The 55,476-nt window shown below is 69.3% G+C and carries 54 protein-coding genes (1 of these 54 cut by a window edge); 32 read left to right on the top strand and 22 right to left on the bottom strand.

Features of this window, described 5'->3' with window-relative positions; genetic code table 11:
• Positions 1-36: 36 nt before the first annotated feature.
• The 3 genes from benC to BLS50_RS31160 all read left to right on the top strand — a co-directional run bounded on the left by benC (position 37) and on the right by BLS50_RS31160 (position 2,316).
• The gene (benC, locus tag BLS50_RS31150; protein ID WP_074807315.1) at positions 37-1,059 is read left to right on the top strand and encodes a benzoate 1,2-dioxygenase electron transfer component BenC; all 1,023 of its coding nucleotides are present in this window, start codon (positions 37-39) and stop codon (positions 1,057-1,059) included.
• Positions 1,056-1,832 carry a benzoate diol dehydrogenase BenD gene (gene benD / locus BLS50_RS31155; RefSeq protein WP_074807318.1) on the top strand — a complete coding sequence of 259 codons (777 nt, stop codon included), beginning with the start codon at positions 1,056-1,058 and terminating at the stop codon, positions 1,830-1,832. Before benC ends, benD begins: the two co-directional genes overlap by 4 nt.
• 85 nt (positions 1,833-1,917) lie before the next feature.
• Positions 1,918-2,316, top strand: coding sequence for a RidA family protein (locus BLS50_RS31160; RefSeq protein WP_074807320.1), 399 nt, complete (start codon positions 1,918-1,920; stop codon positions 2,314-2,316).
• 138 nt (positions 2,317-2,454) lie between these two features.
• On the opposite strand, the gene BLS50_RS31165 is transcribed toward BLS50_RS31160, so the two are convergent.
• From BLS50_RS31165 to BLS50_RS31175, 3 genes are all read right to left on the bottom strand, one after another.
• A complete protein-coding gene (locus tag BLS50_RS31165) occupies positions 2,455-5,595 on the bottom strand; it encodes an efflux RND transporter permease subunit (protein WP_074807323.1) in 3,141 nt (1,046 codons plus the stop codon).
• The gene (locus BLS50_RS31170) at positions 5,592-6,716 is read right to left on the bottom strand and encodes an efflux RND transporter periplasmic adaptor subunit (RefSeq protein WP_074807326.1); all 1,125 of its coding nucleotides are present in this window, start codon (positions 6,714-6,716) and stop codon (positions 5,592-5,594) included. Before BLS50_RS31170 ends, BLS50_RS31165 begins: the two co-directional genes overlap by 4 nt.
• Positions 6,717-6,798: 82 nt before the next feature.
• Positions 6,799-7,416, bottom strand: a complete 618-nt coding sequence (locus BLS50_RS31175) for a TetR/AcrR family transcriptional regulator (protein WP_011545503.1) — start codon at positions 7,414-7,416, stop codon at positions 6,799-6,801.
• A 77-nt stretch (positions 7,417-7,493) separates the two neighbouring features.
• Between BLS50_RS31175 and BLS50_RS31180 the strand changes: the two genes are divergently transcribed.
• Together BLS50_RS31180 and BLS50_RS31185 are read left to right on the top strand one after the other, a co-directional pair.
• Positions 7,494-8,954, top strand: a complete 1,461-nt coding sequence (locus tag BLS50_RS31180; RefSeq protein ID WP_074807329.1) for an efflux transporter outer membrane subunit — start codon at positions 7,494-7,496, stop codon at positions 8,952-8,954.
• Between the two features lie 44 nt (positions 8,955-8,998).
• Entirely contained in the window at positions 8,999-9,370 is a 372-nt protein-coding gene (locus BLS50_RS31185; protein WP_074808669.1) for an addiction module antidote protein, read from the top strand.
• A gap of 91 nt (positions 9,371-9,461) precedes the next feature.
• On the opposite strand, the gene BLS50_RS31190 is transcribed toward BLS50_RS31185, so the two are convergent.
• From BLS50_RS31190 to coxB, 4 genes are read right to left on the bottom strand one after another with little or no spacing between them, the layout of a single operon-like run.
• Complete coding sequence (locus BLS50_RS31190) at positions 9,462-11,045, bottom strand: c-type cytochrome (protein ID WP_074807330.1); 1,584 nt, start codon at positions 11,043-11,045, stop codon at positions 9,462-9,464.
• Positions 11,036-11,437 carry a hypothetical protein gene (locus tag BLS50_RS31195; RefSeq protein ID WP_053525789.1) on the bottom strand — a complete coding sequence of 134 codons (402 nt, stop codon included), beginning with the start codon at positions 11,435-11,437 and terminating at the stop codon, positions 11,036-11,038. The genes BLS50_RS31190 and BLS50_RS31195 overlap by 10 nt, the downstream gene beginning before the upstream one ends.
• The gene (ctaD, locus tag BLS50_RS31200; protein WP_074807333.1) at positions 11,434-14,073 is read right to left on the bottom strand and encodes a cytochrome c oxidase subunit I; all 2,640 of its coding nucleotides are present in this window, start codon (positions 14,071-14,073) and stop codon (positions 11,434-11,436) included. The genes BLS50_RS31195 and ctaD overlap by 4 nt, the downstream gene beginning before the upstream one ends.
• A gap of 13 nt (positions 14,074-14,086) precedes the next feature.
• Positions 14,087-15,148: a cytochrome c oxidase subunit II gene (gene coxB, locus BLS50_RS31205; protein WP_074808671.1), complete on the bottom strand. Its 1,062-nt coding sequence runs from the start codon at positions 15,146-15,148 to the stop codon at positions 14,087-14,089.
• Positions 15,149-15,423: 275 nt separating this feature from the next.
• Between coxB and BLS50_RS31210 the strand changes: the two genes are divergently transcribed.
• Both BLS50_RS31210 and BLS50_RS31215 read left to right on the top strand, forming a co-directional pair.
• The gene (locus BLS50_RS31210) at positions 15,424-16,407 is read left to right on the top strand and encodes an SDR family oxidoreductase (protein ID WP_027808593.1); all 984 of its coding nucleotides are present in this window, start codon (positions 15,424-15,426) and stop codon (positions 16,405-16,407) included.
• Entirely contained in the window at positions 16,404-18,191 is a 1,788-nt protein-coding gene (locus BLS50_RS31215) for a glycoside hydrolase family 15 protein (protein ID WP_074808673.1), read from the top strand. The genes BLS50_RS31210 and BLS50_RS31215 overlap by 4 nt, the downstream gene beginning before the upstream one ends.
• Before the next feature lie 27 nt (positions 18,192-18,218).
• Here BLS50_RS31215 and BLS50_RS31220 read toward each other — a convergent pair whose 3' ends face one another.
• Complete coding sequence (locus BLS50_RS31220) at positions 18,219-20,054, bottom strand: thiamine pyrophosphate-requiring protein (RefSeq protein ID WP_074807336.1); 1,836 nt, start codon at positions 20,052-20,054, stop codon at positions 18,219-18,221.
• Positions 20,055-20,184: 130 nt separating this feature from the next.
• On the opposite strand from BLS50_RS31220, the gene BLS50_RS31225 reads away from it, so the two are divergent.
• From BLS50_RS31225 to BLS50_RS31265, 9 genes are all read left to right on the top strand, one after another.
• Positions 20,185-21,285 (top strand): enolase C-terminal domain-like protein, encoded by a 1,101-nt coding sequence (locus tag BLS50_RS31225; protein WP_074807340.1) that lies wholly within the window; start codon positions 20,185-20,187, stop codon positions 21,283-21,285.
• A gap of 19 nt (positions 21,286-21,304) precedes the next feature.
• The gene (locus BLS50_RS31230) at positions 21,305-22,156 is read left to right on the top strand and encodes a hypothetical protein (protein ID WP_074807342.1); all 852 of its coding nucleotides are present in this window, start codon (positions 21,305-21,307) and stop codon (positions 22,154-22,156) included.
• Positions 22,153-22,818, top strand: a complete 666-nt coding sequence (locus tag BLS50_RS31235; RefSeq protein ID WP_074807346.1) for a gluconate 2-dehydrogenase subunit 3 family protein — start codon at positions 22,153-22,155, stop codon at positions 22,816-22,818. Before BLS50_RS31230 ends, BLS50_RS31235 begins: the two co-directional genes overlap by 4 nt.
• Positions 22,805-24,475, top strand: coding sequence for a GMC family oxidoreductase (locus BLS50_RS31240; RefSeq protein ID WP_074807350.1), 1,671 nt, complete (start codon positions 22,805-22,807; stop codon positions 24,473-24,475). The genes BLS50_RS31235 and BLS50_RS31240 overlap by 14 nt, the downstream gene beginning before the upstream one ends.
• A gap of 98 nt (positions 24,476-24,573) precedes the next feature.
• On the top strand, positions 24,574-24,957 hold the full coding sequence (copM, locus tag BLS50_RS31245; RefSeq protein WP_074807352.1) for a CopM family metallochaperone: 384 nt from the start codon (positions 24,574-24,576) through the stop codon (positions 24,955-24,957).
• A gap of 127 nt (positions 24,958-25,084) precedes the next feature.
• On the top strand, positions 25,085-25,825 hold the full coding sequence (locus BLS50_RS31250; protein WP_074807355.1) for an FRG domain-containing protein: 741 nt from the start codon (positions 25,085-25,087) through the stop codon (positions 25,823-25,825).
• Between the two features lie 156 nt (positions 25,826-25,981).
• Positions 25,982-26,488 carry a low affinity iron permease family protein gene (locus tag BLS50_RS31255; RefSeq protein ID WP_074807357.1) on the top strand — a complete coding sequence of 169 codons (507 nt, stop codon included), beginning with the start codon at positions 25,982-25,984 and terminating at the stop codon, positions 26,486-26,488.
• Positions 26,489-26,661: 173 nt separating this feature from the next.
• A complete protein-coding gene (locus tag BLS50_RS31260) occupies positions 26,662-27,141 on the top strand; it encodes a BON domain-containing protein (RefSeq protein ID WP_053526229.1) in 480 nt (159 codons plus the stop codon).
• A 114-nt stretch (positions 27,142-27,255) separates the two neighbouring features.
• Positions 27,256-27,738, top strand: a complete 483-nt coding sequence (locus BLS50_RS31265; RefSeq protein ID WP_074807360.1) for a hypothetical protein — start codon at positions 27,256-27,258, stop codon at positions 27,736-27,738.
• On the opposite strand, the gene BLS50_RS31270 is transcribed toward BLS50_RS31265, so the two are convergent.
• Positions 27,713-28,186, bottom strand: a complete 474-nt coding sequence (locus BLS50_RS31270; RefSeq protein ID WP_074807364.1) for an NUDIX hydrolase — start codon at positions 28,184-28,186, stop codon at positions 27,713-27,715. The genes BLS50_RS31265 and BLS50_RS31270 overlap by 26 nt on opposite strands.
• Before the next feature lie 193 nt (positions 28,187-28,379).
• The gene (locus BLS50_RS31275) at positions 28,380-28,577 is read right to left on the bottom strand and encodes a hypothetical protein (protein WP_074807367.1); all 198 of its coding nucleotides are present in this window, start codon (positions 28,575-28,577) and stop codon (positions 28,380-28,382) included.
• Positions 28,578-28,735: 158 nt separating this feature from the next.
• Here BLS50_RS31275 and BLS50_RS31280 point away from each other — a divergent pair, with 158 nt between their 5' ends.
• From BLS50_RS31280 to BLS50_RS31290, 3 genes are all read left to right on the top strand, one after another.
• Positions 28,736-30,154, top strand: a complete 1,419-nt coding sequence (locus tag BLS50_RS31280; RefSeq protein ID WP_074807370.1) for an HlyD family secretion protein — start codon at positions 28,736-28,738, stop codon at positions 30,152-30,154.
• Between the two features lie 85 nt (positions 30,155-30,239).
• Positions 30,240-31,832 carry a DHA2 family efflux MFS transporter permease subunit gene (locus BLS50_RS31285; RefSeq protein WP_074807373.1) on the top strand — a complete coding sequence of 531 codons (1,593 nt, stop codon included), beginning with the start codon at positions 30,240-30,242 and terminating at the stop codon, positions 31,830-31,832.
• A 2-nt stretch (positions 31,833-31,834) separates the two neighbouring features.
• On the top strand, positions 31,835-33,508 hold the full coding sequence (locus tag BLS50_RS31290) for an efflux transporter outer membrane subunit (RefSeq protein ID WP_074807375.1): 1,674 nt from the start codon (positions 31,835-31,837) through the stop codon (positions 33,506-33,508).
• A gap of 67 nt (positions 33,509-33,575) precedes the next feature.
• On the opposite strand, the gene BLS50_RS31295 is transcribed toward BLS50_RS31290, so the two are convergent.
• Positions 33,576-34,286, bottom strand: coding sequence for a response regulator (locus BLS50_RS31295; RefSeq protein WP_074807378.1), 711 nt, complete (start codon positions 34,284-34,286; stop codon positions 33,576-33,578).
• Between the two features lie 608 nt (positions 34,287-34,894).
• Here BLS50_RS31295 and BLS50_RS31300 point away from each other — a divergent pair.
• Together BLS50_RS31300 and BLS50_RS31305 are read left to right on the top strand one after the other, a co-directional pair.
• Positions 34,895-35,227 carry a hypothetical protein gene (locus tag BLS50_RS31300; protein WP_027806242.1) on the top strand — a complete coding sequence of 111 codons (333 nt, stop codon included), beginning with the start codon at positions 34,895-34,897 and terminating at the stop codon, positions 35,225-35,227.
• Positions 35,224-35,472, top strand: a complete 249-nt coding sequence (locus BLS50_RS31305) for a hypothetical protein (protein ID WP_226241330.1) — start codon at positions 35,224-35,226, stop codon at positions 35,470-35,472. The genes BLS50_RS31300 and BLS50_RS31305 overlap by 4 nt, the downstream gene beginning before the upstream one ends.
• A gap of 21 nt (positions 35,473-35,493) precedes the next feature.
• Here BLS50_RS31305 and BLS50_RS31310 read toward each other — a convergent pair whose 3' ends face one another.
• The 3 genes from BLS50_RS31310 to BLS50_RS31320 all read right to left on the bottom strand — a co-directional run bounded on the left by BLS50_RS31310 (position 35,494) and on the right by BLS50_RS31320 (position 36,721).
• The gene (locus BLS50_RS31310) at positions 35,494-36,060 is read right to left on the bottom strand and encodes a GNAT family N-acetyltransferase (protein ID WP_074807383.1); all 567 of its coding nucleotides are present in this window, start codon (positions 36,058-36,060) and stop codon (positions 35,494-35,496) included.
• Positions 36,061-36,182: 122 nt separating this feature from the next.
• Positions 36,183-36,404 (bottom strand): hypothetical protein, encoded by a 222-nt coding sequence (locus BLS50_RS31315; RefSeq protein ID WP_011545483.1) that lies wholly within the window; start codon positions 36,402-36,404, stop codon positions 36,183-36,185.
• 65 nt (positions 36,405-36,469) lie between these two features.
• The gene (locus BLS50_RS31320) at positions 36,470-36,721 is read right to left on the bottom strand and encodes an HPr family phosphocarrier protein (RefSeq protein ID WP_034175845.1); all 252 of its coding nucleotides are present in this window, start codon (positions 36,719-36,721) and stop codon (positions 36,470-36,472) included.
• A gap of 374 nt (positions 36,722-37,095) precedes the next feature.
• Between BLS50_RS31320 and BLS50_RS31325 the strand changes: the two genes are divergently transcribed.
• Together BLS50_RS31325 and BLS50_RS31330 are read left to right on the top strand one after the other, a co-directional pair.
• Entirely contained in the window at positions 37,096-37,449 is a 354-nt protein-coding gene (locus BLS50_RS31325; protein WP_006498247.1) for a zinc ribbon domain-containing protein YjdM, read from the top strand.
• 67 nt (positions 37,450-37,516) lie between these two features.
• Complete coding sequence (locus BLS50_RS31330) at positions 37,517-38,353, top strand: class I SAM-dependent methyltransferase (RefSeq protein WP_053523823.1); 837 nt, start codon at positions 37,517-37,519, stop codon at positions 38,351-38,353.
• A 47-nt stretch (positions 38,354-38,400) separates the two neighbouring features.
• On the opposite strand, the gene BLS50_RS31335 is transcribed toward BLS50_RS31330, so the two are convergent.
• Together BLS50_RS31335 and BLS50_RS31340 are read right to left on the bottom strand one after the other, a co-directional pair.
• Positions 38,401-38,586: a ribbon-helix-helix protein, CopG family gene (locus BLS50_RS31335; RefSeq protein WP_006489181.1), complete on the bottom strand. Its 186-nt coding sequence runs from the start codon at positions 38,584-38,586 to the stop codon at positions 38,401-38,403.
• A 94-nt stretch (positions 38,587-38,680) separates the two neighbouring features.
• Complete coding sequence (locus BLS50_RS31340) at positions 38,681-39,439, bottom strand: YoaK family protein (RefSeq protein ID WP_023476584.1); 759 nt, start codon at positions 39,437-39,439, stop codon at positions 38,681-38,683.
• Positions 39,440-39,681: 242 nt separating this feature from the next.
• On the opposite strand from BLS50_RS31340, the gene BLS50_RS31345 reads away from it, so the two are divergent.
• A complete protein-coding gene (locus tag BLS50_RS31345) occupies positions 39,682-40,032 on the top strand; it encodes a hypothetical protein (RefSeq protein WP_074807387.1) in 351 nt (116 codons plus the stop codon).
• Positions 40,029-40,241 (top strand): twin transmembrane helix small protein, encoded by a 213-nt coding sequence (locus BLS50_RS31350; RefSeq protein ID WP_006489184.1) that lies wholly within the window; start codon positions 40,029-40,031, stop codon positions 40,239-40,241. Before BLS50_RS31345 ends, BLS50_RS31350 begins: the two co-directional genes overlap by 4 nt.
• 133 nt (positions 40,242-40,374) lie before the next feature.
• On the opposite strand, the gene BLS50_RS31355 is transcribed toward BLS50_RS31350, so the two are convergent.
• The 6 genes from BLS50_RS31355 to BLS50_RS31380 all read right to left on the bottom strand — a co-directional run bounded on the left by BLS50_RS31355 (position 40,375) and on the right by BLS50_RS31380 (position 47,461).
• Positions 40,375-42,054 (bottom strand): dipeptide ABC transporter ATP-binding protein, encoded by a 1,680-nt coding sequence (locus BLS50_RS31355; protein ID WP_074807390.1) that lies wholly within the window; start codon positions 42,052-42,054, stop codon positions 40,375-40,377.
• Positions 42,051-42,920 (bottom strand): ABC transporter permease, encoded by an 870-nt coding sequence (locus BLS50_RS31360; RefSeq protein WP_080486954.1) that lies wholly within the window; start codon positions 42,918-42,920, stop codon positions 42,051-42,053. Before BLS50_RS31360 ends, BLS50_RS31355 begins: the two co-directional genes overlap by 4 nt.
• A 13-nt stretch (positions 42,921-42,933) precedes the next feature.
• A complete protein-coding gene (locus BLS50_RS31365; RefSeq protein ID WP_006481286.1) occupies positions 42,934-43,944 on the bottom strand; it encodes an ABC transporter permease in 1,011 nt (336 codons plus the stop codon).
• A 61-nt stretch (positions 43,945-44,005) separates the two neighbouring features.
• Complete coding sequence (locus tag BLS50_RS31370) at positions 44,006-45,646, bottom strand: ABC transporter substrate-binding protein (RefSeq protein WP_074807392.1); 1,641 nt, start codon at positions 45,644-45,646, stop codon at positions 44,006-44,008.
• Positions 45,647-45,722: 76 nt separating this feature from the next.
• Positions 45,723-46,298, bottom strand: coding sequence for a GNAT family N-acetyltransferase (locus BLS50_RS31375; RefSeq protein ID WP_074807395.1), 576 nt, complete (start codon positions 46,296-46,298; stop codon positions 45,723-45,725).
• Entirely contained in the window at positions 46,295-47,461 is a 1,167-nt protein-coding gene (locus BLS50_RS31380; protein ID WP_074807397.1) for an MsnO8 family LLM class oxidoreductase, read from the bottom strand. The genes BLS50_RS31375 and BLS50_RS31380 overlap by 4 nt, the downstream gene beginning before the upstream one ends.
• A gap of 334 nt (positions 47,462-47,795) precedes the next feature.
• Here BLS50_RS31380 and BLS50_RS31390 point away from each other — a divergent pair, with 334 nt between their 5' ends.
• The 7 genes from BLS50_RS31390 to BLS50_RS31420 form a co-directional block, all read left to right on the top strand.
• Positions 47,796-49,103 (top strand): NtaA/DmoA family FMN-dependent monooxygenase, encoded by a 1,308-nt coding sequence (locus BLS50_RS31390; protein ID WP_074807402.1) that lies wholly within the window; start codon positions 47,796-47,798, stop codon positions 49,101-49,103.
• Between the two features lie 177 nt (positions 49,104-49,280).
• Entirely contained in the window at positions 49,281-50,084 is an 804-nt protein-coding gene (locus tag BLS50_RS31395) for a transporter substrate-binding domain-containing protein (protein ID WP_080486966.1), read from the top strand.
• Between the two features lie 4 nt (positions 50,085-50,088).
• Complete coding sequence (locus BLS50_RS31400; RefSeq protein WP_074807404.1) at positions 50,089-50,823, top strand: ABC transporter permease; 735 nt, start codon at positions 50,089-50,091, stop codon at positions 50,821-50,823.
• The gene (locus BLS50_RS31405) at positions 50,820-51,587 is read left to right on the top strand and encodes an ABC transporter permease (RefSeq protein WP_023476592.1); all 768 of its coding nucleotides are present in this window, start codon (positions 50,820-50,822) and stop codon (positions 51,585-51,587) included. The genes BLS50_RS31400 and BLS50_RS31405 overlap by 4 nt, the downstream gene beginning before the upstream one ends.
• Positions 51,588-51,613: 26 nt before the next feature.
• A complete protein-coding gene (locus tag BLS50_RS31410) occupies positions 51,614-52,996 on the top strand; it encodes an LLM class flavin-dependent oxidoreductase (RefSeq protein ID WP_074807406.1) in 1,383 nt (460 codons plus the stop codon).
• A 102-nt stretch (positions 52,997-53,098) separates the two neighbouring features.
• Positions 53,099-54,661, top strand: a complete 1,563-nt coding sequence (locus tag BLS50_RS31415) for a sugar ABC transporter ATP-binding protein (protein WP_080486955.1) — start codon at positions 53,099-53,101, stop codon at positions 54,659-54,661.
• Positions 54,658-55,476: the 5' portion of an ABC transporter permease gene (locus BLS50_RS31420; RefSeq protein WP_074807408.1), read on the top strand. 243 nt of this gene lie beyond the right edge of the window; 819 of the gene's 1,062 nt are visible here — the first part of the coding sequence; its start codon is at positions 54,658-54,660; its stop codon lies off the right edge, out of view. Before BLS50_RS31415 ends, BLS50_RS31420 begins: the two co-directional genes overlap by 4 nt.

A 55,476-nucleotide genomic window follows, 5' to 3' on the forward strand; every position in this document is an offset into this window, starting at 1 on the left:
CGTTGGTTTGCCATGAAAGGAAGTGGAGGTGACGCGATGTCCAGCTACAAGATTGCATTGAATTTCGAGGACGGGGTAACCCGCTTCATCGACTGCAAGGCCGGCGAGAAGGTGCTCGATGCGGCCTTCCGCGCGAAGATCAACCTGCCGATGGATTGCTCCGACGGCGTGTGCGGCACCTGCAAGTGCCGCGCCGAGAGCGGGCACTACGACCTCGGCGACGATTACATCGACGATGCGCTGACCGAGGCCGAGAAGGACGGCGGCCTCGTGCTGACGTGCCAGATGGTGCCGCAAAGCGACTGCGTGATCGCGGTGCCGACGTCGTCGGTCGCGTGCAAGACCGGGCAGAGCGCTTTTGCCGCGACGGTCACGAAGGTCGAGCAGCACAACGATGCGGCCGTCGTGCTCGAACTCGACGTCGGCGCGAGCGCACCGGCGTTCCTGCCGGGCCAGTACGTGAACATCGGCGTGCCGGGCAGTGGCCAGCATCGCTCGTATTCGTTCTCGTCCGCGCCGGGCGACACGAAGATCGGATTCCTGATCAAGAAGATCCACGGCGGGGTGATGAGCACGTGGCTCGAATCGGCGAAACTCGGCGACACGCTCGAACTGCACGGGCCGCTCGGCAGCTTCTACCTGCGCGACGTGGCGCGGCCGCTGCTGTTCCTTGCCGGCGGCACGGGCCTCGCGCCGTTCCTGTCGATGCTCGAGGTGCTCGCGCGCAGCGAGTCGCAGCAGAAGGTGCACCTGGTCTACGGCGTGACACGCGATCTCGATCTCGTGCTGGTCGATGCGATCGAAGCGCTGGCGGCGAAGCTGCCGAACTTCAGCTTCGCGACGGTCGTTGCCGATTCGGCGTCGACCCACGCGCGCAAGGGCTGGGTCACGCAGCACATTCCGGCCGACGCGCTGAACGACGGCGATGTCGACGTGTATCTGTGCGGACCGCCGCCGATGGTCGATGCGGTACGCCAGTATTTCGACGACGCAGGCGTGAAGCCTAACAGCTTCCACTACGAGAAGTTCACCCCCAACGTCACGGCAAAGGCGGCATGACCATGCAACGATTCTCCGGCAAGGTCGTCGTCGTCACCGGCGCGGCGCAGGGCATCGGCCGCGGTGTCGCGCTGCGCGCGGCAGCCGAGGGCGGCAAGGTGCTGTTCGTCGATCGCGCGGATTTCGTCGCCGACGTGGCGGCCGAGGCGACCGGTGGCGAGACGGCAGGCTTCGGCGCCGATCTCGAAACCTATGAGGGCGCGCACGCGGCGATCGCGTATGCAGTGCAGCGGTTCGGCGGCATCGACATCCTGATCAACGGCGTCGGCGGCGCGATTCGCATGCGTCCGTTCGCCGAGTTCGAACCGGCGCAGATCGACGCGGAAATCCGCCGCTCGCTGATGCCGACGCTCTATACCTGTCACGCGGCGCTGCCGCACCTGATCGCGCGTGGCGGCGGCACGATCGTCAACATCTCGTCGAACGCGACGCGCGGCATTCGCCGCGTGCCGTATTCGGCGGCGAAGGGCGGCGTGAATGCGCTGACGTCGGCGCTCGCGATGGAATATGCGGAACACCACATCCGCGTGGTCGCCACCGCGCCGGGCGGCACCAGCGCGCCGCCGCGCCGCGTGCCGCGCAATGCGGCCGGCGACACCGAGCAGGAACAGGCGTGGATGGGCGAGGCCGTGCGGCAGGTGACGGAATCGACGTACTTCAAGCGCTACGGCAGCCTCGACGAGCAGATCGCGCCGATCCTGTTTCTCGCGTCGGACGAGGCGAGCTACATCACCGGCACGGTGCTGCCGGTCGCGGGTGGCGATACGGGTTGAGCGGCGTACCGGTTGCCTTGATTCATCGACAGCTTTCATCGACAACCAGACGACCGGTGCGACGCCACCGGCCACGGAGACAATCATGCACGAACGCAAAGCCGTCGTTCCGTCGGGAATGGAAGCGGTGTACGAGAAGATCGGCTATGCGCCGGGACTGAGGGCCGGCGATACGCTTTACGTATCCGGCCAGATCGGCCGCGACGCCGCGATGCAGCTGGTCGAAGGTCGCGAAGCGCAGATCGTGCAGGCGTTCGAGAACCTGAAGCACGTGCTGGAAGCGGCCGGCGCTTCGTTCGACGACGTCGTGGACCTCACGACCTTTCACACCGACATGCGCGACCTGCCGTTGTTCATGCAGGTGCGCGACCGCCATTTCCATGCGCATCCGCGGCCGGCGTGGACGGCCGTCGGCGCGCACATGCTCGGCGGCTCGCCCGGCTATATCGTCGAGATCAAGGCGGTGGCGGTGCTGCGGCGGTGATCGACGGCTATCGTTGCGCGGGAACCCCGCTTGCCGCAGACAGGGCCGCGCGCCCGATGCCCGAAGACACGCCGGTCACGACGACAACGGTAGGGTTCGACATGGTTGCTTCCTTCGAGCGGGTGAATGATGGAACGGTCAGTTGCGTGCGTCGAGCGTGGCCGCAAGCGTGGAGTCGGGCAGCGACGCCGGTTCGGGCTCGCCGTGATGCGAACCGGCGGCACGGCCGGGCCTGATCCTGAACCAGATCGCGTACATCGCCGGCAGGAACACCAGCGTGAGGATCGTGCCGGCGAACGTGCCGCCGATCAGCGTGTACGCGAGCGTGCCCCAGAACACCGAATGCGTGAGCGGGATGAACGCGAGCACGGCCGCCATCGCGGTGAGGATCACCGGGCGCGCGCGCTGCACGGTCGCTTCGACGACCGCATGGAACGGGTCCAGCCCCGCCTGTTCGTTCTGGTGGATCTGCCCGATCAGGATCAGCGTGTTGCGCATCAGGATTCCCGACAACGCAATGAGCCCGACCAGCGCGTTGATGCCGAACGGCTGCCGGAACAGGATCAGCGTCGGCACCACGCCGATCAGGCCGAGCGGGCTGGTCATGAATACCATCACCATCGCCGAGATCGAGCGCACCTGGAAGATGATGATGACGAGTGTGATCGCGAGCATGATCGGGAACAGCGGCAGCATCGCCGTCGTCGCCTTGCCCGATTCCTCGATGGAGCCGGCCTGCTCGATCCGATACCCGCTCGGCAGCTTGTCGACGATCGGCTGGAGCTGCTTCGTGATCGCGGCCGATACGTCCGGCGGCTGCAAGCCCTCGGCGATGTCGCCGCGCACCGTGACCGTCGGCACGCGATCGCGCCAGCGCATGATCGGTTCCTCCATCCGCACGTCGACCTTGCCGACCTGCGACAGCGGAATGCGCTGCCCGTTCGCGCCGGCGAGCGTGAAGTCGTCGAGTCGCGCGGGGTCGAGCCGCGCATCGCCGCCCGAACGCGCGATCACCTGCACGGTCCGGATATCCTCGCGCACCGCGGTGACCGGCACGCCGGTGAGCAGGAACTGCAACTGCTGCGCGACCGCGCTGGACGTCAGCCCGACCGCCTGCAGGCGGTCCTGCTGCAACGTGAAATGCAGCGTCGGCGCGCGCGTGCCCCAGTCGGCATTGACGGTGCGCATCATCGGGCTGCCGTTCATCACGTTCCCGACTTCCGACGCGATGCCGCGCAGCGTGTCGGGATCGGGGCCGGTGATCCGGTATGCGACCGGGAACGGCGAATACGGGCCGAACACGAGTTGCGTGACGCGCACGCGCGCTTCCGGCGCGAGGCCGTCGGCGACCGCGCGGCGCAGGCGCGCCTTCAACGCGTCGCGCTCTTCCTGACTGTCGGTGCGCACCACGATCTTCGCGAACGACGGGTCGGGCAGCTCCGGCCCCATCGCCAGGTAGAAGCGCGGCGCGCCCTGGCCGACGTACGCGGTGACGATGCGCGCTTCCTTCTGCTTCGCGAGCCACGCCTCGACCTTCGATGCGGCGGCACTCGTTTGCGAAATCGACGTGCCGTACGGCATCTGCACCTCGACGAGCACCTCGGGGCGATCGGAGATCGGGAAGAACTGCTTCTTGACGACCGCCATGCCGAGAATGGCGAGGACGAACAGGCCGACGACCGACCCCGCGACCAGCCATTTGCGCGCGATCACGCGCGTCAGCACCTGGCGGAAACGGTTGTAGCGCGGCGTGTCGTAGATCGCATCGTGGCCGCCTTCGATCTTCCTGAAGTCGGGCAGCATCTTCACGCCGAGGTACGGCGTGAACACCACCGCCACGACCCACGATGCGATCAGCGCGATCCCGACGATCCAGAACATGTTGCTGGTGTATTCGCCGGCGGTGGAGCGCGCGAAGCCGTTCGGCATGAAGCCGACCGCGGTCACCAGCGTGCCGGCCAGCATCGGCGCGGCCGTATGGCTCCACGCATAGGCCGATGCGGCCACGCGCCCGTAGCCTTCCTCCATTTTCACGACCATCATTTCGATCGCGATGATCGCGTCGTCGACCAGCAGCCCGAGCGCGAGGATTAGCGAGCCGAGCGTGATGCGGTCGAAGTTCTTGCCGGTGGCGGCCATCACGACGAACACCACGGCCAGTGTCAGCGGCACGGCCGCGGCGACCACGAGACCCACGCGCCAGCCCATGCTGACGAAGCTCACCAGCATGACGACGAGCAGCGCGGCGAAGAACTTCACCATGAACTCGTCGACGGCCGAGCTGATGTTGACCGATTGATCGGTGACCTTGGTCAGGCTCATGCCGAGCGGCAGCCCCGCATTGATCGCGCCGACTTCGTGGTCCAGCGCACGGCCGAGGTCGAGCCCGTTCCAGCCGTCGCGCATCACGATGCCGAGCAGCAGCGCGGGCTCGCCGTTGTTGCGGATCAAGAACGTCGACGGATCTTCGTAACCGCGTTCGACGGTCGCGATGTCCGACAGCTTCAGCGTGCGGCCCTGCGAGACGATCGGCGTGTCGCGGATCTTCTGCAGCTTGTCGAACGCGCCGTCCACGCGGATGAAGATCTCCGGCCCGCGCGTCTCGACGGAGCCGGCCGCCGTCAGCACGTTCTGGCCGTTGAGCGCGGAGAACACCTCCTGCGGGCTCACGCCGAGCGTCGCGAGCCGGTCGTGCGACAACTGCACGTAGATGCGCTCGGGCTGTTCGCCGATGATGTCGACCTTCTTCACGCCCGCCACGTGCAGCAGCCGCTGGCGCAACGCTTCGGCGTCGCGCACCAGCAGGCGCTGCGGTTCGCCCCTGGCCTTCAGCGCGAACAGCGCGAACGTGACGTCCGCGTATTCGTCGTTGACCATCGGGCCGATCACGCCGGCCGGCAGGTTGGTCGCCTCGTCGCCGATCTTCTTGCGCGCCTGGTAGAACTGCTCCTGCACCTCCGACGGCGGCGTGCTGTCGAGCAACGTCAGCGTCGTGATCGCGAGGCCCGGGCGCGTATAGGTCTCGGTGCGGTCGTACCAGCGCAGCTCCTGCATGCGCTTTTCGATCTTTTCGGCGACCTGGTCGTGCATTTCCTGCGCGGTGGCGCCCGGCCATGCGGTGATGATGGTCATCACCTTGATCGTGAACGCCGGGTCTTCCGCGCGGCCCAGCTTGAAGAACGACACGAGGCCCGCCAGCGAAATCAGGCAGATCAGGAACAGCGTGATCGCGCGCTCGCGCACCGCGAGCGCCGACAGGTTGAATCGTCGCTCGCTCACGGCCGTGCTCCTGCGCTCGCGACCGTCGCGACCGGCGCGGACACGCGCACCGCTTCGCCTTCGCGCAGCAGCTGCGCGCCGAGCGCGACGACGCGCTCGCCTGGCTTGAGCGCGCCGTCGCCGGCTACGCGCGCGCTGTCGTCGTCGAGATGCTCGACCTTGACCGGCCGCCACGTCACCTTGGCCGGTTCACCGGTGACGACCCACACGCCGGGCCCTTTGCCCGCGTCCAGCAGCGCGCCGATCGGCACCTGCATGCCGCGTGGCGAAGCCGCGCGCGCGTCGTCCGGGATGCGGATCGTGACGGTCGCGCCCAGCGGGGCGGCGGCCAGCGCGCCTTGCAGCACGTAGCGCGCGTCGAAAGTACGCGTTCTCGCATCCGCGGTATCGGAAAGCTGGCGCAGCGTCGCGGGGACGCTGACGTCCGGCTTGCCGAACAGCCCGGCCTGCGCGACCGATCCGATCGCCGGACGCAGGGTTTCGGGCAACTGGATCACGGCTTCGCGGCTGCCGGCGTGCGCGAGCCGCACCACCGGCTGCCCCGCGCTGACGACCTGGCCGGGCTCCGCGAGCGTTTCCATGACGACGCCGTCGCCGTCCGCGACGAGTTGCGCATAGCCGGTCGCGTTGCGCGCGACGTCGGCGTCGGCCTCGGCGGCGCTCAGTTGCGCTTTCGCGGCATCGGCGGCGGCCTTGATCTGGTCGTAGGCCGATGCCGATATCGCGCCGGTGCCGCGCAGGTCGCGGTAGCGCGCTTCGTCCTCGGCGGTCTGCCGCGCGCGGGCCCGGGCGGCGGCGACGGCTTCGTCGCGGGCGCGCGCCGCGAGCTTCAGGTCGACCGGGTCGAGCCGCATCAGCGGCTGGCCGCGCTTGACGGTTTGACCGGTATCGACGAGCCGCTCCAGCACCTTGCCGGACACCCGGAAGCCGAGATCGCTCTGCACGCGCGCGGCGACGGTGCCGGTGAACGAGCGGGACGCGGGAACGGCCGCCTGCACGATGGCGGTACGCACGAGCGGTGCTTCCGTGCGCGGATCGGACGGCGCTTTTCCGCTGCAGGCGGCTAGCGCGAGGGGCAGTGCGGAAGCGACTGCGAAGAAAGCGGGGCGACGCCGAACCATGAAAGACCCAGTGACGAAGTGAGCGGGGCTTTCATTGTGTATCTAGTGACCAATATAGTCAACAGTCACAAACGGTGACACATCACGGCGCGAGGCTGCGCAGAACGAGGCTGGACAGTTGGGCCGGCGCGGCGTCGGTCGTGTCGAGGTTGTACTGGAGCAGCAGCGGGTTCAGGTACGGCCGCATCACGAGGTAGATCGCCGTCGCGGTTTCGTCCAGCGGCGTCTTGCGTTCGAACTCGCCGTTTTGCCGGCCTGCCTGGAGGACGTCCTGCAACAGCGTCTGCACGCGTGCCTCGTAGGCCTGCACCGACTGCCAGTTTTCGGTGGCGGCCGACGCCGCGATGTCGTACAGCTTGCGGTCGTGGAAGAACAGCCGGAGGCTCGCCTCGGTAGAGACCTTGAAGAGCCGCCGCAGCTTTTCGGTGGGCAGCTCGGCCGCGGCGACGGCCGCGCGCACGTCCGTCTCGATTTCGCGCAGGCAGTTTGCGCAGATCATCTCGCCGATCGCCTGCTTCGACTCGAAGAACTTGTAGATATAGGCCTTCGAGAAGCCGATCGCCTTCGCGAGGTCCGACACGGTCGTCTTTTCATAGCCGTACCGGCTGAAGTGCTCGGTGGCGGCGGCGACGATCTGGTCGCGGACGTCGTGGTCGGCCGGGCCGCGCGCGGGCGCCGGGGAAGGGTCGATTTTTTTCATGGGCTGCAGCTGACGGGAATGGACAACGAGTGACTATTTGGTATTATAGTCACTACCGGATTCTTGCTAAAGCCCTCATGCTACCCAAACCCATCGTTGCCGCGGCGCTGGCCGCCATCTTGTCGGCGGGGTGTGCCGTCGGTCCCGACTATGCGCGGCCGGACGTGGCGATGCCGCGGCAGTTCCAGGGGCAGCGCGCCGTGGATCAGCGCCACGCGGCGGCCGACGCCGATCTCGCGACGTGGTGGACGGGCTTTGGCGATCCGCAATTGACGCGCTACATCACGCTGGCGCTCGCGCAGAACCTCGATCTTGCGCAGGCCGCGGCGCGTGTCGCGCAGGCACGCGCGGGGCTCGGCGCGGCGAATGCGGCGCTGCTGCCGTCCGGCAATGTGAGCGGCCAGGCCGCACGCGTCTACCAGTCGGTCGAAACGCCGTTGGGGCAGGTGTTGAATGCGACGCCCGGTTTCGACCGTCATGGCAATGACTACGAGGCCGATTTCAACGCGAGCTGGGAGCTGGACGTATTCGGCGGATTGCGCCGCGGCCGCGAAGCGGCGCTCGCCGACTATCAGGCCTCCGAAGCGGCGGCGGTCGCGACGCGGCTCGCCGTCGCCGCGCAAACGGCGGATACCTACATCACGATTCGCGGGTTGCAGGGCCGGCTCGAGGTCGCGCGGCACCAGGTGCAGACCGAGCAGGATCTGCTGTCGACCCTCAACCTCCTCTATGGAAAGGGCCTCGCGGCGGAGCTTCAGGTGCGGCAGGCCGAAGGCGCGCTCGCGCAGGTTCGTGCCACGGTGCCGGTGCTCGAAGCGGCGCTGGACGCGGCGATGAATGCGCTCGACGTGATGCTCGGCGCGCAGCCCGGCACGCATCGCGCGGAATTGCTCGCCGGCGGCGAGATTCCGGTCGCGCCGCGGATCGCGGCGACGGGCACGCCCGGCGAACTGCTGCGGCGCCGGCCCGACCTGATCGCCGCCGAGCGGCGCGTGGCGGCGTCGAATGCGCGCATCGGCGTGGCGATCGCCGAGTATTACCCGAAGTTCTCGCTGGGCGGATTGATCGGCAGCGCGACGACGATGGGCGCGGGCAACCTGTTTGCCGGCGGCGCGAACCAGGCTGCGGGCGTGCTCGGCTTGCGCTGGCGTCTGTTCGATTTCGGCCGGATCAATGCGCAGATCGCGCAGGCCAAAGGGCAGGATGCCGAAATGCTGGCCGCGTATCGGCTCGCGGCGCTGCATGCCACCGAGGACGTCGAGAATGCGTTCTCCGCGCTCGTCAAGCGTGACGAGCAGGCGGCGATTCTCGGTGACGGCGTGAAGTCGCTCGGCCGCGCGCGGGCCGCGTCGTTCGCGGCTTATCAGAAAGGGGTCGTCAGCCTGATCGAAGTGTTGCAGGCGGATGAAAGCCTGCTGCGCGCGTCCGATGAACGCGTGCAGGCGCGAACCGAATCGGCGCGCGCGGCGGTCGCGGCGTTCAAAGCCCTCGGTGGTGGCTGGCAGGCGCCGGAAGCGCAGGCCGTTGCGAGCCGGTAGCGGTAGTATCGGAACCTGATCGCCGCCGAACTGGAGGATTGAAGATGAAAATCAGCGAACTGGCCGAATTCGATGGCTCGAAGTACCTGAAGGATGACGAAGCGATTCGCCACTACCTGGCGCAGGCGTTCGAAGATGGGGAGCCTCGACTGATCCAGGCCGCGCTCGGCAATGTCGCGAAGGCGCGCGGCATGACGGCGCTGGCGCGCGAGTCCGGTGTGAAGCGTGAAGCGCTCTACCGTGCGCTGTCGGAAGGCGGGAACGCGGAATTTGCAACGATCATGAAGGTCGTCGCCGCGTTGGGATTGCATCTGACCGTTGCGCCGACCACGCAGACCGCCGCAGCGGCACCCGCAACTGAACCGAGCTCGCGCACCCGCACGCGCTCACCCGCACGTGTGGCAGCCCACGGGTGATATCGTCAGGGCCAGGCTGAAACATTCGCGCCGGGCCCGTCCGCATTGATCCGGCCGGCATCGCAGGGGAAGCCCCGCGCGCAGCACGCCGCTACCGCTTGATCGCTCCCCGCAACCGCCTCACATCCTGCTCCGACACCGGCGCCGCCCGATTCCCCCACGCACCGCGCACGTAGCTGACCACCGCCGCGATCTCGCCGCTCGTCAACGCGCCGCGCATCGCCGGCATCCGTTGCACCGGCCCGGGCTTGCCCGGCGTGGGCCGCGCGCCTTCGACCACGATCCGGATCGTGCTGGTCGGATCGGCCGCCACGACGATCGAACTGCCCGCGAGCGCCGGCCCGTGATCGCGCACGCCCGTGCCGTCCGCACCGTGGCAGCGCGCACAGAACCCCGCATACACGCCGGCCCCCGGCGCCTGCTGGCCGCCTTCCGGCCGCGGGCCGGCCACGGTGAGCCGCGGTACGCCCACACCCAGCGGATTCGTCGCGGCAGTCGGTTGCGCGGGCAACGACTTCAGGTATACGGCGATCGCGTGGCGATCGGCATCGGTCAGCAACGCGGTGCTTTCGCCGACGACCGGCGCCATCGCGCCGAACACCGCGCCACGCGCCGCATGGCCGCTGCGCAGGAACGCGGCGATGTCGTCGGCCGACCAGTGGCCGAGGCCATCCGGGGCCGCGCCGGTCAGGTTCGGTGCGAACCAGTGGTCGTTGATGCCGCCGGTCAGGAACGCGGGGCTGCGCTCGTCGTAGCCGCGTTCGTTGTAGGCCGGCCCGCGCGGCGTATGGCAGGCGCCGCAATGGCCGAGCCCCTGCACAAGATACGCGCCGCGATTCCATTGCGCCGATTGCGACGGCTGCGGCGTGAACCGGTCGCGGTTCGCGAACACGAGGCTCCACAGCGCGAGTGCCCAGCGCTGGTTGAACGGAAACGGCAGTTGCGTGAGTTTGGCCGCATTCGCGGACGGCGCGACGCCGCGCATGAAATACGCATACAGCGCGCGCACGTCGTCATCGGTCAGATGCGCGAACGACGGATACGGCATGGCCGGATACAGCCGGCTGCCGTCCGCGCGCACGCCGCGCCGCATGGCATCGTCGAATTGCCGTAGCGTGTAGTTGCCGATGCCGTGCGTCGGGTCCGGCGTGATGTTCGGCGCATAGATCGGCCCGAACGGCGAATTCACCGGCTGGCCGCCCGCGTACGGCGTATGGTCGGCCGCGTCGTGGCACGCGGCGCAATCGCCGGCGAGCGCGAGATAGCGGCCGCGCGCGAGCGTCGCGGCGTCGGCGCTCGCGGCAGCCGCGGCGATCACCGGGCGGCGGGCGGTCGAAGCGGAAGCCGCATCGGGCGGCGGGGTGGACGCCGCGGACGATGTCGAATCCGCCACCGACGCGTCCCGGTCGCGTGACAGCCGCCGGTCGTCCTTCACGCGCGCGGACATCGACGCACCGGCATCGGCCGCCGATGCTCCAATCCGCACGAACCGCCAGCCCGACGCGGGCTCGGGCGCTTCCGCCGCCGACGCGGCGTCGGCCGCATTGCCGGGTGCGGCCGGGTTGTCGTCCTGCCGCATGTCGCATCCGCAGAGCGCGACGCACACGGCGAACGCGACGCCCGCGCGGCGGCCCGGAACGCGGAACGGAAACGAAGCGAACGAGATCAGCGCCATGGACTGCAAGGCCCCACGAAAGCGGTGACGATCCCCGTGAACACCAGACCGATCACGAAGCCGAGCGCGGCGAGCATCCCGCAACGCGCGAGAAAGCGCGTACTGTCGTCGCGCGTCGCGGCGGGTGCGTGGGCATCGTGCCGGTGCCGCCACGCGCGCGCGAGCCACGTCGCGCAGGCGGTGGCCAGCGCGAACGCGCCCGCGGCGATCAGCGCGAGCCACACGCCGACGTGCGCCCAGCGCGGCACGGCCTGCGCGACGCCGAGCGGATAGCACGCGGTGGACGCGAGCGTTTCCGACACCAGCATCTGCGCGAACCACAGCGCGGGCGCGCCGACGAGGCCGGCCGCGATCGCGAGCAGCGGGGTCCACGCGCGTCGGGCGTCGTTCATCCCGTGCTCCTCAGCCAGAAGGGCGATACGTACAGCGCGGTGAAGATGAACAGCCACACGATGTCGACGAAGTGCCAGTAGAGCCCGCCGACCGTCAGCGCGACGCGCCGTTCGCGGCCGAAGAAACCGGCGGCGGTCCACCCGGCGAGCAGCGCGAGGATCGCGAGACCGGCCACGACGTGCGCGAGGTGGAACCCGGTGATCGTGAAGTAGAGGCTGCCGTACAGATGCGCGGTCGGGCCGTACGGATGGTCGCGCCATTCATGCAGTTGAACCAGCGCGAACGCGGTGCCGAGCACCAGCGCGACGACGAGCATCGCGACCGCGCGTGCCTGCCTGTCGGCTCGCACCGCGCGCTCCGCGAGCCACACGAACACGCTGCTCGACAGCAGCACGGCCGTGTTGGCGGCCGCGAGCCCGATCTTCGGCATGCCTTCGGGCGGCCACGGCGCGGACCACTGCGACTGCAGGTAGAAGTAGCAGAACAGCAAATAGCCGAACAGTCCGGCCTCGGTCACGATCAGCGTGAGCACGCCCCACCAGCCGCCCGCGCGTTCGCCGCAACTGCCGACCGGCAGCGGTTCGATGCACGCGGCCGGCGCCCCCGGCGGCACCGTCGCCGACGGCGGTTCGTCCGGATGAAGCCCGGCGGCCGCGGCGGGCGCCTGCGTGTCGGCGCGGGCCGGCAGGCGCGCGCGTTGTCCGAGTTCGCGGCGCGGCCACAGCCACGCGGCGGTGGCGATCGTGCAACCGGCGACGGCCACGCAGACGAGCGTCGGCGAGCGCGCGAGCATCGCCGCGAACACGGCGGTCGCGAGCAGCGCGAGCACGAATGGCACGCAACTGTCTTCGGGCATCTTCAGGATCGCGCTCGGCGCGGCGGTGAGCGGCGTGACCGCGAGCGCCTCGCGCCCGTCAGCGAGCCGGTAGCCGACCCGCAGGCTGGTGCGGGTCGGATCGTCGCGCGTTTCCCACAGCGGATGCCGCGACGCGACGAGCGGCAGCACCGCGAAGTTGTACACGGGCGTCGGCGACGCGACCGACCATTCGAGGCCGGCCGCGCCCCACGGGTTGTCGCCGGCACGCACGCCGCGCCGCGCGCTCACCAGCGCGTTGACGACGAACATCACGATGCCGATCCCGAACACGAATGAGCCGATCGTCGTCAGCAGGTTCGACGTGTCCCAGCCCATCCCCGATGGATAGGTGTAGATCCGGCGCGGCATCCCGAGCAGCCCGGAAATGTGCATCGGAAAGAAGCCGAGATTGAAGCCGACCAGCACGACCCAGAAGGTCAGCTTGCCGAAGCGCTCGTTCATCATCCGCCCGGTGAATTTCGGGAACCAGTACGCGACGCCGCCGAGCACCGGGAACACGTTGATGCCGAGCAGCACGTAATGCAGGTGCGCGACGACGAAGTACGTATCGGTGAGCTGCCAGTCGAGCGGCACGGCCGCGGTCATCACGCCCGACACGCCGCCGACCACGAACATCAGCACGAAGCCCGCGAAATACAGGAACGGCGTGCGGAACACCGGACGGCCGGTCCAGATCGTCGCGATCCATGCGAACACAGCGACCGCGCTCGGGATCGAGATCAGCATGCTCGCGGCGCCGAAGAACGCGAGCGCGAGCGGCGCGATGCCCGTCGCGAACATGTGGTGGACCCACACCTCGAAGCCGATCAGCATCGTCGCCACGGTCGACACCGCGACGGCCTCGTACGCGACGAGCGGCCGCCGGCAGAAGGTCGGCAGCGCATCCGACACGATCCCCATTGCCGGCAGCACGACCACGTAGACCCACGGGTGCGCGAACATCCAGAACAGGTGCTGCCACAGCAGCGGCCGGCCGCCGTGCGCGACGTCGAAGAAGTGCGTGCCGGCATTGCGGTCGAGCCACAGCAGCAGGAACGCGAGGCTCACCGACGGCACCGCGACCAGGTTCGCGACCGACGCGGTTAGCGTGCCCCACACGATGATCGGCAGCCGGTCGATCGACATGCCGTGCGCGCGCATCCTCAGCAGCGTGACGACGAAGTTCGCGGCGCCGCCGGTCGTCGAGATGCCGAGCAGGATCATCCCGAGCGCGTAGATGTCGATGTTCGCGCCGGCGCTGTAGTCGAGCGACGTGAGCGGCACGTAGTTGAACCAGCCGCCGTCCGGCACCGCGCCGAGCGGAAAGCTCGCGTACAGGAACAGCCCGGCGAACAGGAACGACCAGTACGAGAACGCGTTCAGCCGCGGGAACGCCATGTCGCGCGAGCCGAGCATCAGCGGCCACAGGTAGTTTGCGAAGCCGGACAGCACCGGCAGCGCGTACAGGAAGATCATCGTGACGCCGTGCATCGTGAACAGCGAGTCGTATTGCGCGGGCGTGAGCACGGTCGCGTTCGGCCGCGCGAGCTGGATGCGCATCACGAGCGCCTCGACGCCGCCGAGCAGCAGGAACACGAACGCGGTGACGATGTAGCGCAGCCCGATGCGCTTGTGATCGACGGTGCCGAGCCAGCCGCGCCAGCCGGGTTCCGATTCCCACAGCTCGGCCAGCACGCGCTCGTGCATGGAGCCGGGCGGCGCTTCGCCGAGATCGGGTACGCGGCTGAGCGGGGCGGGCGTGTCGCGGGCAATGGCCATCGGCGTCCTCGGTTCAGTGCAGCGTCGCGAGATACGCGGCGAGATCGTCGGCATCGCGCGGCGCGAGCGCGATCGACGGCATCAGCGACTGCGGCTTGACCTGCTGCGCATGCGCGATCCAGCGGCGCAGGTTGTCGGGGGTGTTGTCGAGCGTGCCGGCCGCGAGCAGCCGGCGCGTGCCGACGTGCGTGAGATCGGGGCCCGCGTCGCCTGCGGCATCGGTGCCGCGCACCGCGTGGCAGCCGGCGCAGCGTGCGGCGAATACGCGCTGGCCGCGGCGTTCGGTGCCGGCGCCCGCGGCGCGCGCCTGGGCCGGCTGCCGCTGCGCGGCGAGCCACGCATGAAACGCGGCCGGCGGCTCGGCCACGACTTCGAACGCCATGTGCGCGTGCTGCGCGCCGCAGTATTGCGAGCATTGCCCGCGGTAGACGCCAGGCCGGTCGGCCTGCAGCCATTGGCGGTTGGTCTGGCCGGGAATCGTCTGGGTCTTGCCGGCGAGTTGCGGTACCCAGAACGCGTGGATCACATCGGCGCTCTTCAGTTCGATCGCGACGGGCTCGCCCACCGGAATATGAATCTCGTTCGCCGTGACGAAGCCCGGGCCGTTCGCGTCGTCCGGATAACGCACGGCCCACCACCAGTCCTGCGCGGTGACGGTGATCGTCAGCGCGGGCGGACGCGGCGGCGCCGCGACCGCACCCATCACGCGCAGCATGTACACGAGCGCGCCGAACAGCAGCAGGATCGAGATCGCGGTGCCGACGGTCACGATCGTCAGCCCGCTGCCGTAGCCGCCGCCCGCCTGCGCGCGACGGCGAAACAGCGCGATCAGCAGCAGCACGGCGATCGCGACGCAGACGAACGTGCACAGCGCGAGCAGCGCCCAGCCGAGCACGAAGACCGGCTGCGCGGCGGGGCCGGCCGCGTGCACGACGTACGCGAGCGGCAGCGGCGCGGCAGGGTTGCCGGGCGCCACGGGCTCGGCGGCCGCACGCGCGACGATCGGCGCGACCGCCCACGCGAACGGTGCGATGCGTGCCATACGACCCGTTTTCGTGGACGGCGGAACGAGCAACACGACTCCTTGCCGCATTCGGCGGCATGACGACAGCCGTTCGCGGCAGAGCAAATTTCGTGCGCACGGGGCGCGCTCATAGGCAGCCTTGGAGGTGCGGAATCGTGCGCGCCACGGCCCGTGCGTTACAGCCGGCTTGTAAATTGGGCGGCCGTTTATGGCACATGCCGGGGCGATACGGCTCGCATGGACGGCGGCATGCCGTTTGCTGCGCCCATCCCGTTCCGGCCCGTTATCGCGCGCCGGCCCGCATCGAAAAACGGGAGGAACCGACCGTGAAGACCGTTGCGATCACGGGCGCGAGCGCCGGCGTCGGTCGTGCGACCGCCCACGCGTTTGCGCGGCTCGGCGCGAACGTCGCACTGCTCGCTCGCGATCCGCGCGCGCTGGACGACACCGCGAGCGAGGTCCGCGCGTATGGCGTCCAGGCGCTGCCGATCGCCGTCGACGTCAGCGATGCGGCCGCGCTCGACGCGGCGGCCGAGCGGATCGAACACGAGCTCGGGCCGCTCGACGTGTGGGTCAACAACGCGATGGTCACCGTGTTCGCGCCGTTCGACGCCATTTCGCCGGAAGACTATGCGCGCGTGACGGCCGTCACCTACCTCGGCTGCGTGTACGGCACGCGGGCCGCGCTGGCGCGGATGGCCCCACGCAACCGCGGCACGATCGTGCAGGTCGGCTCGGCGCTCGCGTACCGGTCGATTCCGCTGCAGGCGCCGTACTGCGGCGCGAAACACGCGATCCGCGGTTTCACCGACGCGCTGCGCTGCGAGCTGCTGCATGCACGCAGCCGCGTGCGCGTAACGATGGTGCAACTGCCCGCGATCGACACGCCGCAGTTCGACTGGGCCAAATCCGTGCTGCCGCACGCACCGCGTCCGGTCGCGCCGGTCTATGCGCCGGAGGTGGCGGCCGATGCGATCGTGCACGCCGCGCGGCATCCGTGCCGCGAGCGCTGGGTCGGCTGGTCGTCGCTCGCGGCGATCGTCGCGAACGGCATCGCACCCGGCTGCTTCGACCGCTATCTCGCGCGCACGGCCGTGCGCGGCCAGCAGCGCGCGGCGCCGGCCGGCCCGCGCGCATCGAACCTCTGGGCGCCGGTGCCGGGCCACCACGCGACACGTGGCGCATTCACCGACGAAGCGAGCCGCACGGGCGTCGAGGCCGGGCTCGGTGCGTCGCGCGCGCTTGCATTCGGCGCGGCCGTCGCGGTGCTCGCCGCAGCGTGTGCCGCCGCACGTAAATGGCGCCGATGAGCGCGATGCGGATCGAGGATTACGCACTCGTCGGCGACGGTCGCAGCGCCGCGCTCGTCGCGCGCGACGGCAGCATCGACTGGCTGTGCTGGCCGGACTTCGATTCGCCGCCGTGTTTCGCCGCGCTCGTCGGTACGCCGGACAACGGCCGGTTCCGGATTGCGCCGCGCGAGCATGATGCCCGCACGACACGCCGCTATCTGCCGCGCACCGCGATCCTCGAAACGACGTTCGAAACGTCGTCGGGCGGTATCTCGATCACCGACTGGATGAGCTGGAACGCGCGCGATCCGTGTCTGATCCGCAGCGTGCGCGGCGAGCGCGGGACGGTCGACGTCGATATCGATCTCGGCGTGCGCTTCGACTACGGCAACGCGTTGCCGTGGTGCCGGCGTTTGGGCCGGCGCTGGCGGATGATGACGGGCGGCGATGCGATGTGGCTCGACACGGATGCGCGGCTCGACGTGCAGAGCGACCGGCTGGTCGGCACGCGACGGATCGCGGCGGGCGAGCGGGTGGCGTTCTGCATCAGTTACGCGCGCTCGTTCGACCCGGCGCCGGCCGTGCCCGATCCCTACGCGTCGTTGCACGACACGCAGGCATTCTGGCGCGGCTGGTCGGATTGCAATGCCGCGAAGGGCCCGCATCGCGACGCGATCGAACGCGCGCTGATCACGGTGAAACTGCTGTCGAGCGTGCGCACGGGCGGCATCGTCGCGGCGCCGACCAGTTCGCTGCCCGAGCGCTTCGGCGGCAAGCGCAACTGGGACTACCGGTTCTGCTGGCTGCGCGATGCGAGCTTCACGCTGCGTGCGCTGGTGCGCTGCGGCTATCGCGACGAAGCCGCGCGCTGGCGCGACTGGCTCGTGCGCGCGATCGCCGATCATCCGTCGCAACTGCAGGTGCTGTATGCGGCCGACGGCGGCCGGCGCGCGGCCGAGTGGGAGGCCGTGCATCTGGCCGGCTACGGAGGCGCGCAGCCGGTGCGCTTCGGCAACGCGGCGGCCGACCAGTTGCAGCTCGACGTGTACGGCGAGGTGCTCGGGGCGCTGTACCAGGCGCGCCGGCACGGGCTGCCGCCCGACGACGACGCGTGGACGCTCGAGCGGAGGCTGCTCGAACATCTCGCGACGATCTGGCGCGACCCGGACGAAGGCATCTGGGAGGTGCGCAGCGGCCGGCACCCGTTCACGTCGTCGAAGGTGATGGTATGGGCCGCGGTCGAAAGCGCGTACCGTTCCGCGCGCGCCTTCGGCCACCACGCGCCGCTCGACGTATGGCGGCGCTGGGCCGATGCGGTGCGTGCGGAGGTGCTCGAGCACGGCTATCACGCGCAGTTGGGCCGCTTCGTCGACCGCTTCGACGGCGACGGCATCGACGTCAGCCTGTTGCTGATTCCGTTGACGGGGATGCTCGATGCGTCCGACCCGCGCGTGGTCGCGACGGTCGCCGCGATCGAGCGCGAACTGATGGACGACGGCATGCCGTTTCGCTATCGGCCGCCGCGTTTCGCGGACGGCTGCGAGGGCGACGAAGGCGCGTTTCTCCCGGCCGGCTTCTGGCTCGTGCAGGTGTACCGGATGCAGGGGCGTGACGACGACGCGCATGCGCTGTTCGAGCGGCTGCTCGGCCTGCGCAACGACGTCGGGCTGCTGTCCGAGGAATACGACGTGACGGCGCGACGCCTGTGCGGGAATTTTCCGTTTACGCTCGCGCAGGTCGCGCTCGTCAATGCGGCGCTCGCGCTGCAGGGCAACGGGCGGGACGACGTGGACATCGGTTAGGGTGTCGCGCCGTCCCGCACGCGTGCCTTACGATTCGCCTTTCCCTCCCTTGCCGCTCTTGCCGCCATGTTCGCCGTTGCCCGGCAGCACGGCCGACAACACCTGCCGCGCGGTCTCGACGATCACGTTGCCCTCGCGCGGGTCGCCTTTCACCAGCGTTTCGGCGAAATGCTTCGCCTGCTGCAGCGTCACGTGCGGCGGCAGCGGCGGCACCTCGGGGTCGCTCTTCACTTCGAGCACGACCGGCCGATCGGACGCGAGCGCCTCCTCCCACGCGGCGCCGAGCTGTTCCGGATCGTCGACGTAGATGCCCTTGAGGCCGAGCAGCGTCGCGAAGCGGTAGTACGGCACGTTCGGGATCTGCTGCGACGCGTCGAACTTCGGGTCGCCCTCCATCACACGCTGCTCCCACGTGACCTGATTCAGGTCCTCGTTGTTCAGCACCATGCAGATCCAGCGCGGGTCGGGCCACTGGCGCCAGTATTTCGCGACGGTGATCAGCTCGGCCATGTTGTTCATCTGCATCGCGCCGTCGCCGACCATCGCGATCACCGGGCGCACCGGGTACGCGAATTTCGCGGCGATCGCGTAGGGCACCGCGGCGCCCATCGACGCGAGGCCGCCGGACAACGAACCCATCATCCCGCGCCGCATCATCAGGTCGCGCGCATACCAGTTCGCGCAGGAGCCCGAATCGCTCGTCAGGATCACGTCGTCGGGCAGGCGCGGCGACAGCTCGGTAAACGCGCGCTGCGGATTCACGCCGCGCCCGGCGCTGGCCTTCGCGGCCGCGCGCGCCGCGAGCGTGTCGTGCCAGTCATGGTTCCATTTCGCGATCCGGTCGCGCCACGCGGTATCGCGCCGCTCGTTCAGCAGCGGCAGCAGCGCGCGCAGCGTCTCGGCGCTGTCACCGACGAGGTTGACCTCCATCGGGTAGCGCAGGCTCAGCATGTCGGCCTTCAGGTCGATCTGCACGCCGCGCGCCTGGCCTTCCTTCGGCAGGAATTCCGAATACGGAAAGCCGGAGCCGACGACCAGCAGCGTGTCGCATTCGGTCATCAGTTCGTAGCTCGGCTGGGTGCCGAGCAGCCCGATCGAGCCGGTGACCCACGGCAGGTCGTCCGGCAGCGCGGCCTTGCCGAGCAGCGCTTTCGCGGCGCCCGCGCCGAGCCGGTCGGCTACCGCGATCACCTCGTCGGTCGCCTTCAGCGCGCCGGCACCCACCAGCATCGCGACTTTCGACCCCGCGTTGAGCACGTCGGCCGCGCGCCGCAGGTCGTCCGCATACGGCACGACTTTCGGCGCCGTATAGCCGACGCCCGAATGCACGGTGCCGTGCGCGCGCTTCGGCGGCGCGTAATCGAGCTCCTGCAGGTCGTTCGGCAGCACGAGCGCGGTGACCGTGCGCGCACCGAGCGCCGTGCGCACCGCGCGGTCCACCAGATGGCGCACCTGGCCCGGCACCGTTGCAAGCTGAACGAATGCGCCTGCAACGTCTTTGAAAAGCGCCGGAAGATCCACCTCCTGCTGATAGTGGCCGCCAAGCGCCGCGCGCGCCTGCTGGCCGACGATCGCGAGCACCGGCATGTGGTCGAGCCGCGCATCGTACAGGCCCGTCACGAGGTGCGCGGCGCCGGGCCCCGACGTCGCGACGCATACGCCCAGCTCGCCTGTAAATTTTGCATGCGCGGACGCCATGAAGGCCGCCATCTCCTCATGGCGCGCCTGGATGAATTCGATCTTGCCGTCGGCGCGGTTCAGCGCGCCGAAAAAGCCGTTGATGCCGTCGCCCGGGTAGCCGTAGATGCGGCGCACGCCCCAGTCGTACAGCCGCTCGACGATGAAATCCGCCACTGTCGCCATGCCGTTTCTCCTTGGTTCGGGATGAGCCGATGCGAGGTTGCCGCGCAAGGCACGTGCCGCGCCGCGTGCGTCGGGCACAGCGGTTGCACGCGGCATCCGCACCCAAAAGCAAGCTGACCGGAGCGCAACGATGGCACTTTCCGCCGCGCCGGCGATCGACGACGTGCGCGCCCGCGCGTACCGCGTGCCGACCGACCGGCCCGAAGCCGACGGCACCTACGCATGGACCGCGACGACGGTCGTGGTCGTCGAGATCGACGCGGGGCCCGTGACGGGGCTCGGCTATACGTACACCGACGCGAGCGCCGTGCCGCTCGTGGCGTCGCTGCTGGCCGGCGTGTTGCGCAACCGGCCGGTGGTGGATATCCCGGCCGCGGTCGATGCGCTGTGGCACGCGGTGCGCAACGTCGGCCGCAGCGGGGTCGCGGCGACCGCGATTTCGGCGCTCGATGTCGCGTTGTGGGACGCGAAGGCGAAACTCGCCGACGCGCCGCTCGCGCTGCTGCTGGGCCGTCTGCGTGACCGCGTGCCGGTGTACGGCAGCGGCGGCTTCACGACTTACGATGCGCCGACGCTCGCCGCGCAGCTCGACGGCTGGCGGGACGAACACGTACGCGCATGCAAGATCAAGATCGGCGTGGAGGATGTGCACGATCTGTCGCGCGTGCGCGCGGCGCGCGATGCACTCGGCCCAGAGATGGATCTGTTCGTCGATGCGAACGGCGCGTATGCGCCGCGCACCGCGCTCGCGTTCGCGCAGGCCGCCGCCGATTGCGACATCCGCTGGTTCGAGGAGCCCGTCAGCAGCGACGACGTTGCCGGGTTGCGATTCGTGCGCGAGCACGTCGGTGCGGGAGTCGACATCGCCGCCGGCGAATACGCGTATACGCCCGACGATTTCCGGCGCTTGCTGGAAGGCCACGCAGTCGACGTGCTGCAGGCCGACGCGACGCGCTGCGGCGGCGTCAGCGGTTTTCTTGCGGCCGCGGCGCTGGCCGATGCGTATCACGTCGACCTGTCCGCGCATTGCGCGCCCGCGCTGCACCGGCACGTTGGATGTGCGGCCCCGCGCCTGCGTCACGTCGAATGGTTTCACGATCATGTCCGCATCGAGCGGATGCTGTTCGACGGTGCGCCGACGCTCGTCGACGGCGCACTGGAAATCGACGCGACGCGCGCCGGGCTCGGCCTCGAATTGCGCGCCGCCGACCTGCTGGATTTCGCGCGCTGAATCCCGACAAGGAGGAACGATGCGACACCCCCGACATCGCGCCGACGAGCGTGACAGGTTGCTGGCCGACGCCGCGCGACTGTTGAACCGCAGCGCGTTGCTGCTGGCCGGCTCGGTGCTCGCCGACAGCGGCGTCGAGCACTATCGCGGCACCTTTCACAATCGCGCGATGCTCGCGCCGCTCGCGATGTCGACGCTGTCGGTGATCGCGAGCGTGCACGGTCACGCGGACGACACGCCCGCGCGCCATCGGCTGCGCGACGCGGTGCACGTCGCGTCGGCCGCGGTGGGCGTCGCCGGCTCGGCGTTCCACCTGTACAACGTGACGAAGCGGCCCGGTGGATTCAGTTGGCACAACCTGTTCTACGGCGCACCGCTCGGCGCGCCGTTCGCGCTGCTGCTGTCGGGCGCGCTGGGTGCGGCGGGCGAGCGGCTGCGCGAGAGCCCGGCCGACGCGCCGCGGCTCGCCGGACTGCCGGCCGGGCGCGCGCTGGCCGCGCTGGTCACGGCGGGCCTGGTCGGCACGCTCGGCGAAGTCGGGCTGTTGCATTTTCGCGGCGCATTCCAGCATCGCGCGATGTTTGCGCCGGTCGTCGTGCCGCCGCTCGCCGCGCTGGCGACCGCGCAGCTCGCGCTATCGCGCCCGCGCGCCGACCGACGCTTCTGTCGAGGATGGCTGCGCGCGACGGCCGTGCTCGGGTGCGTCGGCGTTGCCTTCCATGCGCGCGGCGTCGCGCGGCAGATGGGCGGCTGGCGCAACTGGTCGCAGAACCTGCTGTCGGGCCCGCCGCTGCCGGCGCCGCCGAGCTTCACCGCGCTCGCGATCGCGGGGCTCGCCGCGACCGCGCTCGCCGAACGGGAGGCGCCATGAGCGACGTGAACCGCAAGCCCGTCGCGCTGCCGCGCTACCCGGGCTACGACGTGCTCGCCAAGCGCGATACGCCGTCGTGGAACGACGCAACACGGCGCGCAATCGATGCGCGGCTGCGCGTCGCGGCCAATGCGCCGCGCTATCTGGATCCCGAACGATTCGCGACGCTCGGCGCGTTGTGCGCGCGCATCGTCCCGCAGCAGCCGGGCGGCGCTGGCGCGATTCCGACCGCGGCATTGGTCGACGCGCGGCTCGCGGCCGACGGCGGCGACGGCTATCGCGATGCACGCCTGCCGCCGCTGCGCGCTGCCTGGCAGACGGGTCTCGCCGCGCTCGACGCGATGGCGCGGCACGCGTATGGCTGCCCGTTCGCGGCGCTCGGTCCACGCGATGCCGATGCATTGCTGCAGGCGGTCCAGAACGGCGGCGTCGATCCGCAGGTAGCGCCGGCGTGGGCCGGCACGGACCCGCACACGTTCTTCATGAAGCGCGTGCTGATGGATATCTGCGGCGCGTATTACGGCCATCCGTTCGCGTGGAACGAGATCGGTTTCGGCGGCCCCGCGAGCCCGCGCGGCTACGTGCGGATGGACTTCAACCGGCGCGACCCGTGGGAAGCGGAAATGCGCGTGGAGGAGGGCGATCACGATGGCCGCCGATGAACCGCTGTCCGCCCCGACGCCGCGCGGCCGCGACGGCCGTGCGCCCGATCCGTTGCGCGTCGGCGGCTGGTCGCCGATGCGGATGTTCCGCGACGACGACGCGGTCGACTTCGTGATCGTCGGCACCGGCGCCGGCGGCGGCACGCTCGCGTGCAAGCTCGCCGAATACGGCTTCTCGGTCGTCGCGCTCGATGCGGGCGCCTGGTGGCGGCCGCTCGAGGAATTCGCGTCGGACGAGACGCATCAGCACAAGCTGTTCTGGACCGACGAGCGGATCTGCGACGGCGCCGATCCGCTCACGCTCGGCACCAACAACAGCGGCCGGGCGATCGGCGGCAGCACCGTGCATTTCGCGATGGTGTCGCTGCGCTTCCGGCCCGAGTGGTTTCGCTCGCGCAGCGCGCTCGGCTACGGCGTCGACTGGCCGCTCGACTGGCGCGAGATGTGGCGTTACTACCGCGAGGTCGAACAGGCGTTGAAGATCAGCGGGCCGGTGAACTACCCGTGGGGCCCGCCGCGGCCGCGCTACCCGTATCGCGCACACGAACTGAATGCGGCCGCGCTCGTGCTCGCGCGCGGCGCGGAGGCCATGGGCATCGACTGGACGCCGACGCCGCTCGCGACGCTGTCCGCGCCGCGCGGCCGCGCGCATCCGTGCGTGTATCGCGGCTTCTGCATCGCCGGTTGCGCGACCAATGCGAAACAGAGCGCGCTCGTCACGTGGATTCCGCGCGCGGTCGCGGCCGGCGCCGAAGTGCGCGATCTCGCGATGGCGCTGCGGATCGACGCCGAAGGCGATCGCGTGACCGGCGTGCATTACCGGCGCGACGGCCGGACCCGGTTCCAGCGCGCGCGCAACGTCGTTGTCGCCGGTTATGCGATCGAGACGCCGCGCCTGTTGCTGCTGTCCGCGAACGGGCGCCATCCGCAGGGGCTCGCGAACAGCTCGGGCCTCGTCGGCCGCTACCTGATGGCGCAGCTCAACCAGGCATCGTGGGGGACGATGGACGACGAAGTGCGCTGGTACAAGGGGCCGCCGTCGCTGTCGATCACCGAGCACTGGAACTACGCGGACGAAGGCAAGGACTTCTTCGGCGGCTATTGCTGGATGAGCCAGGGGCCGCTGCCGATCGAATGGGCGCGCAAGGTCGCCGCGCGCGGGCTGTGGGGCGATGCGCTCAAGCGCGAGATGGCGCGCTACAACTTCCAGGCCGGCCTGAAGATCGTCGGCGAGACGCTGCCGCGCGCGGACAACCGCGTGACGCTCGCCGACGAGCGCGACGCGTTCGGGCTACCGGTCGCGCGCGTCACCTATTCGTACGACGACAACGACCGCCGGATGATCCGCCATGCGCTCGCGCAGATGGCGCGTTCGCTGGAAGCGGCCGGCGCGCGCGACATCTGGCACGAGGAAGACGACACCTGCCATCTCGCCGGCACCGTGCGGATGGGCGACGACCCGGCGACGAGCGTCGTCGACGCCGACTGCCGAAGCTGGGACATCCCGAACCTGTGGGTGTGCGACGGCTCGGTGTTTCCGACGGTGGGCGGCGTGAATCCGTCGCTGACGATCCAGGCGATCGCGTGCCGTACCGCCGACCGCATCCGCGCGCTGGTGGCACGCGGCGACGCGCATGCGCGTGTGCGATGGCGGTGAATCGCGCGGCGCGGCCCCGCCAACGGCCGGTACGACGTGTGCGTGCGAGAGAGGGCGCCGTACGCGAACCGTTCAATCTCTTGTCGAGGATTCATCTCATGCCTGCATTCAACCGTTCATCCATACGCCATTCTGCCGCCTGCGCACTGCTGGCCGCGTGCGCGTCGGCGCTGCCCGCGGCGGCCCAGTTGCGCCCGCCCAATCCCGCCAGCGTGCCCGACACGTCCACGCAGGCGTTCAAGCGCGCCGACCGAAAAATGATGGAAGCGATGGAGAGCGCGCCGTACACGGGCGACGCCGATCGCGATTTCGTCTCACACATGGCGCCGCATCACCAGGGCGCGATCGACATGGCGCAGGTCGAGCTCAAATACGGCAAGGACCCGACGCTGCGGCAGCTCGCGAGCCGGATCGTCGCCGCGCAGCGCGACGAGATCGCGCTGATGGAGCGCTGGCAGAAGGAGCACGGCAAGACGCCGTGAGCCGCGATGCGAGACGGCGACAGGCAGCCGGCTGTATCGATGGTTCGGCATCCGATAAGTGACGATACCGGACCCGTGCCGAGGCGAGGGCCGTGCGTCCTATCGGCCGCGACAGGAGGCGCGATGCATGGACGGTAAGCGCGAGACGACAGGCCGCTCAATTGATAGCGTGGCCGACTACATGGCCGCGATCGGCGCGCAGCGGCAGACGATGGCGCTGCGGCTCTTTCGCGGGCAGTGCAACGCCGGCTGGCCGCTCGTGCCGGGCATCGCGCGGCAGCGCGCGTCGCCCGACGTCGAGGCGCGGATGCTCGACGAATTCACGCGGCGCGCGCTGCCGCATCTCGAACCCGGGCAGAACCTCGATGCGTGCGACTGGCTCGCGCTCGCGCAGCAGCACGGGATGCGTACGCGCCTGCTCGACTGGTCCGGCAACGCGCTGGCCGCGCTGTGGTTCGCGGTCCGGCGCGCGGGCGAAGCGGGCGGAGACGGCGTGGTGTGGTGCCTGTCGCACGACGCCGACGACATCGCGACCGCCGCCGAACGGCGCGCGCCGCTGCAGGTCACGCGCACCAAGGTGTTCCGGCCGCGCCACGTGATGCCGAGGATCACCGCGCAGGACGGCTGGTTCACGATTCACTGTTACGACGCCGGCGCCGAGCGCTTCGTGCCGCTTGACCAGCATGCGGACCTCGCCGGCCGCCTGATGCGTATCGTCGTGCCGGGCGCCCGGTTCGCGACGATCCGGCAGGAACTCGCCGGTGTCGGCGTGAGCGTCGCGACGATCTTTCCGGATCTCTACGGCATCGCGCAATTGACCGACACGCGCTATTTCCCGGACGACGAGGACACACACGCGCCGCGGTAAAGCCCACACGGGCTGCGGGCCGGGCACGCGCGATGCTTGTGTCGACGGCGCGCGCACGGGACCGAACCCCAAGCGCCTTGCTTGCGACTGGTTCGCGGCGGGCGGCGCGGCGGTTCATGCGCGCATTCAAAGAGACCATCGAATCCGGAGGCTTTCATGCGCGAACCCAACGAACCACCGAGCGGTCGTCGCGACACGGCGTGCGGGCCCGGCGCCGGTTCCCGGCCGGCCGGGAACGCCGTCACCCGCGCGTTCGAACGTTTTGCGTCGAGCGTGACCACCTGGGCCGGCTCGCCGGTGGCGTTCGGCAGCGCGGTCGCGATCACCGTGCTGTGGCTCGTGAGCGGGCCGCTGTTTCATTACTCCAACGCGTGGCAGCTCGTGATCAACACCGGCACCACGATCATCACGTTCCTGATGGTGTTCCTGCTGCAGCGCAACCAGAACCGCGACAGCGTGGCGTTGCACCTGAAGCTCGACGAACTGCTCGCGGTCACGCGCGCGGCGAGCGACCGGCTGATCGGGATCGAGGATGCGTCGGAGGAGGAGTTGCGCGCGTTGGCGCAGACCTATGTCGAAATGGCGCAGCGCGCGGCCGAGCGCGGCGAGGACGAGCCGGGCGGCAAGCGCGCGGAAACGGCCGACACGCCGCCCGAATCCTGATCGTCGGATCTTCCGATCGAGCGATGCGCGGCCCGATGATTTTTCAAACGCTTGTCGTTTCGGTCGGCACACCGTGACGCGACGGCTCACATGCGCCGCTCGCAGCAGGGAACGGCACGTGCTGCATGCCGAAACGAAGCCCGGTCGTTCCGGGTATTGCCTACGGTGCCTCCATGAACTCCAGAACCCCTTCGAATCCGTTGTTGAACCTTGCGGTGGCCGTCGCGTGCGGAGCGGCCGCGATGTACTTCCTCGATCCGGCGTCCGGTCGGCGCCGACGCGCATATTTGCGCGACAAGGCGGTTGCGGGCCGGCACGACGTGGCCGATTATGCGAATACGCAGGTGAAGCGGGCGGCCGACCATGCGCGCGGCGCAATCGCCGGCCTGCGGGCGGACTGGCTCGCGGGCGATGCGAGCGACGTGCAGGTGGCCGAGCGCGTGCGCGCGGCGCTCGGCCGGCTCGTCGCCCGCCCGCGCGACATCGACGTGAGCGTCGAGCGCGGCAACGTGTGCCTGACCGGACAGGTCGAGGAAGCCGAACGTCAGGCGCTGATCGACGGCGTCGCCGCGCTGCATGGCGTGCATCACGTCGAGGACGCGATGGGCGCGCGCAGCGAGTACAAGGCGTCGCCCGACGGTCATTCGCAGTGACGCGGCCGCGGCTGCCCGCACCGGCGGGGGGCCGGTGAACGAGTACGACACGCATTCGGCGCACGCACGGCTGCCGGCACGACGGCAGCCTGGCGCCCCAACCGGAGCAAGCCCATGATCGAACGCCAGCCCCCCGACACGACGCCTCCGCAGCCGGAGCCCGGCGCGCACGACGCGCTCGAACACCTGCTCGGCAGCCTGCACCGGCACGGCTTCCTGCGCTTCGCGAACGAGGTCATCAGCGCGAACGCGCGGCTGGCCGACACGTTCGTCGACGCGCTCGACAAGCCCGGCATGCAGAGCGGCATGGAGAATCTCGCGGTGCTCGTGACGGCGCTGTCGCGCATTCCGCCGGAACAGTTCAGCCGTGCCGCGTTCGCGGCGGCCGACGCGCTGCATCACGTCGGCTCGTGGCAGCCGTCTCAGCACGAGCATGTCGCGCCCGGCGTGCGCGGCGTCTACCGGCTGCTGCACGACGAGGCGCTGTGGGATGCGTTGACGCCGCTGCTCGAAGGGCTGAAGGTCTTCGCGCAAGGGCTCGCGCGCGATCCGCGGTCGCCGGTCGCCGGGCTCAACGAGACGACGAAAGACGCGTGAGCGCGCGCGGTTGCAGGTCGCTCGCGGCGCACAGGCCCGCGAACTGACGAATGATGCGCTGCGTCGGCGCGCTGGCCGGCCAGTGCGATACCGCGTCGATACCGACCCAGCGGCACAGCGCGATTTCCCGGCCCGGGCACGCATGCGCGCCGCGCGGCAGGCTCGCGACGAAGACGTGATGGCGTTTCACGTTGCCGTCCACGTAGAAGAAATACGCGAGTTCGAGATCGGCAAGCCCCGTTTCCTCCCGAAGTTCGCGATGCGCGGCATCGAGCGCCGATTCGCCGCGCCGAATCACGCCGCCCGGCAGTGTCCAGCGCGACGCTTGCCCGCGCGCGACCAGCAGCACGCGCTGATTGCGATGGCAGATGATCGTGGCGCGTTCCTTTGCCAATGGCGCCAAGGGCACCGCGCGAACAGGGAAATCGGCCGGGTCGGGTAGCGTCATGCAAGGCAGGCGGCGGGTGATTGAAAGATCCACGGCGTTGTACAGCAACGTGCATGCCCACTTCGGCGCCGCGCCGGCCGGCATGCGGACGTTTCAGGGCCGCTGCCTGATCGCCGTCCGCGATTTTTCAACGGCTTGTCATTTCTGCCGCCGGCCATCGAGGGCAGACGGGCGGTGCGGCGCGACGTATGAACTATCGCGAGTCGTCCGGTTCGTCGGGCCGATGCGGCGGCGTCCCGCTTCCCGGCTCGGTCGGTTTTCCTTCGGCGGGGTCGTGGGCGCTGCGCGGCGGCGGCGTGCCCGTGCCGCGGCGCGTGCCTTCGGGGCCGGGCGTGCTGTCGCCGCGATCTTCGCCGCGTGTATCGGTGTCGAGCGAGGTCGAGCGTGTCATGGTTCGCGAGTCCTGTCGGGGCGGTCGAAGTGCACGCGTCGCGCATCGCGCATGCCGCGGTCGGACGAAGCAGGTGGCCGGGCCCGCCGTTTGCTTGATCGCGCGCTTGAGGTCGGCGCGAGCAATGTCGCCCGCGCCGCCGCCTGGAGCCCCGTTTCATGCCCGATGCGATCCTGTGCCCGTTGTCCGTTCGTGAGCGATGGTGCGTCGCGGTCCGGCGCGCGTTGACGCCCGGACCGCGACGCACCGGCGCGCCGGACGCGTTCGCGCCGGCGGTGGCCGGTGTCGCCCTGTCGATGCCGATGACGCCGATGCGCGCGCCTTGGCCGGCGTTAGCGCCTGCGTTCGAGCGCTGGCCCACCGCCATCGCCCGTGCAGGCGACGGCCAGTCCGGCGGCGGCAGCGGCTCGGGCGCAACGCCAGGCCGCAACGGCGAGCACCCGACCGACGCGCCGGGCGGCGGTGGCGGCGACGACCATCCGCACGACGATCGCGGCGGCCGCACCGGCGGCGACGGGGATGGCAACGACGGCGAACGCAAGCGGCCCGGCAAGAAGCCGCTGATCATCCTGGGCGCGGTGGTGTTCGTGCTGCTCATCGGCGGGCTCGTGTGGTGGTTCGCGACGCGCAACCAGGAAAGCACCGACGATGCGTATACCGACGGCAACGCGATTGCGGTCGCGCCGCACGTGTCCGGCTACGTGACGCGCCTGGCGGTCGACGACAACACCTTCGTGCGGCGCGGCGACGTGCTCGTCGAGATCGATCCGCGCGACTACCGCGCGCAGGTCGACGCGGCGCAGGCCCAGCTCGGTCTCGCGCAGGCGCAGCTCGACGCGGCGCGCGTGCAGCTCGATATCGCGCGCGTGCAGTATCCGGCCCAGTACCGGCAGGCGCGCGCGCAGATCGAATCGGCGGAAGCCGCGTACCGGCAGGCGCTCGCCGCGCAGTCCCGCCAGCGGGCGGTCGATGCGCGCGCAACCTCGCAGCAGGCGATCGACGCGGCCGATGCGCAGCGCGCGACCGCCGACGCGAACGTCGCGATGGCCCAGGCGCAGGCGCGCACCGCGAGCCTCGTGCCGCAGCAGATCCGGCAGGCCGAGACGGCCGTCGAGGAACGCCGCCAGCAGGTGCTGCAGGCACGCGCGCAGCTCGAGACGGCCAACCTGAACCTGTCGTACTGCGAGATGCGCGCGCCGTCCGACGGCTGGGTCACGCGGCGCAACGTGCAACTGGGCTCGTTCCTGCAACCGGGCACGTCGATCTTCTCGATCGTCACGCCGCGCGTGTGGGTCACCGCGAATTTCAAGGAGTCGCAGCTCGAGCGGATGCGGATCGGCGACCGCGTCGACGTGTCGGTCGACGCGTATCCCGATCTCGATCTGCACGGCCACGTCGACAGCATCCAGCTCGGCAGCGGCTCGCGCTTCTCCGCATTCCCGACCGAGAACGCGACCGGCAACTTCGTGAAGATCGTGCAGCGCGTGCCGGTGAAGATCGTGCTCGACGGCCCGCTGCCGACCCGTCCACCGCTCGGTCTCGGCCTGTCGGCCGTGCCGACCGTCCACCTGAAATGACCGGCCGCCGTGCCGCGGCCGGTGTCGACCGGAGCGATCCGATGCCCGATACCCGCATGCCGTTCCCGTTTCGCGAGGCCAGCCGATGAACCGGCCGCCCGAGCGCGGCGGCGCGTCCGGCGGCACCTGGCGACCCGCCGCGAACCCGTGGCTCATCGCGATCGTCGTCACGCTCGCCGCATTCATGGAAGTGCTCGACACGACGATCGTCAACGTCGCGCTGCCGCACATCGCCGGCACGATGTCGGCGAGCTACGACGAGGCGACCTGGACGCTCACGTCGTATCTCGTCGCGAACGGCATCGTGCTGCCGATTTCGGGGTTCCTCGGGCGGCTGCTCGGCCGCAAGCGCTACTTCCTGCTGTGCATCGCCGCGTTTACCGTGTGCTCGTTCCTGTGCGGCGTCGCGACCAACCTCGGCGAACTGATCGTGTTCCGCGTGCTGCAAGGGCTGTTCGGCGGCGGGCTGCAGCCGAACCAGCAGTCGATCATCCTCGATACGTTTCCGCCCGAGCAGCGCAATCGCGCGTTCTCGATCTCGGCGATCGCGATCGTCGTCGCGCCGGTGCTCGGGCCGACGCTCGGCGGCTGGATCACCGACCATTTCTCATGGCGCTGGGTGTTCCTGCTCAACGTGCCGATCGGCGTGCTGACCGTGCTCGCGGTGATGCAGCTCGTCGAGGACCCGCCGTGGCGGCGCGGCGCCGAACGCGGAATCTCGATCGACTACATCGGCATCGGGCTGATCGCGATCGGCCTCGGCTGCCTGCAGGTGATGCTCGATCGCGGCGAGGACGAGGACTGGTTCGGCTCGAACTTCATCCGCGTCTTCGCCGTGCTGTCCGTGCTCGGGCTGGTCGGCGCCACGCTGTGGCTGCTGCGTACGAAGAAACCGGTGGTCGACCTGTCGTGCCTGCGCGACCGAAATTTCGCGCTCGGCTGCGTGACGATCGCGACGTTCGCGGCCGTGCTGTACGGCAGCGCGGTGATCGTGCCGCAGCTCGCGCAGCAGCGTCTCGGCTACACGGCGACGCTCGCGGGGCTCGTGCTGTCGCCCGGCGCGCTGCTGATCACGCTCGAGATTCCGCTCGTGAGCCGGCTGATGCCGCACGTGCAGACGCGCTATCTGGTCGGGTTCGGCTTCGTGCTGCTGTGCGCGTCGCTGATCTATTCGCGCACGCTGGTGCCGGACATCGACTACACGCACCTGATGTTGATCCGCTGTGCGCAGTCGCTCGCGATCGGCTTCATGTTCGTGCCGATCACGACGCTCGCGTACCTGACCGTGCCGCAGCGGCTCAACGACGACGCGTCCGCGCTGTTCACGATGTTCCGCAACGTCGCGGGCTCGATCGGTATCTCGGTGTCGACCGCGCTGATCCGCGAGCGCACGCAGGCGCGCATGGCGCATCTGTCCACGCACATGTCGACGCTGTCGCAGAACTTCCAGGACGCGCTGCAGGAGAATGCGCGAGCGATCGGCGCGCTGACGGGCGCGCAGCCGTCGGCCGCGCTGCAGACCGCGAGTGGCCGGCTGTACCAGACCTTCATCGAACAGGCGACGATCCTCGCGTATATCGACGTGTTCGCGATCCTCGCGGTGTTCTGCGCGTTCAGCATTCCGCTGACGTTCCTGTTCTCGCCGGCGAAGGCCGCGGGCGGCGCGGGAGGGCATTGACGATGACGATGCATCGACGCGGCCGTCGCCGACATTCGCTACCCGCACGCGGGATCGCCGCGATGCTCGCCGCCTGCGCGGTGCTCGCGGGCTGTACCGTCGGACCGGATTTCAAGCCGCCGCAGGCGGACGCGCCGGCCAACTGGCATGACTTGCAGGCCGCGGACGCGGCATCGCCGGCATCGGGCGCGTCAGCGGCATCGGCTGCATCAGCCCCCGGCGCACATGCGCCATCGTCGCCGGTGACGAGCGCCGATCCCGATCCGCGCTGGTGGCGTGCATTCGGCGATCCGCTGCTCGACCAGCTCGTCGAGCGTGCCGCGCATGACAACCTCGACGTGCAGGCCGCCGTGCTGCGCATCGCCCAGGCACGCGCGCAGGTCCGCGCGGCCGCCGCGCAGGGTTTGCCGGACGTGCGTGCGACCGCGAGCTACCAGCGCGAACAACTTGGCCTGAAAGGGATCGTCGAGGAGCAGGGCATCGACCAGCGGGTCGATCGTCTCGGCGCGCCGGGCTCGCCGCTCGACCGGTTCGGGCCGGGCACCGGCGCGAGCGTGCAGCAAGGCGCGCGCGGCGCGCTCGATGCGCTCGAAGCGCCGGTCAACCTGTGGCAGGCCGGGTTCGACGCATCGTGGGAGCTGGATCTGTTCGGCCGGGTGCGCCGCTCGGTCGAAGCGGCCGGCGCGCAGACGAGCGCGGCGATCGCGAGCCGCGACGATGCGCTGCTGTCGCTGGAGGCCGAAGTCGCGCAGACCTATCTGCAACTGCGCGGCGCGCAAGCGCAGCGCGCGCTGGCCGACGATCTGCAACGCGCGCAGCGTGAACTGCTCGACCTGACGCGCGAGCAGGCCGCGCACGGTCTCGCGAGCGATCTCGACGTGCGCAGCGCCGAGGCCCGGCTCGCACAGATCCGCGCGCAACTCCCGCAGTTCGACCAGCAGATCGTGCTGCTGCGCAACGGGCTCGCGTATCTGGTCGGCGGCGCGCCGGGCGCGCTCGACGACTGGCTCGACGCGCCGCGCGCGTTGCCGGACGTGCCGCCGGCCGTGCCCGTCGGGCTGCCGTCGACGCTCGCGCGCCGGCGCCCCGACATCCGCCGCGCGGAGGCCGAGCTGCATGCGGCCACCGCCGACGTCGGCGTCGCGGTCGCGCAGTTCTATCCGGACATCTCGTTGACGGGGCAAGTCGGGCTGCGTGCGTCGCACGTGCGCGAGCTTGCGCACTGGTCGCACCTGTTCTATTCGTTCGGGCCGGCCGTCTCGCTGCCGATCTTCTCCGGCGGGCAGCTCGTGTCGAACCTGCGGCTGTCGCAGGCGCGCCAGGCGGAAGCGGCGCTCGCCTACCGGCAAGCCGTGCTTCTGGCGCTGCGCGACGTCGACAATGCGCTGGCCGTGTACCGCACCGACCAGGCGCGCGCGGCCGCGCTCGACGACGCGGTGAAGGCCGAACAGGGCGCGCTGGATCTCGCGCGCGATCGCTACCGGAAAGGGTTGTCGCCGTTCCTCGACGTGCTGGACGCCGAGCGGCAATGGTCGGAAGGTCGGCAGCAGGCCGAGCAGGGCGCGTTGCAGAAGACGACCGATCTCGTCGCGCTGTACAAGGCGCTCGGCGGCGGATGGGAGGCCGGCTCGGGCACGAACTCGGATGCGGGAGCAGGGGCGGCACGCACCAGATAGCCGCAAGCGTGTGCCGGGCTTCGCGAGCCGCGCTCGCGCAACGTCGTTCGCCGGCCCGCGCGCGGCCTCAATCCCACGCGTGCTTGCTGAACTGATAGCCCTTCGAGCGAATGGTCTTGATCCGCTTCGGTTCGTTCGCATCGTCGCGCAGCTTGCGGCGCAGCTTCGAGATGCGGCCGTCGATCGAGCGATCGAGGCCGTCGAACGCGATGCCGCGCAGCAGCAGCGTCAGGTCTTCCCGGCTGACCACCTCGCCCGCGCGGCATACGAGCGCCCACAGCAGATCGAATTCGGTCGACGTCAGGCGCGGCATGCTGCCGTCGGGAAGATGTACGCGACGGTCGGCCCGGTCGATCGAGAACTTGCCGAACACGTATCGCTGCGGCGAATCCGGCACCGGCTCGCCGGCCGGCACGCGCGTACGCCGCAACTGCGCCTTGATCCGCGCGAGCAGCAGGCGCGGCTCGACCGGCTTGCGGAGAAAGTCGTCCGCACCGAGTTCCAGGCCGAGCAATTCGTCGAACGGCTCGTCGCGGCCCGTCACCATGATGACGATGCCGTCGTAATGCATGCGCGCCTCGCGGCAGATCTCGAAGCCGTCCTTGCCCGGCAGGTTGACGTCGAGCAGCACGAGATCGGGGCGGCTCGCGACGATCGCCGGTACCGCGCCGGCGCCGTCGAACAACGTCTCCACCCGGTAATGATGCTGGCGCAGATAGTCGGCGATCAGCGCGGACAGCGGGACGTCGTCTTCGACGAGCAGGATTCGAATGGGCATCGGTAAACGAAGGGGCAAAACGGGAAGGTGGCGAGCGGTCAGGCCCAGTCCGAACGCGTCGTAGCCGAAGCGACGTGGATGATACTGCTCAACATTCCGACGAAATGTGACGAAATCTGGATCGTTCGGTGAGCTTAGCTGTGGGCCAATCGCTGCCGGCGGGTGGAAAGCGCGGGTTGGGTACCGTCAGGCCGCTTGTGAGGTTGAAACAGGTCGAGGCGAGGTCCGGCGCGGCGCGCGCGATGATGCGCAAGCGGGCATCCTTCAGACGAAAACGTTTGCGCCGATCCGGCGTCGGCGAACCTCGCTTGCACCGGCCGAACCCAGGCCAGGCAAGGTTAGTCGACATATCATTACAAAATATTACCGACGTTGGCGCGTCTCGGTCCCTACAATTCGCGAACCTGACTTACGCGCATCGCATACTGCGATGGCCTCTGTTTTCCGGTCGCATCGACCGCCGGTTTCGACGACACGTCGAGTCAGGCGGCTCGCGTGCGGAACCGGGATGCGCGTGGGTCGGATCGATGCCGCACCGGCTCGCGACGGGCCGGCAAGCGGACAAGGCGAATGATTCACGGAAATCACGGGATTCACGGGGAAGCGAAATGACGCCGTTGCAAGTCGTCCTGAGTCTCGATGCACTCACGCATGCGATCGAAGCCGCGGTGGCGCGCGCCGACTGGAACGAGGCCGTCCGCGCTGCCGAGATGCGTTCGGCGTTCATTGTTGCGCTTGCACCCGATCAACCGGACGAGGTCATGTCGGCGCTGATGAAAGTGCAGGAGATCGATGTCCGGATCTCCACCGTCGCGCGCGAAACGCTGGAGGCGCTCGTCGCGGAGGGCTGGACGGCGTTGCACGCAACCCGCGCGGCAACGAACGCGCTGAGGGTGCGGCAGCGGTCGCTCGAGACCGGCGCCGCGGCAACGCGACATTGAGATTCGTTTCCTTCGGTGGCGGCATGAGATTCAGAAAACGCACGAGTCAGGTCGATGCAACACGATGGTTCGCCGAGGGCGACCATGAACGGGTAGAGCGTCGTGAGGGCAAGTGGGCGGTCGCGACGCCGGAAGGCTGGCGATCGGTGAAGCCGGGCGACTGGATCGTGCGGGATGAATGCGGCAACTGCTGGCCGATGGAAGACGGCCTCTTCATGCATTGCTACGAACCGGCAGCCGACTGACTCGGCTGCCGGTTCCCGCGCTTACCGGCTCTTGCGCGAAAACAAAAGCGAATCGGCGTCGTTGAAGCGGATGCGCCGCGGCTCGCCGTAACCGGCTTTCTCCGCGACCCGGATCGAGGCGACGTTGGTCGGCGCGATCAGGCACACGCTGCGCTCGAACCGCTGCTGTGCGTCGAGCCATGCGAGCGCGGCCGCGAGCGCCTCCGTCGCGTAGCCATTGCCTTGCGCCCACGTCGCCAGCGCCCAGCCGGCTTCCGGCACGCCGCGAATCGGCGGCTCGATGTTCCGATGAAAATCCGCGAAGCCGAGATCGCCGACATAGCGGCCCGACGCCTTTTCGCGAATCGCCCAGTAGCCATAGCCGAGCAGCGGCCACAGCCCGCGATACGCGAGCATGCGCATCCACGAGTCGCGCGGTGTGGAGGGTGTGCCGTTGAAGATGTGCGCGACGACGCCGGGCTCCGCCCACATCGCGGCGAGTGCGTCGAAGTCGCCGAGCGGATGGCCTTCGAGAATCAGGCGCGGCGTGTCGAGAACGGGCGGGGACGAGACAGGTGGCACGGCGCTGAATGTCATCGGGCGTTCCATGAGGGAGGGCGGCACGGCTGCCGCGCTTGGGCTCCGTACGATACCGCGTAAACGGCGAGCGGGGCGACATGCCCCGCCCGCATCGGGGCATGACGTGCGATCGTGCCCGTCCCGTAGGGTCGTTACTTGCGGCTTTTCAGGAAGGAACGCCCTTCGGCCGTGATCGACGCGCCGGAGCGGCCGTGCGGGGGATGGCTGACGAACCCGGCGCTGACGAGCTCCCGCGCGATCGACCAGCCGAGCGCCGGCGCATCGCGGCCGTAGCGAACATCGGCGAGGCGTTCGAGCGCCCAGATCGCGGAGGCCGACAGGTTGGGGGTGTTGGACGTGAGATTGTCGTTCATCGCTTCCTCGGGAAATGGCGTTTCGGGATGGACGGCGCGTGGCCGCGGGATCGGCGGCGCAAACGTCAGCCTGCTTGCAGCAACGGCAACAGCGCCTGCAGCGCCGCTTCCTCGTCGGGGCCGGTGGCGAGCACCTGGGCCGACGTGCCGCCGTGAACCTGCAGCGACGCGATCGCGCCGCTGTCTTTTGCGTTGCTGCCGTGCCCGTTCGCGATCAGCTGGATATCGCTGTCGAAACGGCGTGCCGCGTCGACGGTCGCGTCGCGCGCGGCGCGGCCCCGATTACGGTTCCATGCGGGGCCGATTTGAACGTACACGACAGTTGCCACGATGCTGGAAAGCCTCCGGACAGGTGGGCGGGGCGGCGCGCGACCTGCACGGTTGCGCGCGTGTTGCGGACATCGGGCGGCCGGCATGTCACGATTTTCCCGCAGGGTCGCGGGGCGCCGGCCGGGCGGAGTGCGCGCGCCATTCGGCGCGAACTTGCCGACATCCGCTGCGAAGGCGCATTCAAGTGCGCGGATTGTCGGGAAGTGGATGATTATAATGCATCGGCCAGATCATGTGAATTGCATTATAATGCTGTGTGCGCCGCTGGCGGCCCGTGGCACTGCCGGCGGCCGCGTGGCGGCGCATCCGGGCATGCGACCTGCTCGCCCGGCATCGTCGATCGACCCGAACCTCTCCCCGAATGGAAGCTGCAATGAATGCCCCCGCCTGCCCGCAATGCGCGATGGAAAACACTTACCCGGATGGCGCGCTGACCGTGTGCGCGGACTGCGGCCATGAATGGTCGGCCGACGCCGGCGCCGAGGCCGGCGACGAACCGGCGGGCGACGTCGTCAAGGACGCCAACGGCAACGTGCTGTCGGACGGCGATTCGGTCGTGCTGATCAAGGACCTGCGCGTGAAGGGTTCGTCGATCACGCTGAAAATGGGCACCAAGGTCAAGAGCATCCGGCTCGTCGGCGGCGATCATGAAGTCGACTGCAAGACCGACATGGGCGGCTTCATGCTGAAGGCATGCTATCTGAAGAAGGTCTGAGCACACGGTTCAGGCAGCCGCTGCATCCGCGTTTTCATCCGCCGCATTTCCAGCCGATTACCCGCACATGGCCGAGGATCGAACTTCCTACGACGCGTTCGTCAGGTTCCTGGCGACGCCGCTGAACGACGGCCGGCCGTTCGTGCTGGAGACGCAGCACGCGGTCTCGCTGCACTTCGATCATTTCGGCACCCAGAGCTTCATGTCGCTGCGCGATCCGGTGCGGCTCGCGCTCGGCTATACGCGCGTGATGATGGGTTTCCTGCTGTTGCAGGCCGAGCCGGCGCACATCTGCATGCTCGGGCTCGGCGGCGGGTCGCTCGCGAAGTACTGCTACCGCCACCTGCCCGGCACGACGCTCGACGCGGTCGAAATCAATCCGGACGTGATCGCGCTGCGCGACGTGTTCAGGATTCCTGCCGATGATGCGCGCTTTCGCGTGGTATGCGCGGACGGCGCGGATCATCTCGAGCGAGCGGACGTCCGGACGGACGTGATCCTGCACGACGCGTTCGTCGCCGACGGGAGGCGCGGGCGCTGTACGGGCGGCACATTTCTCGATATGTGCCGCGCGCGCCTGAGCGAATCCGGCGTGCTCGCGATCAACTTCATGGACGACGATCCGGCGTTGCCGGAGCACCTCGAGCAACTGCGATCGGTATTCGGTTCGTCGTATGCGCTGGTGCCGTGTGGCGACGACAACAACTTCGTTGCATTCGCGTGGAAGGACGGCAGCCGGCTGCCGTCGTTGCGTACCCTGCTGGAGCGGGCGCTCGCCTGCCCGCAGGCCGGCGAACTGAAGCTCGCTGCCACCGCGCGGCGCATGAAGCACGGCGAGGGCATCGATCCGCGGCGGCTGGTGTGGCGTGCGCAATCGCACGAACGTTGGGAGATCGGCGCGTAACGGTGCCGGGGTACCCGGCCGGCGCCACGCGGCCTTGACGGCCGCGCTTACTTCACGCGCTTGCCGATCGCGCTGCGGGTCTTGTACGTGACGCCGTGCCGGTCGAGATATTCGCGGATCAACTGCCGGACGACTTGCGACGGCGTAAGATCCTGCTCCGCGCAGAGCATCTCGAAGGCTTCTTTCTTCGCGGGATCGATCAGGACGGTCAGGCGGGCGGTTTTCGTTTCCATGACGGGGCGAGGGTGGTCGGTATGTTAATCAAATGATAATCGATCCGCTTTCGGCGTTACCGCGCGCGCCGCGCGCACTGCCCGTGGCGCACCATCAGCGTTGGCTGCGCAGCAGCGCGAGCAGGTCGTCGATCACCGGCACGATGGCGAGCGTGACGAGTACCGCGGCGAGCGGCACGGTCGACACGTAGCCCACATGCTTGAAGCCGATGGCGCCGGCCAGGCCGCCGACGAAGAACGACGCGAGCATCGTCGCGTGTATCCGCAGTTTCGAACGGTTGGCGATCACCGCGTGCGCGTCGACGTCGATGGCCGAGCGGTTCCAGTAGAACAGCTTCCCGAGCTCGATGCCGAGGTCGGTCACGATGCCCGTGATGTGCGTCGTGCGGATTTCCGCGCCGGACAGCTTCGTGATCGTCGCGTTCTGCAGCCCCATGATGAAGCACAGCAGCGTCACGGTCACCGGCACGAAGAACGTTTCCCACAGCGCGAGGTGGCTGCCGAGCAGCCCGAACAGCAACAGCAGCGCGGCTTCGACCAGCAGCGGCAGCATGAACTGGCTGTGCAGGCCCCGGCGGCGCCCCCAGTTGACGAGGATCGCCGAGCAACTGGCGCCGATCAGGAACGACCCCAGCGAGCTGATGCCGGCGAGCGCGAGCCGCACGTCGCCGAGCGCCGTCTGGTCGGCGATCGCCGATACGATGCCGCTCATGTGCGACGTGTATTGCTTGACCGCGAGAAAGCCGCCGGCATTGGCCGCGCCGGCGACGAACGCGAGCGAAAACCCGAGCTGGCGATTGGCGGTCGCGCTGCGGTGTTTTCCCGTCAGGTTTCGAAAGTACTGCGCTGGCATAAGGGCTTCGCTCGATCGTCGCGGATTCGCGGGCACAGGCGGAAAACCGGTGCCGGGCGGCGTGACGGGCACGCCGCTTGCACCGGATACCGGGCTGTCGAATCATGTGATGAACATGATAATGTCATTATCATACCCTGTTGGCCGGATGGTGCTTTCAGTACAATGGTGCAATGCGCCACCGGCCGGCTGTTTCGCCGCTGTGCGGCGCGCGCCTGCGATTCCCTTCTGCCCACCGCTTCATGACCCCGATCAAGTTCATCCTTCGCTACACGGCGATCCCGTTCACGGCCATCGTCGCCGTGGTGATCTGGACTGTCATACCATCGTCGAAAGAGATCGATGCGAGACAATACGCGGCGCTGTCGCGCGCGTACGCGAGTTTCCCGCTGCCGTTTAGGCGCGAGATCTCGGACACGATGGCGCACGACACGATCAACGACCGGCGCTACCAGGCGCTGGTGCGCGATTCGCTGGGCAATGGCGTCGCGCTGGACTGGCCGGCGTCGGGCGTCGGCGGCGTCGCCGACGAGCGGCAAAAACTGGCCGAACTGATTCAGGCCGATTCGGATCTTCAAAGGCAACGGCAATGAAAACCCTGCTGGTTTCTGTGGCATTCGCGATGATCATCGCGAGTCTGATCTTCGCGCTGTACTTCATGAATCACGATCGCGGCAAGTCCAAGCGGATGGCGTGGTCGCTCGCCGCGCGCGTCGGCTTGTCGGTCACGCTGTTCCTGTCGCTGCTGATCGCGTACAAGCTCGGCTGGATCGAGCCGACCGGGTTGCCGATCGGGCGCTGACGCGTGGTTGCCGCGCGATCGCCGCGCAGGCGCCGGGCGGTTCGATTCCGCGTGATCGCGCCGAAGCGGACTTGACGGCGAGCACCGGTGGTCGATCAGCCCAACGAGGCGGTTCGACCGGGGCAGGCAGCCGTCATGCGAGCGCGGTGAGCGTCGGCGCGGTAGCCGTGCCGACGGGCAGCGTGGGCAGTGCATCGAGAAGCGACGCGGTATACGGGTGCGACGGCGCGTCGAATACCTGCGTGACCGGCCCGCTTTCGACTACGCGGCCCCGTCGCATCACGAGAATCCGGTCGGCCACGTGATGCACCACGCCCAGGTCATGCGAGATGAACAGCATCGCGGTGCCGTGTTCGGCCTGCAGATCGGCGAGCAGGTCGAGCACTTGCGCCTGGATCGACACGTCGAGCGCGCTGACCGGTTCGTCCGCGACGAGCAGCGCCGGATTGGACGCGAACGCGCGCGCGATCGCGACGCGCTGGCGCTGGCCACCGGACAATTCGCGCGGATAACGGTCGAGGCACGCCGCACCGAGCTGCACTTCGTCGAGCAGTTGCAGCACGCGGCGGCGGCGCGCGTCGCCGTGGAGTCCGACCACCTCGAGCCCTTCGCCGATGATCCGGCCGACCGAATAGCGCGGATCGAACGAACTGTACGGGTCCTGGGCGATCAGCTGCAGCCGCGCACGGCGGGTGCGCCGCGCGGCTTCGGGGATGCCGTTCCATGGCTGGCCGTCGAGCGTGACGGTGCCGGCGTCGGGTTCGACGAGCCCGAGCACGATCCGCGCGACCGTCGATTTGCCGGAACCGGATTCACCGACGATGCCGAGCGTCTCGCCGCGCGCGAGGGAGAACGACACGCCGTCGACGGCGGCCGGCGCATCGCGCCCGCCGTAGCGCTTCGTCAGCGCGTCGACGGCCAGCACCGGTGCCTGCGCGTCGATGCGCTTCGGCGGCAGCGGCACGCGCTCGGCGTTCGCGAGCCGGAACCCGCGCGACGCGGCGGTGGGAATCGCCGCGAGCAATGCACGCGTGTACGGATGCGCCGGTGCGCTCAGCACGTCGCGTGCCGGCCCCTGTTCGACGACCTGGCCGGCGCGCATCACGAGCACGCGGTCGGCCAGCTCCGCGACGACCGCGAGGTCGTGGCTGATCAGCAGGATCGCATCGCCGGCATCCCGGCGCGCACGCAGCAGCGACAGGATCTGGCGTTGCACGGTCATGTCCAGCGCGGTGGTCGGCTCGTCGGCGATCAGCAGCGACGCGCCGCCCGCGATCGCGGTGCCGATCAGCACGCGCTGCCGCAAGCCGCCCGACAACTGATGCGGATACTGCGGCAGCCGCCACTCGGGATCGTCGATGCCGACCGAGCGCAGCAGGTCGGCGCTGCGCGCGGCGACATCGCGCCGGCGCGTATCGTGCAACGCCTCCGCGACGAGGTCGCGCACGCGCCATAGCGGGTCGAGCGACACCAGCGCGTCCTGCAGCACATAGCCGATCCGGCGGCCGCGTATCGCGCGCCAGTCGCGCTCGCGATGGCCGCGCGCATCGATGCCGGCGATCTCGAACCGGTCGGCGTCGATCACCGCGTGCGGGCCGTTCAGCCCGACGAGACTGCGCGCGGTGACCGACTTGCCGGAACCCGATTCGCCGACGAGCGCGACGCATTCGCCGGCATGCACGGCGAGATCAAGCGGTCCGACGACGGCCTGTGTGCCTTGCGGGCCGCGAAAACCGATCGTCAGGCGCTCGATGCGGGCCAGCGGCGCGGCGGAGAATGTCGTTGCGTGCGCAACGGTATCGGGCGTACTCATGCCGCCTCCCGATGTTCGAAGCGCGCCTGCCAGTAGCCGCCGAGCGCGTTCACCGCGATCACGGCCGCGGTGATCGCGAGGCCGGGCCACACCGCGATCCACCACGCGTTGTACAGATAGTTGCGGCCCTCGGCGAGCATCAATCCCCATTCCGCGGCGGGCGGCTGCGGTCCCATCCCCAGGAAGCTCAGCCCCGACGTACCGATGATCGCGGTGCCCAGCCCGATCGTCGCGAGTACCGGTACCTGCGCGATCGCATGCGGCAACACGTGCCGCCACACCAGCACCGCCGGCGCCAGGCCGAGCGTGCGCGCGTGCTCGACATAGCCGGATGCCGCGACGACGAAGGTTTGCGCCCGCACCACGCGTGCGAAGCGCGGCACCGACGCGACGCCGAGCGCGAACACGAGGTTGACCGCGCCGGGGCCGGTGAACGAAATCAGCATCAGCGCGAGCAGCAGGTCGGGAAACGCGGACACGACGTCGAGCGCGCGCGTGATCAGTTCGTCGAGCCAGCCGCGCGCGAGGCCGGCGAACAGCCCGAGCGCGGTGCCGAACAGCGTCGCGACGCCGATCGCGGCCGCGCTGATCGACAGCGAGTAGCGGGCGCCGTACACGACCCGCGAGAAGATGTCGCGGCCGAGCTGATCGGTGCCGAGCCAGTGCTCGGCGCTGCTGCCGAGCTGCGCGGACAGCGGATCGGCCGCCAGCGGGTCGTAGTGCGCGAGCCAGCCCGGTGCGACGACGGCGATCGCGTTCAGCAGCAGATAGACGGCGGCGAGCGCGAGGCCCGGATGGCGGCGCAGCCAGCTGGCGGCGGCGAATGTCGCGGGCGTGCGCAACGTGAAGTCGATGGGCGTGGACATCGAAGTCTCCGGTTCAACGCGCTGCGCGGCGGTCGCGCAGGCGGGGATCGATCAGCAGGTACAGCAGGTCGACGGCCGTACTGAGCGCGACATAGATGGCCGCCGACAGGATCGCGATCGCGAGGATCACCGGCATGTCCTTCGACAGCACCGCGTCGACCGTCACCTTGCCGAGGCCGGGCCGGCCGAACACCTGCTCGGTGATCACCGCGCCGCTCAGCAGGCCGCCGACGAGCCAGCCGGCGAGCGTGACGGCCGGCAGCGCCGCGTGGCGCAGCGCATGGCGCACGCGCAGCGCGAGCCCGCCGATGCCCCACGAACGCACCGTCAGCGCGTACGGCTCGTCGAGCGCGCGCTCGATGCCTTGCCGCAGCACGCGGCCGATCACCGCCCCCTGCGCGAGCCCGAGCGACAGCGCGGGCAGGACGAGCGACGCGAAGCCGCGATCGCCGGCTACCGGGAACAGCTTCAGCGTGAAGCTGAATACGAACAGCAGCATGATGCCGAGCCAAAACGACGGCGTCGACGCGAGCAGCAACTCGACGCCCGACGCGGCGCGGCCGGCCCAGCGGCGGCCGGCGGTCAGCACCGCGAGGCCGACCGCGAACACGATCGTCACCACCAGCGCCGCGCCCGTCAGTTTCAGCGTCGGCCACAGCTGGCCGAGCACGAGCGGCGCGACGTCGGTGTTCAGGATGTACGAGCGGCCGAACTCGCCGTGCAGCACGCGCCACAGGTAATGCACGTATTGCAGCGCAAGCGGCTCGTCGAGCCCCCATTCCTGGCGGATCGCGGCTTCGATCTCCGGCGTGCTCAACTGCTCGCCGATCAGGATGCTGACGATATCGCCCGGCGCGAGATGCACGGCGGCGAACGACAGCGTCACCGCGGCCCACAGCACGAGCGCGCCGGTGGCGAGCCGCGTCGCGATCGGCGAACGCAGCCAGCGGCGCCATGCGGCCGGCGGCGCAGCGGCAGGCCGCGCGTCCGGGACGGAGACGAAAGCGGACGACGGACGGTTCATGGTCGATTCTCCTGTCGGGGCGGCGCGATGGGCGATGCGAGGCAGGCCGGCAAGCGTCGGCTTACTTCTTCACCCACACGTCGTACGGGTTCTCGGGCATCTGCGCGAACGAGCGGAAGCGCAAACCCTGGACCGCCTTCGCGGCGGCGATCTGGTCTTCCGGCTCGTACAGCGGCAGCGCGTACGCCTGCTCGTTGATCGCGAAGTGCTGCAGCTCGCCGTACAGCTTCTTGCGCTCGGCGACGTTCTGCGTGCGCGCGGCCGCCTGCAGCCAGCGCGTCAGCTCGGGCGCCGCCGCACGGCTGTAGTTCAGCGCGCCGCCGCGATCGACGGGCAGGTAGTGGCCTTCGATGTCGATGCCGTCCGGCGGCGTGTTCGAGTTCGCGATCGAGCCGAACTTGCCGCTCTTGCGTGCCTCGACGTACGTGCCGTCGTCGACGTACTGGATCTTCAGGTCCACGCCGAGTCGTTGCCGCGCTTGCGCCTGCAGCGCCTGCAGCAGCACGTCGCGCTGGTCGCGTACGGTCGCCTGTGCCTGGACGACCGCGATCGTCAGCCGCTCACCGTTCTTCGTGCGGAAGCCGCCGCTGTCGCGCGCGCTCCAGCCGGCTTCGTCGAGCAGCTGGTTCGCGAGCTTCGGGTTGTTGCCGTAGGTCTTTTCGATCGACGCGTCGTAGAACGGATCGATCGGCGACGTGATGCCCCATGCGCGCGTGCGCTCGCCGCGGTAGATCGATTGCACGATGCCGGTCGTGTCGAGCCCTTCGAGCAGCGCGCGGCGCACCTTCACGTCCTGAGTCGGGCCGTAGCCGACGTTCAGGAACAGCGAGTACGGCGTGCCGGTGTTGAGCGCGCGGCGGTAGGTGAAATCGGCGTTCTTGCGGATCAGCGCGGCGTCGTTGCCGGACACGCCTTCGATCACGTCGACCTGGCCGGACAGCAGCGCGCCGGTGCGGACCGACGATTCGGGCAGGAACCGGTAGACGACCCGGTCGAGATACGCGGGGCCCTGGTGGCCGGCGGTCGGCGGCGCCCAGCGATAGTCGGGATTCTTCGCGAACTCGATTTCCTGGCCTTTCACGTAGCGGCGCAGGATGAACGGGCCGGTGCCCGCGATGTCGGGGCCGCCCGATTTCAGGCCGGGGCGGTCGAATGCGTTCGGCGACAGCAGCGGCAGCCGGCCCGCGAACGTCAGGAACGGCGCATACGGCGCGTCGAGCGTGATGACGACGGTGTGCTCGTCCGGCGTCTTGACGTCGGCGACGTGCGAGATCAGCCGCGCGAGCTGGCTGCCGGCCGCATACGACAATTCGCGCGCATTCAGGAAATTGCGGGCGACGGCCTTCGCGTCGAACGGCGCGCCGTCGGTGAATTTCACGCCGTCGCGCAGCGTGAACGTATAGGTCTTGCCGTCGGCGGAGACCTTGTAGCCGGTCGCGAGCCACGGCACGTAGCTGCCGTCGGGCTTCTGCGCGAGCAGGCTTTCGTACGCGTTGCGCAGCAGCAGCTCGACCTTGTCCTGGCCGTTCAGTTGCGGGTTCAGCGTGCGCGGCTCGGTTTCGACGCCCCAGGTCAGCGTGCCGCCGGAGACGGGCGCGCCTTGGGCGAACGCCGCATGCGGCAGCGCGAGCGCGAGCAGCAGCGCAGCCGACACGCTGCGGCGCGACGCGCGCAGCGCGGAATCCGGAAATGCGAATGTCATGCGAGAAAGCCTTTTACGAGGTGGATAGCGGTGGATGCGGTTCGCGTCGTTTATGTGGGCCGGCCGGTACGTCACGTTATGCGTTCGCGTGGATGCGTTCGTGGTCCCGGGCGGTGTCGTCCGCGGCTGCGCCCGGGTAGAGATCCGGGATCAGGATTTTTCTCAACCAGACGAGCGGGGTGCCGAGCGCGTTCGTCGAGCGGTCGAACGGCTGGTAGCCGCTGCGCTCGTAATACGACTGCAACCACGGATGATTGGTCGCGGTCGCGAGGTACGTTGCAGGCGCCTTGATTTGCGACGCCAGGAACTGCGTCTCGACGTGCGCGATCAGTGCGTTTCCGAATCCTTGTCGCTTGAACGCGGGGGCGACCGCGAACCAGTGCAGGAACGGATAGGGCGTGCGATGGCGTTCGCCGGACACCCACGGAAACCGCACGGTCAACGTGGCCGCGAGCGTCGTGCGGCCGTCGGGTGTCGCGTGTTCGAGCACGAACGTCGTTTCGCGCGCGACGGTCTGCGCGACGCGTTCGATCGGCGAGCGCGTGATCGTGAAGTGCACGCCCTGCGCCGCGAGCGGCGCGTAGGCGTCCTGCAGCAACGCGTAGACGGCCGGCACGTCGTCCGCGCCGGCGATGCGGATCGTATCGGTCATGGCGCGGTGCCTTCGAAGTCCGGTTGATGCGTGGTCGTGCGCGCGTGCGGGGCTCGCGCGTTCGATTCGCCGTGCGTGTCGCGCGCCGCCGCGGTGTCGTGATCGTCGGCACGCGCGCTGGCCAGTAATCGCAGCGACGCAATCCGCGGCGCGGCATCGGCGACCGGCGTGTCGACGACGAATTCGGCAATCCCGTGGCGGCGATGCAATGCGTCGAGCTCGCGCAGCACGTCGTCGCGCGTGCCGTGCACGATCCGCGTTTCGCGCGGCTCGATCCGGTGCGGGCCGCCGCCGGCCTGGCGGATGTATGCATGCGCCTGTTCGAGGCTGCCGACGTTGACGGCGGCCGTGTCGCCCAGTTGCACGCGAAAGCCCTGATGCCCGCTCGCGAGTTGCGCCGCCGCGTCGCGGGTGTCGGCGACGATCGCGGAGACGGCCAGCAGCGGCGTGCGGCCGCCCGACGCCTGGCGATAAGTGTCGAACGTGCGTTCCAGATCCGTCGCGGAGGCATTCAGGTGCGACGCGTAGACGAACGCCCAGCCGAGCCGCGCGGCGAGCGTGGCGCTTTCCGCGCTCGCGCCGAGCAGGAACGGTTGAGCGGGCTCGGGCGGGCGTGGCGTCGCATGCAGCGTAGCGCCGCCATCCTGGCCGGCTGCATCGGCTGTCGCATCGTCACCCTTGAGATGGCGATTCAGCTCGTCGGCCAGATCGGCGAACGACGCGCGCCGCGCCGGATCGTAGCCGGCCTGCAGCGCACGGGTCGACAGCGGCAGGCCGCCCGGCGCCTTGCCGACGCCGAGGTCGACGCGGCCGGGTGCGAGCGACGCGAGCAGGTTGAAGTTTTCCGCGATCTTGTACGGACTGTAGTGTTGCAGCATCACGCCGCCCGATCCGACCCGAATGCGCCGCGTATGCGCGAGCACGTGGGCGATCAGGATTTCCGGCGACGGGCATGCGAGCGCGGCGGTGTTGTGATGTTCGGCGAGCCAGTAGCGGTGATAGCCGGCCGCATCGGCGAAGCGTGCGAGCGATACGCTGCGCGCCAGTGCGTCGGCGGCGGTTTCTCCGGGTGTGACGGGGCTCTTGTCGAGCACGCTCAAGCGGAACGGCAGCGCGGACAAAGCGGACAAATCGAAGTGGGAACGGAGGGCGTCGAACGTCATGATGATGCGATCGGCGCGGGTCGAAACGGCCTGATCAACGGATTTGGCATGCCGAATTATTTTGCGTCGACGTTCGCACGGTCAAACAATCAAGAAGAATATCGAAAGCCGAAAATATTCGTTCCGGCCGCCCGGGGGGCTTGCGCTATGGTCGTTGGCTGCGCGCCTCGCGGCGTGTGCGTGGAGCCTGCCCGACGATCTCCGGCGCGCGTACGCTCGCCGTCGCGCTGTTTGCGGGCACGCTCCGATTATCCGATCGAACGGAATCACGAGGAATGCGAATGAACCAGCAACGCGAACGACGTAAGGCCCTCACGGCGACCGGAGCCGTGTCATGAGCGGCGCACGCAGACGGCTGAAGACGCTCGTCGGCGCGGCGAGCGTGCTCTACGCGCCCGGCGATGCGGATATCGCACAGGGCGTGCGGCGCGCGGCGTCGCTCGCGCGCAAGGCGGAAGCCGAGAAGATCACCGGCCTCTTTACCGCCGACCTGTTGCAGGCCGATGCGGCGGGCCTCGCCGGGACCACCGGCAGCCAGGAGCCGATCGTCGCGCTGGCGGCGCTGAGCCAGGCGACATCGGCCATCGGGCTCGTCGCGACGGTGTCGACCACGTATCACCATCCATACAACCTCGCACGGCTGATCGGCACGCTCGATCACGTGAGCGGCGGCCGCGCCGCGTGGAACGCGGTCACGTCATCGGTCGGCGAGGAGAATTTCGGCGACGCCGCGTTGCCCGACCCGGAGCAGCGTTATGCGCGCGCGGCCGAATTCGTCGAAGTCGTCAACGCGCTGTTCGACGCGAACGATCCGCGCGCGACGCGGCGCGGGCCGGGCGGCGGCATCTCGGTCGATCCGTTGAAGCTTGGCGCGATCGACTATCGCGGCGCGCATTTCCAGGTGCAGGGGCCGCTGAACGTGCCGCCGTCGCCGCAACGGCGGCCGGTGCTGTTCCAGGCGGGGCAGTCGGCAAGCGGCGTGGCGCTCGGCGCGCGGTATGCGGAAGTCGTCTACACGTCGCAGCCGACGCTCGACGATGCACGCGCATTCGTCGCCGAGCTGCACCGGCAGGCGGCCGCATTCGGTCGCGGCGACCGGCCGCCGCTCGTGATGAACTCGTTTCATTCGGTGATCGGCGAATCCGATGCCGACGTCGCGCGGCGCTTGCGCGACAAGCATGAACGCATCGATTACGAACAAGGCAGGCTGAAGCTCGCCGACATGCTGGGCGGCGGCGTCGACCTGAGCGGCCTGCCGCTCGACCAGCCGTTGCCGGCATCGCTGCTGCCGGCGATCGACAGCGTGCACCGCCGGCGCGGACGCGTGGCGATCTTCGTCGGCTACGCGCGCCAGCGGCTGACGCTGCGCGAGCTGATCATCCGCGCGCAGGAGACCGGCCACTGGTTCGTCGCCGGCACGCCGGAGCAGCTCGCCGACGCGATCGAGACGCGTTATCGCGCGGGGCTCGTCGACGTGCTGTCGCTGCACGGGCTCGGCCAGCCGGACCAGGAGGACCTGCTGCTCAACGGCTTGCTGCCCGAATTGCGGCGGCGTGATCTGCTCGATACCGACTATGTGGGCGGCGATTTCCGCGCGAATCTGGAACTGCCGGCGTTGCGGCGCGAGGCCGTGGCGGCGTGAGCGGATGACCCGCGTACCGGGCGAGGACGTTGGCCGGTCCGCGGTTCGGCGCATATCGCGCGATCAGATATCCATCGCAAAAATAACCATTTGGTACACGCTTCGGCGCGCATTACAGTCACGCCTCCTGCCGGCTGCCACGCCGGTCGTTCCGACGTTATTTCAGAAATGCGCCACATGAATCGTTTGATGCGTTCCAGGGTCCGCCGTGCCGCGGCCGCGCTGTTCGTGCTCGGCCTTGCGCCGGTTTCCCATGCGGCCCAGCCGACGTTGCGCGTCGGCATCGACGCCGAGTCGTACCCGCCGTTCTTTTCGAAGGACGCGACGGGCAAGTGGAAGGGCTGGGAAATCGACGTGCTCGATGCCGCGTGCGGCAAGCTGAACGTACGGTGCGAGCTCACCGACATTGCGTGGGACGGCCTGATTCCGGCGTTGCAGAACCGCAAGATCGACGTGATCTGGTCGTCGATGACGATCACCGGCGAGCGGCAGAAAGCCATCGATTTCAGCCGTGCTTATTACGAATCGCCGACGGTGTTCGTCGGCGCGAAAAGCGACCGGCGCCGTGTCGACTGTGCGGTGCCCACGACCTTCAAGGGCAGCGTGATCGGCGTCGAGGCCGGCACCAACTTCTCGGCGTTCCTCGATGCCCGCTTCAAGCAGGACGCGCAGATCAAGGCGTTCGACAAGTTCGACAATGCGCTCGCGGATCTGGTGTCCGGCCGCGTCGACTACGTGCAGGAAGGCAAGGGGCTGTTCACGGCGTTCCTCGCGTCGCGCGACGGCAAGGACTTCGAGGTCAAGGCCACGTGCGCGGACAATCCGGTGCTGGGCCTCGGCATCGGCGCGGGCGTGCGCCGCGGCGATGCGCTGCGCGGCAAGCTGTCGACCGCGATCGCGCAATTGCAGCAGGACGGCACGTGGGATGCGATCACCGCCCGCTATCCGAACCTGAAGGGCACGATCGAGAAGGGTCGTTGAGCGCATGGCCGCGGACGATTCGCTGCTCGCGTTGCTCGCCTTCGGCGACGGCGGTTATGGCCGCGTGTTCGCGGGCGCGTTCGCGCTGACGTTCGGCGTCGCGGCCGCGTCGTTCTGCACCGGCGTGCTGCTCGGCATCGCCGGCGCGCTCGGCAAGCTGTCGCGATACGCGGCGCTCGTGTGGCTGGCGCGGCTCTACACGATGCTCGTGCGCGCGCTGCCGGAGCTGTTGTGCCTGCTGCTCGCGTTCTACGCGGTCGCACCGGTCATCGAGAACGCGCTGCGCGGCAGCGGCATCGTTTCCGGCGACTTCGCGTTCGATCCGTTCGTCGTCGCCGCGCTGTCGCTCGGTTTCATCCAGGGTGCGTATCTCACCGACATCTTCCGCGCGGCGCTCGCCAACGTGCCGGTCGGCCAGATCGAAGCCGCGCACGCGTACGGGATGACGCCGTGGCAGACGTTCGCGCGCATCCGGCTCCCGGCCGCGGCGCGGCTCGCGCTGCCGGGCGTCGGCAACGTGTGGCTGAACGCGACCAAGGACGCGTCGTTCATCAGCGTGCTCGGATCGTTCACGGATCTGCTGAAGGCGAGCCAGCTCGCGGCCGGTGCGACGCGGCACTACGTATTCTTCTATCTGGTCACGGCCGCGCTGTTCCTGCTGCTGAGCATCACGTCGACCGGCATTTTCGCGGTGCTCGAGCGGCATGCGAACCGCGGCACGAGGCGCGCGACGACATGATCTTCTCGCTGCCGTTCCTGCTCGACACGGTGATGCCGAAGCTGCTCGCCGCGGTGCCGACGACGCTCGCGCTGACGCTTGTGTCGGGTGCGGCCAGCGTGCTGCTGGGCGTGCCGCTCGCGCTCGCCGCCGGTGCACGCCATACGCCGCTGCGCTGGTCCGCGCGCGGCTGGCTCATGCTGATCCGCGGCACGCCGCTGCTCGTTCAGCTCTATCTGCTGTACTACGGATTCGGGCAGATCGTTCCGCGCGAATGGATGCGCGACAGCTGGGCGTCGCCGCTGCTGCGCGACGCATTCTGGTACGCGATCGTCGCGCTGAGCGTGAACGAGAGCGCGTACGTCGCGACGATCCTGCGCGGCGCGATCGCCGGCGTGCCGGCCGGCGAGATCGAGGCCGGCCACGCATACGGGATGACGCGCCTGCAGGTGCTGCGCCGCATCGTCGGCCCGCGTGCGTGGCGGCTTGCGCTGCCCGCGCTTACCGGCGAGGCCATCCTGCTGCTGAAATCGACCGTCCTCGCGTCGACCGTGACCGTATTCGACGTGATGGGCACGGCCAATACGCTGCGCTTCGAGACGTTGCGCGTATACGAACCGCTGGCCGGTGCGGCGATCGTCTATGTCGTGCTGGTCGCGCTGCTGACCATTCCCGCCGCCCGTCTCGAGCAGCGCATCAATCGCTACCTGACGCGCCAGCCCGACGAACGCGTGCCCGCCCGGCGTCGCCGCGCGTCGTCGGGCGCGTGGGCGGCACCCAACTGATTCCTGCCTTGGTACCGATTTCGACGATGTCCGATCCTCGCCCCTTGCTGTTTTCCCTGTATGAACAAGCCAGCGTCGGCTGCGGCGGCGCGCCGAGCCTGTGGACCCATCCGGCCGACGAACGGCTGCGCGCGAATACGCTCGCGTTCTGGTCGAATCTCGCGCGCACGGCCGAGCAGGCCGAGCTCGACATGCTGTTCTTCGCGGACGTGCTCGGCCTGTACGACGTCTATGGCGGGTCGGCCGACGCGGCGGTGCAGTGGGCGGTCGAGGCGCCCGCGAACGACCCGATGATGCTGATCCCGGCGCTCGTCGCGCAGACCGAACGGCTCGCGTTCGGCGTGACGGCGAGCACGACCTACGAGCACCCGTTCGCGCTCGCGCGCCGCTTCAGCACGCTCGATCACCTGAGCCACGGCCGGATCGGCTGGAACATCGTGACGTCCTACCTGACGAGCGCGGCGCGCAACTTCGGGCTAGACCAGATGATCGGTCATGACGAACGCTACGCACGCGCCGAGGAATTTCTCGACGTCGTGTACAAGCTTTGGGAAGGAAGCTGGGCGGACGACGCGGTCATCGCCGACAAGCACGCGCCGCGCTATGCGCGAGGCGAGCGCGTGCGGCCGATCGCGCACGAAGGCGCGCACTATCGCGTGCAGGGGCCGCACGTGTGCGCGCCGTCGCCGCAGCGCTCGCCCGTGCTGATTCAGGCCGGCTGGTCGGGGCGCGGGCGCGCGTTCGCGGCGAAGCACGCGGAGGTGGTGTTCGTCGCGAAATCGAATCCGCACGAGATTCGCGCGGGCCTCGACGAGATTCGGCGGCTCGCGGCCGAACGCGGCCGCGCGGCGGACGACGTGAAGTCGCTGACGGTGCTGCGGATCGTCACGGCGCGCTCGTCGAGCGACGCGAAGGAGAAGTATCACTCGCTGCAGCAGCACTATCACCAGCACGCGCAACTCGTCAGCTATGCGGGCGACACCGGTATCGACATCGACCGCTATGCGGACGACGAACCGCTGACGACGCAGACGGAAGGGCTGACGTCCTATGTGGTGCGGCCGGACGGCAGCGGCAAGCCGCTCACCGCCGGCGACGTGCGGCGCAAGTTCGCGAGCGTCACACGCGGCACCGACCTGATCCTCGTCGGCGCGCCGGACGAAGTCGCGGACCAGCTCGCGGAGCATGCGCGGCAGTCGACGACGAGCGGCTACATGCTCAATCCGCTGATCAGCCCGGGCACGCTCGACGATTTCGCCGAACTGATCGTGCCTGAGCTGAAGAAGCGCGGCCTGTACCGGACGACGCCGGCGAGCGGCACCTTCCGTTCACGGCTGAGCGGCCGCGACCGCCTGCCGGACACGGCTTACGGCGCGTCGTTCCGGTTTCCCGTGCCGGAAGCGGGCTGACCAGCCGATCAATGCCGAACGACTTTCATCGGAGTGGCGTGACATGATCGAGGACGTACTGTTCCTGCCGCAACTGCATCGTGCCGACCGGGATCGTCCGGCATGAATAGCGCGACGAACGAAACCATGGAGGCGACGCGGCGCGAAGCTCGACCCCATCGATCGGCATCGCCGCCCGTCCTGAGCGCCACGGGCATCGCGAAACGCTTCGACGCGACCGTCGCGCTGGCGGCGCTCGACCTGTCGATCGGCGCCGGCGAAGTCGTCGCGCTGATGGGCGCGAACGGCGCGGGCAAGTCGACCTTCGTCAAGATCCTGAGCGGCGCGCTGCAAGCGGACGGCGGCACGCTGACGCTGCGCGGCGAACCGTATCGGCCGGCGTCGCCGCACGCGGCCAAGCGGCTCGGCGTCGCGACCGTGCACCAGTCGGTGGCTGACGCCGTCGTGCCGACGCTGTCGATCGCCGACAACCTGCTGCTGGACCGACTGTGCGACCCGGCCTCGCCGTGGCGCGCGCCGCCGGCCGCGCGGCGTGCCGCGGCGCGTTCGCTTGCCGCGCGGGTCGGGCTCGACGTCGACCTGGCGGCGCCGCTCGCCTCGCTGTCGCTGGCCGACCAGCAGCGTGTGACCCTGGCCCGTGCGCTGGCCGGGCAGCCGTCGTTGCTGATCCTCGACGAGCCGACCGCCAGCCTGTCGGCGACGGAGGCCGAGCGGCTGTTCGAGCTGGTGGACGCGTTGCGCCGCGATGGCGTCGCCATCCTGCTGGTGTCGCATCGGCTCGGCGACTTGCGTCGTATCGCGGATCGCGCGGCGATCGTCCGCGATGGCCGGATCGTCGCGGATCTGGCCGCGCCGATCGATTTCGACGCCGCGGTGGAAACGATGATCGGCCGGCCGTTGCCGCGTACGCGTGCGGTGGCGCCGGAGCGGGTCGCACCGGCCGAATCCGGGCCCGGATCAGGCTTCAGCGTGCGGCAGATCCGGTTGACGCCGACCAGCACGCCGTTCGACCTCGATGTCCGGCGTGGCGAGATCGTCGCGATCGCGGGCCCGGTCGGCGGCGGCAAGTCGCGCTTCGCGCGGACGATCTTCGGCGCCGTGCGGGCGGCCGGCGGCGAGATGACGCTCGACGGACGGCCATGGCGGCCACGAACGCCCGCCGATGCGATTCGCGCCGGCGTATTCCTGGCCGGCGAGGATCGCTGGCGCACGTCACTGTTTCCCGACAGCGTCCCGTTCGCGTCGATCGCCGGCACCATCGGCTTTCCATTTCTGGCGCGCTGGTTCGCGAGCGGTGCGGTGCGCCGAACGCGCGAACGCACGGCGGCCGCCGCGGCGATCGCGCGATTCGGGATTCGCTGCGAGGGGCCGGACGATCGCGTCGCACACCTGTCCGGCGGCAACCAGCAGAAGGTCGTGCTCGCGCGCTGGCACGCCGAGCCGGCGCGGCTGTTGCTGCTCGACGAACCGTTCCAGGGCATCGATGCGGGCGCGCGCGCCGATATCGTCGATACGCTGCGGCGTCATGCGCATGAGCGCACGACGATCGTATTCGTCAGCGATCTCGAGGAAGCCGCCGAGATCGCCGATCGTATCGTGCGGTTCGATCGCGCGACGCTCGATGGCCTGTCTCCGACTTCCTCCATCGTGGGTGCCTGCTCATGAAACCCGTGACTTCTTCTTCCGCTGTGCATCAAGCCGCATCCGTCGAACGGTCGTCGCGCCGCCGGCCGGCGCGCATCCGCGATGCGCTCGAGCGGACGGGCATCCTGCTCGTGCTGGCCGTCCTCGTGGTCGTGTTCGCGCTCAGGGAGCCTGCGTTCCTGAACCTCGACAATCTGTTCAGCATCCTCCAGGCGGTGTCGATCGTCGCGCTGCTCGGCATTGGCGTGACGGTCACGCTCGCGGCCGGCGGTTTCGACCTGTCGGTCGGCAGCGTGGCCGCGACCGCGCAGATGGCCGCGAGCTACGTGCTGGTCGTCTGGCACGGCAGCGCGTGGGCGGCCGTGCTCGCCTGCGTCGTGCTCGGCGTGGCCGCCGGCTTGTTCAACGGCTTGCTGATCACGCGGCTGCGCGTGCCCGACCAGCTCGCGACGCTCGGCACGCTGTTCCTGCTGGCCGGCCTTCAGTTGATCCCGACCGGTGGCCGCTCGCTCGCGACCGGCTCCGTGCTGCCCGACGGCACGGACGCGACGGGCGTGTTCCCCGACGCGTTCCTCGCGCTCGGCCGGCTCCGCGTGTTCGACGTCGTACCGTTGCCGGTGCTGCTGCTCGCGGCGGTGACGGTGCTGGCCTGCGTCACGATGGAAGCGACGCGCTGGGGCCGCGTGATCTATGCGATCGGCGGCAACGAAACGGCTGCGCGTTTGGCCGGCGCGCCGGCCGCGCGCTACCGCGTCGCCGCGTATGTCGTGTCGGGCGCGATCGCATCGCTGGGCGGCGTGCTGATCGCCGCGCGGGTCGGCCGCGGCGACGTCAGC

It is taken from the genome of Burkholderia orbicola (genome assembly GCF_900100915.1).
Taxonomy (GTDB): domain Bacteria; phylum Pseudomonadota; class Gammaproteobacteria; order Burkholderiales; family Burkholderiaceae; genus Burkholderia; species Burkholderia orbicola.

Excerpts from the sequence above, each read along its gene's own strand:
- benC (WP_074807315.1), top strand. The coding sequence starts at position 37 with ATGTCCAGCTACAAGATTGCATTGAATTTCGAGGACGGGGTAACCCGC.
- benD (WP_074807318.1), top strand. The coding sequence starts at position 1,056 with ATGACCATGCAACGATTCTCCGGCAAGGTCGTCGTCGTCACCGGCGCG.
- BLS50_RS31160 (WP_074807320.1), top strand. The coding sequence starts at position 1,918 with ATGCACGAACGCAAAGCCGTCGTTCCGTCGGGAATGGAAGCGGTGTAC.
- BLS50_RS31170 (WP_074807326.1), bottom strand. The coding sequence starts at position 6,716 with ATGGTTCGGCGTCGCCCCGCTTTCTTCGCAGTCGCTTCCGCACTGCCC.
- BLS50_RS31175 (WP_011545503.1), bottom strand. The coding sequence starts at position 7,416 with ATGAAAAAAATCGACCCTTCCCCGGCGCCCGCGCGCGGCCCGGCCGAC.
- BLS50_RS31180 (WP_074807329.1), top strand. The coding sequence starts at position 7,494 with ATGCTACCCAAACCCATCGTTGCCGCGGCGCTGGCCGCCATCTTGTCG.
- BLS50_RS31185 (WP_074808669.1), top strand. The coding sequence starts at position 8,999 with ATGAAAATCAGCGAACTGGCCGAATTCGATGGCTCGAAGTACCTGAAG.
- BLS50_RS31190 (WP_074807330.1), bottom strand. The coding sequence starts at position 11,045 with ATGGCGCTGATCTCGTTCGCTTCGTTTCCGTTCCGCGTTCCGGGCCGC.
- BLS50_RS31195 (WP_053525789.1), bottom strand. The coding sequence starts at position 11,437 with ATGAACGACGCCCGACGCGCGTGGACCCCGCTGCTCGCGATCGCGGCC.
- ctaD (WP_074807333.1), bottom strand. The coding sequence starts at position 14,073 with ATGGCCATTGCCCGCGACACGCCCGCCCCGCTCAGCCGCGTACCCGAT.
- BLS50_RS31215 (WP_074808673.1), top strand. The coding sequence starts at position 16,404 with ATGAGCGCGATGCGGATCGAGGATTACGCACTCGTCGGCGACGGTCGC.
- BLS50_RS31220 (WP_074807336.1), bottom strand. The coding sequence starts at position 20,054 with ATGGCGACAGTGGCGGATTTCATCGTCGAGCGGCTGTACGACTGGGGC.
- BLS50_RS31225 (WP_074807340.1), top strand. The coding sequence starts at position 20,185 with ATGGCACTTTCCGCCGCGCCGGCGATCGACGACGTGCGCGCCCGCGCG.
- BLS50_RS31230 (WP_074807342.1), top strand. The coding sequence starts at position 21,305 with ATGCGACACCCCCGACATCGCGCCGACGAGCGTGACAGGTTGCTGGCC.
- BLS50_RS31235 (WP_074807346.1), top strand. The coding sequence starts at position 22,153 with ATGAGCGACGTGAACCGCAAGCCCGTCGCGCTGCCGCGCTACCCGGGC.
- BLS50_RS31240 (WP_074807350.1), top strand. The coding sequence starts at position 22,805 with ATGGCCGCCGATGAACCGCTGTCCGCCCCGACGCCGCGCGGCCGCGAC.
- copM (WP_074807352.1), top strand. The coding sequence starts at position 24,574 with ATGCCTGCATTCAACCGTTCATCCATACGCCATTCTGCCGCCTGCGCA.
- BLS50_RS31250 (WP_074807355.1), top strand. The coding sequence starts at position 25,085 with ATGGACGGTAAGCGCGAGACGACAGGCCGCTCAATTGATAGCGTGGCC.
- BLS50_RS31255 (WP_074807357.1), top strand. The coding sequence starts at position 25,982 with ATGCGCGAACCCAACGAACCACCGAGCGGTCGTCGCGACACGGCGTGC.
- BLS50_RS31260 (WP_053526229.1), top strand. The coding sequence starts at position 26,662 with ATGAACTCCAGAACCCCTTCGAATCCGTTGTTGAACCTTGCGGTGGCC.
- BLS50_RS31265 (WP_074807360.1), top strand. The coding sequence starts at position 27,256 with ATGATCGAACGCCAGCCCCCCGACACGACGCCTCCGCAGCCGGAGCCC.
- BLS50_RS31270 (WP_074807364.1), bottom strand. The coding sequence starts at position 28,186 with ATGACGCTACCCGACCCGGCCGATTTCCCTGTTCGCGCGGTGCCCTTG.
- BLS50_RS31275 (WP_074807367.1), bottom strand. The coding sequence starts at position 28,577 with ATGACACGCTCGACCTCGCTCGACACCGATACACGCGGCGAAGATCGC.
- BLS50_RS31280 (WP_074807370.1), top strand. The coding sequence starts at position 28,736 with ATGCCCGATGCGATCCTGTGCCCGTTGTCCGTTCGTGAGCGATGGTGC.
- BLS50_RS31285 (WP_074807373.1), top strand. The coding sequence starts at position 30,240 with ATGAACCGGCCGCCCGAGCGCGGCGGCGCGTCCGGCGGCACCTGGCGA.
- BLS50_RS31290 (WP_074807375.1), top strand. The coding sequence starts at position 31,835 with ATGACGATGCATCGACGCGGCCGTCGCCGACATTCGCTACCCGCACGC.
- BLS50_RS31295 (WP_074807378.1), bottom strand. The coding sequence starts at position 34,286 with ATGCCCATTCGAATCCTGCTCGTCGAAGACGACGTCCCGCTGTCCGCG.
- BLS50_RS31300 (WP_027806242.1), top strand. The coding sequence starts at position 34,895 with ATGACGCCGTTGCAAGTCGTCCTGAGTCTCGATGCACTCACGCATGCG.
- BLS50_RS31310 (WP_074807383.1), bottom strand. The coding sequence starts at position 36,060 with ATGGAACGCCCGATGACATTCAGCGCCGTGCCACCTGTCTCGTCCCCG.
- BLS50_RS31315 (WP_011545483.1), bottom strand. The coding sequence starts at position 36,404 with ATGAACGACAATCTCACGTCCAACACCCCCAACCTGTCGGCCTCCGCG.
- BLS50_RS31325 (WP_006498247.1), top strand. The coding sequence starts at position 37,096 with ATGGAAGCTGCAATGAATGCCCCCGCCTGCCCGCAATGCGCGATGGAA.
- BLS50_RS31330 (WP_053523823.1), top strand. The coding sequence starts at position 37,517 with ATGGCCGAGGATCGAACTTCCTACGACGCGTTCGTCAGGTTCCTGGCG.
- BLS50_RS31335 (WP_006489181.1), bottom strand. The coding sequence starts at position 38,586 with ATGGAAACGAAAACCGCCCGCCTGACCGTCCTGATCGATCCCGCGAAG.
- BLS50_RS31340 (WP_023476584.1), bottom strand. The coding sequence starts at position 39,439 with ATGCCAGCGCAGTACTTTCGAAACCTGACGGGAAAACACCGCAGCGCG.
- BLS50_RS31345 (WP_074807387.1), top strand. The coding sequence starts at position 39,682 with ATGACCCCGATCAAGTTCATCCTTCGCTACACGGCGATCCCGTTCACG.
- BLS50_RS31350 (WP_006489184.1), top strand. The coding sequence starts at position 40,029 with ATGAAAACCCTGCTGGTTTCTGTGGCATTCGCGATGATCATCGCGAGT.
- BLS50_RS31355 (WP_074807390.1), bottom strand. The coding sequence starts at position 42,054 with ATGAGTACGCCCGATACCGTTGCGCACGCAACGACATTCTCCGCCGCG.
- BLS50_RS31360 (WP_080486954.1), bottom strand. The coding sequence starts at position 42,920 with ATGTCCACGCCCATCGACTTCACGTTGCGCACGCCCGCGACATTCGCC.
- BLS50_RS31365 (WP_006481286.1), bottom strand. The coding sequence starts at position 43,944 with ATGAACCGTCCGTCGTCCGCTTTCGTCTCCGTCCCGGACGCGCGGCCT.
- BLS50_RS31370 (WP_074807392.1), bottom strand. The coding sequence starts at position 45,646 with ATGACATTCGCATTTCCGGATTCCGCGCTGCGCGCGTCGCGCCGCAGC.
- BLS50_RS31375 (WP_074807395.1), bottom strand. The coding sequence starts at position 46,298 with ATGACCGATACGATCCGCATCGCCGGCGCGGACGACGTGCCGGCCGTC.
- BLS50_RS31380 (WP_074807397.1), bottom strand. The coding sequence starts at position 47,461 with ATGACGTTCGACGCCCTCCGTTCCCACTTCGATTTGTCCGCTTTGTCC.
- BLS50_RS31390 (WP_074807402.1), top strand. The coding sequence starts at position 47,796 with ATGAGCGGCGCACGCAGACGGCTGAAGACGCTCGTCGGCGCGGCGAGC.
- BLS50_RS31395 (WP_080486966.1), top strand. The coding sequence starts at position 49,281 with ATGAATCGTTTGATGCGTTCCAGGGTCCGCCGTGCCGCGGCCGCGCTG.
- BLS50_RS31400 (WP_074807404.1), top strand. The coding sequence starts at position 50,089 with ATGGCCGCGGACGATTCGCTGCTCGCGTTGCTCGCCTTCGGCGACGGC.
- BLS50_RS31405 (WP_023476592.1), top strand. The coding sequence starts at position 50,820 with ATGATCTTCTCGCTGCCGTTCCTGCTCGACACGGTGATGCCGAAGCTG.
- BLS50_RS31410 (WP_074807406.1), top strand. The coding sequence starts at position 51,614 with ATGTCCGATCCTCGCCCCTTGCTGTTTTCCCTGTATGAACAAGCCAGC.
- BLS50_RS31415 (WP_080486955.1), top strand. The coding sequence starts at position 53,099 with ATGAATAGCGCGACGAACGAAACCATGGAGGCGACGCGGCGCGAAGCT.